The 56,905-nt window shown below is 64.2% G+C and carries 50 protein-coding genes, 1 tRNA gene and 1 pseudogene (1 of these 52 cut by a window edge); 34 read left to right on the plus strand and 18 right to left on the minus strand.

Annotation, left to right across the window (positions count from 1 at the left end; all coding sequences use genetic code 11):
• Positions 1 to 236 precede the first annotated feature (236 nt).
• The 3 genes from AWB75_RS15150 (at position 237) to AWB75_RS15160 (ending at position 3,822) form a co-directional block, all read left to right on the plus strand.
• Positions 237 to 887, plus strand: a complete 651-nt coding sequence (locus tag AWB75_RS15150; RefSeq protein ID WP_061124910.1) for a hypothetical protein — start codon at positions 237 to 239, stop codon at positions 885 to 887.
• Between the two features lie 30 nt (positions 888 to 917).
• Positions 918 to 1,958 (plus strand): LacI family DNA-binding transcriptional regulator, encoded by a 1,041-nt coding sequence (locus AWB75_RS15155; protein ID WP_200822983.1) that lies wholly within the window; start codon positions 918 to 920, stop codon positions 1,956 to 1,958.
• A gap of 79 nt (positions 1,959 to 2,037) precedes the next feature.
• Positions 2,038 to 3,822 carry an IlvD/Edd family dehydratase gene (locus AWB75_RS15160; RefSeq protein ID WP_061124912.1) on the plus strand — a complete coding sequence of 595 codons (1,785 nt, stop codon included), beginning with the start codon at positions 2,038 to 2,040 and terminating at the stop codon, positions 3,820 to 3,822.
• Positions 3,823 to 3,847: 25 nt separating this feature from the next.
• On the opposite strand, the gene AWB75_RS15165 is transcribed toward AWB75_RS15160, so the two are convergent.
• Entirely contained in the window at positions 3,848 to 4,180 is a 333-nt protein-coding gene (locus AWB75_RS15165) for a hypothetical protein (protein ID WP_061124913.1), read from the minus strand.
• A gap of 567 nt (positions 4,181 to 4,747) precedes the next feature.
• On the opposite strand from AWB75_RS15165, the gene AWB75_RS15175 reads away from it, so the two are divergent.
• The 7 genes from AWB75_RS15175 to AWB75_RS15205 are packed head-to-tail and all read left to right on the plus strand — an operon-like array spanning position 4,748 to position 13,240.
• Positions 4,748 to 6,373, plus strand: coding sequence for a methyl-accepting chemotaxis protein (locus AWB75_RS15175; RefSeq protein WP_061124915.1), 1,626 nt, complete (start codon positions 4,748 to 4,750; stop codon positions 6,371 to 6,373).
• 15 nt (positions 6,374 to 6,388) lie between these two features.
• On the plus strand, positions 6,389 to 6,859 hold the full coding sequence (locus AWB75_RS15180; RefSeq protein WP_061124916.1) for a chemotaxis protein CheW: 471 nt from the start codon (positions 6,389 to 6,391) through the stop codon (positions 6,857 to 6,859).
• Positions 6,856 to 8,157, plus strand: coding sequence for a CheR family methyltransferase (locus tag AWB75_RS15185; RefSeq protein ID WP_061124917.1), 1,302 nt, complete (start codon positions 6,856 to 6,858; stop codon positions 8,155 to 8,157). Before AWB75_RS15180 ends, AWB75_RS15185 begins: the two co-directional genes overlap by 4 nt.
• Complete coding sequence (locus AWB75_RS15190) at positions 8,154 to 8,849, plus strand: chemotaxis protein CheW (RefSeq protein WP_061124918.1); 696 nt, start codon at positions 8,154 to 8,156, stop codon at positions 8,847 to 8,849. Before AWB75_RS15185 ends, AWB75_RS15190 begins: the two co-directional genes overlap by 4 nt.
• Positions 8,846 to 11,107 (plus strand): hybrid sensor histidine kinase/response regulator, encoded by a 2,262-nt coding sequence (locus AWB75_RS15195; protein WP_061124919.1) that lies wholly within the window; start codon positions 8,846 to 8,848, stop codon positions 11,105 to 11,107. Before AWB75_RS15190 ends, AWB75_RS15195 begins: the two co-directional genes overlap by 4 nt.
• The gene (cheB, locus tag AWB75_RS15200) at positions 11,104 to 12,087 is read left to right on the plus strand and encodes a chemotaxis response regulator protein-glutamate methylesterase (RefSeq protein WP_061124920.1); all 984 of its coding nucleotides are present in this window, start codon (positions 11,104 to 11,106) and stop codon (positions 12,085 to 12,087) included. The genes AWB75_RS15195 and cheB overlap by 4 nt, the downstream gene beginning before the upstream one ends.
• 34 nt (positions 12,088 to 12,121) lie before the next feature.
• The gene (locus AWB75_RS15205) at positions 12,122 to 13,240 is read left to right on the plus strand and encodes a diguanylate cyclase (RefSeq protein WP_096031695.1); all 1,119 of its coding nucleotides are present in this window, start codon (positions 12,122 to 12,124) and stop codon (positions 13,238 to 13,240) included.
• A 37-nt stretch (positions 13,241 to 13,277) separates the two neighbouring features.
• Here AWB75_RS15205 and AWB75_RS15210 read toward each other — a convergent pair whose 3' ends face one another.
• The 8 genes and pseudogenes from AWB75_RS15210 to clcA form a co-directional block, all read right to left on the minus strand.
• Positions 13,278 to 13,898 (minus strand): hypothetical protein, encoded by a 621-nt coding sequence (locus tag AWB75_RS15210; protein WP_061124921.1) that lies wholly within the window; start codon positions 13,896 to 13,898, stop codon positions 13,278 to 13,280.
• Between the two features lie 2 nt (positions 13,899 to 13,900).
• Complete coding sequence (locus AWB75_RS15215) at positions 13,901 to 14,878, minus strand: DUF2515 family protein (RefSeq protein ID WP_235012112.1); 978 nt, start codon at positions 14,876 to 14,878, stop codon at positions 13,901 to 13,903.
• Positions 14,879 to 15,149: 271 nt separating this feature from the next.
• A pseudogene (locus AWB75_RS38505) lies at positions 15,150 to 15,314 on the minus strand (IS3 family transposase); the annotation flags it as partial.
• 24 nt (positions 15,315 to 15,338) lie between these two features.
• The gene (locus AWB75_RS15220; RefSeq protein WP_008352793.1) at positions 15,339 to 15,500 is read right to left on the minus strand and encodes a DUF1328 family protein; all 162 of its coding nucleotides are present in this window, start codon (positions 15,498 to 15,500) and stop codon (positions 15,339 to 15,341) included.
• Positions 15,501 to 15,754: 254 nt separating this feature from the next.
• Positions 15,755 to 15,922 carry a hypothetical protein gene (locus AWB75_RS37715; protein ID WP_159462783.1) on the minus strand — a complete coding sequence of 56 codons (168 nt, stop codon included), beginning with the start codon at positions 15,920 to 15,922 and terminating at the stop codon, positions 15,755 to 15,757.
• A 300-nt stretch (positions 15,923 to 16,222) separates the two neighbouring features.
• On the minus strand, positions 16,223 to 16,837 hold the full coding sequence (locus AWB75_RS15225) for a LysE family translocator (protein WP_061124922.1): 615 nt from the start codon (positions 16,835 to 16,837) through the stop codon (positions 16,223 to 16,225).
• 134 nt (positions 16,838 to 16,971) lie between these two features.
• Positions 16,972 to 18,000, minus strand: a complete 1,029-nt coding sequence (locus AWB75_RS15230) for an aldo/keto reductase (protein ID WP_061124923.1) — start codon at positions 17,998 to 18,000, stop codon at positions 16,972 to 16,974.
• Between the two features lie 70 nt (positions 18,001 to 18,070).
• On the minus strand, positions 18,071 to 19,414 hold the full coding sequence (clcA, locus tag AWB75_RS15235; RefSeq protein WP_061125047.1) for a H(+)/Cl(-) exchange transporter ClcA: 1,344 nt from the start codon (positions 19,412 to 19,414) through the stop codon (positions 18,071 to 18,073).
• Between the two features lie 118 nt (positions 19,415 to 19,532).
• On the opposite strand from clcA, the gene AWB75_RS15240 reads away from it, so the two are divergent.
• The 3 genes from AWB75_RS15240 to AWB75_RS15250 all read left to right on the plus strand — a co-directional run bounded on the left by AWB75_RS15240 (position 19,533) and on the right by AWB75_RS15250 (position 23,248).
• The gene (locus tag AWB75_RS15240; RefSeq protein ID WP_061124924.1) at positions 19,533 to 21,830 is read left to right on the plus strand and encodes a VTT domain-containing protein; all 2,298 of its coding nucleotides are present in this window, start codon (positions 19,533 to 19,535) and stop codon (positions 21,828 to 21,830) included.
• Positions 21,827 to 22,594, plus strand: coding sequence for an endonuclease/exonuclease/phosphatase family protein (locus tag AWB75_RS15245; protein WP_061124925.1), 768 nt, complete (start codon positions 21,827 to 21,829; stop codon positions 22,592 to 22,594). The genes AWB75_RS15240 and AWB75_RS15245 overlap by 4 nt, the downstream gene beginning before the upstream one ends.
• A 198-nt stretch (positions 22,595 to 22,792) precedes the next feature.
• On the plus strand, positions 22,793 to 23,248 hold the full coding sequence (locus AWB75_RS15250) for an HU family DNA-binding protein (protein ID WP_061124926.1): 456 nt from the start codon (positions 22,793 to 22,795) through the stop codon (positions 23,246 to 23,248).
• Positions 23,249 to 23,358: 110 nt separating this feature from the next.
• On the opposite strand, the gene AWB75_RS15255 is transcribed toward AWB75_RS15250, so the two are convergent.
• Positions 23,359 to 24,255 carry a LysR family transcriptional regulator gene (locus AWB75_RS15255; RefSeq protein WP_061124927.1) on the minus strand — a complete coding sequence of 299 codons (897 nt, stop codon included), beginning with the start codon at positions 24,253 to 24,255 and terminating at the stop codon, positions 23,359 to 23,361.
• Between the two features lie 122 nt (positions 24,256 to 24,377).
• On the opposite strand from AWB75_RS15255, the gene AWB75_RS15260 reads away from it, so the two are divergent.
• Entirely contained in the window at positions 24,378 to 25,121 is a 744-nt protein-coding gene (locus AWB75_RS15260) for an SDR family oxidoreductase (protein ID WP_061124928.1), read from the plus strand.
• 7 nt (positions 25,122 to 25,128) lie between these two features.
• Here AWB75_RS15260 and AWB75_RS15265 read toward each other — a convergent pair whose 3' ends face one another.
• The gene (locus tag AWB75_RS15265; protein ID WP_061124929.1) at positions 25,129 to 26,703 is read right to left on the minus strand and encodes a 3'-5' exonuclease family protein; all 1,575 of its coding nucleotides are present in this window, start codon (positions 26,701 to 26,703) and stop codon (positions 25,129 to 25,131) included.
• A 138-nt stretch (positions 26,704 to 26,841) separates the two neighbouring features.
• Between AWB75_RS15265 and AWB75_RS15270 the strand changes: the two genes are divergently transcribed.
• The 4 genes from AWB75_RS15270 (at position 26,842) to AWB75_RS15285 (ending at position 30,922) form a co-directional block, all read left to right on the plus strand.
• The gene (locus tag AWB75_RS15270) at positions 26,842 to 28,257 is read left to right on the plus strand and encodes a circularly permuted type 2 ATP-grasp protein (RefSeq protein WP_061125048.1); all 1,416 of its coding nucleotides are present in this window, start codon (positions 26,842 to 26,844) and stop codon (positions 28,255 to 28,257) included.
• A 1-nt stretch (position 28,258) separates the two neighbouring features.
• Positions 28,259 to 29,212 (plus strand): alpha-E domain-containing protein, encoded by a 954-nt coding sequence (locus tag AWB75_RS15275; RefSeq protein ID WP_061124930.1) that lies wholly within the window; start codon positions 28,259 to 28,261, stop codon positions 29,210 to 29,212.
• A gap of 3 nt (positions 29,213 to 29,215) precedes the next feature.
• The gene (locus AWB75_RS15280) at positions 29,216 to 29,986 is read left to right on the plus strand and encodes a transglutaminase family protein (RefSeq protein ID WP_061124931.1); all 771 of its coding nucleotides are present in this window, start codon (positions 29,216 to 29,218) and stop codon (positions 29,984 to 29,986) included.
• Between the two features lie 69 nt (positions 29,987 to 30,055).
• Positions 30,056 to 30,922 (plus strand): proteasome-type protease, encoded by an 867-nt coding sequence (locus AWB75_RS15285; protein ID WP_087086635.1) that lies wholly within the window; start codon positions 30,056 to 30,058, stop codon positions 30,920 to 30,922.
• 7 nt (positions 30,923 to 30,929) lie between these two features.
• Here AWB75_RS15285 and AWB75_RS15290 read toward each other — a convergent pair whose 3' ends face one another.
• From AWB75_RS15290 to AWB75_RS15300, 3 genes are all read right to left on the minus strand, one after another.
• Positions 30,930 to 31,907: a glycerophosphodiester phosphodiesterase family protein gene (locus tag AWB75_RS15290; RefSeq protein WP_061124933.1), complete on the minus strand. Its 978-nt coding sequence runs from the start codon at positions 31,905 to 31,907 to the stop codon at positions 30,930 to 30,932.
• Positions 31,908 to 32,114: 207 nt separating this feature from the next.
• On the minus strand, positions 32,115 to 33,275 hold the full coding sequence (locus AWB75_RS15295) for a porin (RefSeq protein WP_061124934.1): 1,161 nt from the start codon (positions 33,273 to 33,275) through the stop codon (positions 32,115 to 32,117).
• 341 nt (positions 33,276 to 33,616) lie between these two features.
• Complete coding sequence (locus AWB75_RS15300; protein WP_061124935.1) at positions 33,617 to 34,966, minus strand: YihY/virulence factor BrkB family protein; 1,350 nt, start codon at positions 34,964 to 34,966, stop codon at positions 33,617 to 33,619.
• A gap of 228 nt (positions 34,967 to 35,194) precedes the next feature.
• Between AWB75_RS15300 and fdnG the strand changes: the two genes are divergently transcribed.
• The 3 genes from fdnG to AWB75_RS15320 are packed head-to-tail and all read left to right on the plus strand — an operon-like array spanning position 35,195 to position 39,855.
• On the plus strand, positions 35,195 to 38,263 hold the full coding sequence (fdnG, locus tag AWB75_RS15310) for a formate dehydrogenase-N subunit alpha (RefSeq protein WP_143746440.1): 3,069 nt from the start codon (positions 35,195 to 35,197) through the stop codon (positions 38,261 to 38,263).
• 10 nt (positions 38,264 to 38,273) lie between these two features.
• Complete coding sequence (gene fdxH / locus AWB75_RS15315; RefSeq protein ID WP_061124938.1) at positions 38,274 to 39,218, plus strand: formate dehydrogenase subunit beta; 945 nt, start codon at positions 38,274 to 38,276, stop codon at positions 39,216 to 39,218.
• Entirely contained in the window at positions 39,205 to 39,855 is a 651-nt protein-coding gene (locus AWB75_RS15320) for a formate dehydrogenase subunit gamma (protein WP_061124939.1), read from the plus strand. The genes fdxH and AWB75_RS15320 overlap by 14 nt, the downstream gene beginning before the upstream one ends.
• An 11-nt stretch (positions 39,856 to 39,866) precedes the next feature.
• On the opposite strand, the gene AWB75_RS15325 is transcribed toward AWB75_RS15320, so the two are convergent.
• A complete protein-coding gene (locus AWB75_RS15325) occupies positions 39,867 to 40,217 on the minus strand; it encodes a type II toxin-antitoxin system ChpB family toxin (protein WP_061124940.1) in 351 nt (116 codons plus the stop codon).
• Positions 40,211 to 40,462: an AbrB/MazE/SpoVT family DNA-binding domain-containing protein gene (locus tag AWB75_RS15330; RefSeq protein WP_061124941.1), complete on the minus strand. Its 252-nt coding sequence runs from the start codon at positions 40,460 to 40,462 to the stop codon at positions 40,211 to 40,213. The genes AWB75_RS15325 and AWB75_RS15330 overlap by 7 nt, the downstream gene beginning before the upstream one ends.
• A gap of 221 nt (positions 40,463 to 40,683) precedes the next feature.
• On the opposite strand from AWB75_RS15330, the gene fdhE reads away from it, so the two are divergent.
• From fdhE to AWB75_RS15375, 9 genes are all read left to right on the plus strand, one after another.
• Positions 40,684 to 41,658 carry a formate dehydrogenase accessory protein FdhE gene (gene fdhE, locus AWB75_RS15335; protein WP_061124942.1) on the plus strand — a complete coding sequence of 325 codons (975 nt, stop codon included), beginning with the start codon at positions 40,684 to 40,686 and terminating at the stop codon, positions 41,656 to 41,658.
• Positions 41,655 to 43,091, plus strand: coding sequence for an L-seryl-tRNA(Sec) selenium transferase (selA, locus tag AWB75_RS15340; RefSeq protein ID WP_061124943.1), 1,437 nt, complete (start codon positions 41,655 to 41,657; stop codon positions 43,089 to 43,091). Before fdhE ends, selA begins: the two co-directional genes overlap by 4 nt.
• Complete coding sequence (gene selB, locus AWB75_RS15345) at positions 43,088 to 44,995, plus strand: selenocysteine-specific translation elongation factor (protein ID WP_061124944.1); 1,908 nt, start codon at positions 43,088 to 43,090, stop codon at positions 44,993 to 44,995. Before selA ends, selB begins: the two co-directional genes overlap by 4 nt.
• Before the next feature lie 29 nt (positions 44,996 to 45,024).
• Positions 45,025 to 47,028: a VTT domain-containing protein gene (locus tag AWB75_RS15350; RefSeq protein WP_061124945.1), complete on the plus strand. Its 2,004-nt coding sequence runs from the start codon at positions 45,025 to 45,027 to the stop codon at positions 47,026 to 47,028.
• Between the two features lie 31 nt (positions 47,029 to 47,059).
• Positions 47,060 to 47,704, plus strand: coding sequence for a DedA family protein (locus AWB75_RS15355; RefSeq protein WP_061124946.1), 645 nt, complete (start codon positions 47,060 to 47,062; stop codon positions 47,702 to 47,704).
• A gap of 74 nt (positions 47,705 to 47,778) precedes the next feature.
• Positions 47,779 to 47,874, plus strand: a tRNA-Sec gene (locus AWB75_RS15360).
• A gap of 243 nt (positions 47,875 to 48,117) precedes the next feature.
• Complete coding sequence (locus AWB75_RS15365; protein WP_235012113.1) at positions 48,118 to 49,446, plus strand: MFS transporter; 1,329 nt, start codon at positions 48,118 to 48,120, stop codon at positions 49,444 to 49,446.
• 69 nt (positions 49,447 to 49,515) lie between these two features.
• Entirely contained in the window at positions 49,516 to 49,848 is a 333-nt protein-coding gene (locus AWB75_RS15370) for a cupin domain-containing protein (protein ID WP_061124948.1), read from the plus strand.
• A gap of 120 nt (positions 49,849 to 49,968) precedes the next feature.
• Positions 49,969 to 51,063: an acyltransferase family protein gene (locus tag AWB75_RS15375; protein WP_061124949.1), complete on the plus strand. Its 1,095-nt coding sequence runs from the start codon at positions 49,969 to 49,971 to the stop codon at positions 51,061 to 51,063.
• A 197-nt stretch (positions 51,064 to 51,260) separates the two neighbouring features.
• Here the strand turns inward: AWB75_RS15375 and AWB75_RS15380 are convergent, their stop codons facing one another.
• A complete protein-coding gene (locus AWB75_RS15380; protein ID WP_061124950.1) occupies positions 51,261 to 51,629 on the minus strand; it encodes an NUDIX hydrolase in 369 nt (122 codons plus the stop codon).
• Positions 51,630 to 51,875: 246 nt separating this feature from the next.
• Here AWB75_RS15380 and AWB75_RS15385 point away from each other — a divergent pair, with 246 nt between their 5' ends.
• Complete coding sequence (locus AWB75_RS15385; RefSeq protein WP_061124951.1) at positions 51,876 to 52,787, plus strand: CHAD domain-containing protein; 912 nt, start codon at positions 51,876 to 51,878, stop codon at positions 52,785 to 52,787.
• Positions 52,788 to 52,820: 33 nt separating this feature from the next.
• Here AWB75_RS15385 and wrbA read toward each other — a convergent pair whose 3' ends face one another.
• A complete protein-coding gene (gene wrbA / locus AWB75_RS15390) occupies positions 52,821 to 53,447 on the minus strand; it encodes an NAD(P)H:quinone oxidoreductase (RefSeq protein WP_061124952.1) in 627 nt (208 codons plus the stop codon).
• A gap of 556 nt (positions 53,448 to 54,003) precedes the next feature.
• On the opposite strand from wrbA, the gene AWB75_RS15395 reads away from it, so the two are divergent.
• The 3 genes from AWB75_RS15395 to AWB75_RS15405 all read left to right on the plus strand — a co-directional run.
• Positions 54,004 to 54,756, plus strand: coding sequence for an SDR family oxidoreductase (locus tag AWB75_RS15395; protein ID WP_061124953.1), 753 nt, complete (start codon positions 54,004 to 54,006; stop codon positions 54,754 to 54,756).
• Between the two features lie 18 nt (positions 54,757 to 54,774).
• Positions 54,775 to 55,506, plus strand: a complete 732-nt coding sequence (locus AWB75_RS15400) for an oxygen-binding di-iron domain-containing protein (RefSeq protein ID WP_061124954.1) — start codon at positions 54,775 to 54,777, stop codon at positions 55,504 to 55,506.
• Between the two features lie 290 nt (positions 55,507 to 55,796).
• Positions 55,797 to 56,905 carry the 5' portion of a RecQ family ATP-dependent DNA helicase gene (locus tag AWB75_RS15405; RefSeq protein ID WP_061125049.1) on the plus strand. Its footprint extends 679 nt past the window's final position, so 1,109 of the gene's 1,788 nt are visible here — the first part of the coding sequence; its start codon is at positions 55,797 to 55,799; its stop codon lies beyond the right edge, outside the window.

Raw genomic sequence — 56,905 nt, forward strand, 5'->3', positions numbered from 1 at the left:
AAACGACTCCACGCCGATGATAGTGCGGATACCCGTGTGAAAGTAGGTAATCGTCAGGCTCCTCATGCCCTAACGCCAAAACCCCACCCCGCAAAGGTGGGGTTTTTGCGTTGGGGCGCGCGGTTTGCATCACCGAAGCTCATTCCCTCGCGATGCCTTCTCCGATTGCGCAGTTTCTGTCGGTAAAATGGCATCGAAAGGTTGTACCCATCATGCCGACCCTTCCCGGAGCGCATATGAGAACGAGCCTGTTGATTGCTGCCGTCAGTGCCACGTTGCTTGTCGCGGCTTGCGGTAAAAAGAACGATGCAAGCGAGTCCAGCCTGGGCGACGCGATTTCCGCCGACATGAAAACCAACCGCGGCTTGCTATGCCTGAATCGGAGCGGCCGAGGCCCATACGCATTTCCGTCGGTGTATGGCAACCGGGACCTCAACGAATACTCGTCCGCGGCCTTGCGCGAACAACTCGCTGCGCTCGAAAAAAGCGGCCTCATCGCCCGTGCGACCACGACACCGGCGAACGCCAACACCAACGCCAAACAAAACGGGATCGCATACAGCCTGACGGGCGAAGGGCAAAAGTATGCGGTGGAGACGGCCAGGACCCCCGGCGATCCCAGCGCCACGAACGATCCGCGCGCGTGGATGCTTTGCTACGCGCACGTCAAGCTGGGTAAGGTCGTCGCCTGGACGGAGCCCGATCCGACCGCGCATCGCTCGGACGTCACTTACACCTATAAGCTCGAAAACGTGGCTCCGTGGGCCGATGATCGCGACATCAAACGCGCTTTCCCCGAAGTGACCGCGGCGGACCGCGAAGCCGGCGAAGCCAAGCTCCACCTGATCCTGGAACAGCGCGAAGACGGCTGGGTGCGAGTCGACTGAGACCGCTGACTCAACACCGAAAGCCAACGCATGCCGCCATCCCTCTTTGATCCTTCCGCCGGCCCGCCGCGCATGTCCGACGTCGCGCGTCTCGCCGGCGTTTCGAAGATGACCGTATCGCGCGTGCTCGCCGGCCACAGCGTCGCGCTGGCGACGCGCGAGCGCGTGCAGAAGGCGATCGACGAACTCGGCTATGTCGCCGATGCCGCCGCGGGCGCGTTATCGTCGGGACGTTCGGAATTCGTCGCCGTGCTGGTGCCGTCGCTCGCGAGCTCCAACTTCTCCGACACCGTGCGCGGGCTTTCCGCGTCGCTGGAGCCGCACGGCCTGCAATTGCTGATCGGCGACACGGACTACCATCTGGATCGCGAGGAGCGGCTGGTGCGCTCCATGCTGCGTCATCAGCCGCGCTGCATCGCGCTGACCGGCTCACGTCATACAGATGCGACGCGCACGCTGCTGCGTCGCTCGGCCGTGCCCGTCGTGGAGATGTGGGACGCGCCCTCCGATCCGATCGATGCCGCCGTCGGCTTTTCGAACGTCAGCGCTGCGCGCGAGATGGTGCGCTATCTCGCGGATCGCGGCTACGAGCGCATCGGTTTCATCGGCGGGGCGAGCGAACTGGATCGTCGCGGACTGGATCGCCTGAAGGGATTTCGCGCGCAGATGAAGGCACTCGGTCTCGACGACGAGCGCATCATTCGTCTCGGCGACTCTCCGATCACGATGAGTCACGGCGGCCCGGCGATGGCCGCGCTGCTCGAAGCCTGGCCCGACACGCAGGCCGTGATGTGCGTGAGCGACATGTCCGCGTTCGGCGCGATAATGGAATGTCACCGGCGCGGCCTTGCGGTGCCGGACGATATCGCCGTTGCGGGCTTCGGCAATTTCGAAGTCGCGGCGTGTTGCACGCCATCTATCACGACGGTCTCCGTCGACGCATACGGCATCGGCTTGCGCACCGGCGCGACCTTGCTCGCCGCGCTAGACGCGCGGGAACAGGGCATCGTGGGGCCTTCCGGCAAGCGCGTGCGCGTGGCCTATTCCGTGATACCGCGCGAAAGCGCGTGAGCCGAAGTCAAACTGCGATTGCGTGCTAACATCGATCGAAATGTTACCGGTAACGCCACTATAAACAGGGAGACACCCCATGCCCCAACAGAATCCGAAGCGCCTGCGCAGCCAGGAATGGTTCGACGATCCCTCGCATGCCGACATGACCGCGCTCTACGTCGAACGCTTCATGAATTACGGCCTCACGCGTGAGGAATTGCAGTCGGGCCGCCCGATCATCGGTATTGCGCAGACGGGCAGCGACCTCGCGCCGTGCAATCGTCATCACATCGAGCTTGCTGCGCGCACGAAAGCCGGCATTCGCGATGCAGGCGGCATCCCGATGGAGTTTCCCGTACATCCGCTCGCGGAGCAGAGCCGCCGTCCGACCGCCGCGCTCGATCGCAATCTGGCGTATCTCGGCCTCGTCGAAATCCTGCATGGCTTTCCGCTCGATGGCGTCGTGCTCACCACCGGTTGCGACAAAACCACGCCCGCGTGTCTGATGGCGGCGGCCACCGTCGACATGCCCGCGATCGTGCTCTCGGGCGGTCCGATGCTCGACGGCTGGTACGAAGGCAAGCGAGTCGGCTCCGGCACGGTCATCTGGCATGCGCGCAATCTGCTTGCGGCGGGCGAGATCGATTACGAAGGCTTCATGCGACTGACGACTGCCTCGTCGCCGTCCATCGGCCATTGCAACACGATGGGCACTGCGCTTTCGATGAACAGTCTGGCCGAAGCGCTCGGCATGTCGCTGCCGACGTGCGCGAGCATTCCCGCCGCGTATCGCGAGCGCGGGCAGATGGCGTATGCGACGGGCAAGCGCATCGTCGACATGGTGCGTGAAGATGTAAAACCGTCGCAGATCATGACGCGCGATGCGTTCATCAACGCGATCGTGGTGGCTTCCGCGCTCGGTGCATCGACGAACTGCCCGCCGCATCTGATCGCCATTGCGCGGCACATGGGCATCGACCTGAGTCTCGAGGACTGGCAGCGTCATGGCGAGCAAGTGCCGCTTATCGTGAACTGCATGCCCGCGGGTGAGTATCTCGGCGAGAGCTTTCATCGCGCGGGCGGTGTGCCTGCGGTCATCAGGCAACTCGACGCGGCGGGGCTCATCAACCGCGAATGCCTGACCGTATCGGGCCGCACGATCGGCGAGATCGCGAGCGACGCGCCCGCGGCCGACCACGAAGTCATCCGCACGGCGGACGATCCGTTGAAACACGGTGCGGGCTTCATGGTGTTGTCGGGCAACTTCTTCGATAGCGCCATCATGAAGATGTCGGTCGTCGGTGAGGCGTTCACGAAGACCTATCTGAGCGAGCCCGGCGCGGAGAACACGTTCGAGGCGCGCGCGATCGTATTCGATGGCCCAGAGGACTATCACGCGCGCATCAACGATCCCGCGCTGGACATCGACGAGCATTGCATTCTCGTGATTCGCGGTTGCGGCACGGTCGGTTATCCGGGCAGCGCGGAAGTCGTGAACATGGCGCCGCCCGCCGAGCTCATCAAGCGCGGCATCGATTCGCTGCCTTGCATGGGCGACGGAAGGCAGAGTGGCACGTCCGCGAGCCCGTCGATTCTCAACATGTCGCCGGAAGCGGCCGTCGGCGGCGGCCTCGCGCTTTTGCGCACGAACGACAAAATTCGCGTCGACCTCAACGCGCGCAGCGTGAACGTGTTGCTCGACGAAGCCGAGCTGGAAAGCCGTCGCGGGCAATCCGCATTCGCCGTGCCGGTGGCGCAGACGCCGTGGCAGGAGTTGTACCGGCAGACGGTGGGGCAGTTGTCGACCGGCGGATGCCTTGAACCCGCGACGCTGTATCTGAAGGTGATCGAAGAGCGCGGCAATCCGCGTCATTCGCACTAAGCGAGCCGCAAGGTCCTACGCCATCTCATATGCGCGCGTCACGCCGACGCGCTAGCTTCGTCGTCGGCTTGAGCGTCGGCATCGTGCCGCTTTCGATGTGATGCTGCACGGCGTCCGCGGCTTCGTGGTAACCGCGTTCATCGAGCCAGTGCCAGACCGCCGCGAGAAAGAGGCCCAGCCCGGCATGCCCGCAATGCGCGATGACCCCGGCGATGCCTTCCGCGAGCGCCTCGTCGCGTCCTTCCGGCCGCATCGCGCTGGCCACGTGCGATGCGGAGCGCGACACCAGCATCGCGTGCATCGTATGCAATTGCGGGTTGAAGGTGCGTACTGCGTGTTCTCTTTGACTGCTGCCCATGAAGCCCCCGTCTGTGACGCTGGCGGGCTACGCGCTCGAATGCGATGACCGCATCGAAACAACAAGCGCGCGCCGCGATTGGTTTTTCGAAAGCGCTTATTCTTCTCGGCGCCGGGGCGAGTCAATGCAAGAAGCGGGCCGAGTCGCGCTTCTTGTCCGAACATCGGCCTGTCTCGCCTTATGCGGCGCGGCGGCGTCCGTTTGCGAACCATCGGCGAAAAAATCGCGCAAAAACGGGTTCGCATGCATTTCGTACAATCGAAGCCCCGTTGCGGCATGCCTTTGCTCAAAACATGCACCTTTTGTCTTCTTTATCAGCCCACGCGCTCATGCGACGCTCCCACAACCGGCCTGCTCGCGGACGCGTTCACCGCGCTGAAACACGGTGAAATGATTCGCCTCGATACGCCGAGCTCAAGCGCGGCCACAATCGGCCGATAACACGGACTGGCAGCGCGGCTTCTACGCGCCGAAATTCATCCTACAATTGAGACGCCTCATCGTCGAGGCGCGCTCGTGGTTGCGCGCGTTCCGCAATCGACTTCATTCACTGATAGGGCTCATCGCGTGAAGCAACTGTCCATTCGCCATCGCATTCTGGCCAGCTTCGGCATCATTCTTTCGCTGATGCTCGTCATGGCTGCACTGTCGTACACGCTGCTCGGCGGTATCGACCGCGAGGCGAAGAGCCTCGAAGACGATTCGATGCTCGGCTTCGCGCTGTCCAACGATCTGCGTGCCGCCTGGTTCGAGAACTACACGATCACGCAGCGGCTCGTGTTCATCGACAAAGACGCGGAGCAGACGCGCCGGGACACGCAGCGTCTCGCCGAAACGCGCGCAACGCTCGACAAGTTGATGGACGCCTACGTGCCCACCATCTTCGAAGAAGACGATCGCCGTCTCTTCAACGATTTCAAGCGCCAGCGCGATCTCTACGTCCCGATTCAGGACCAGACGCTGCGCGAACTCGGGAGCTCGAAAGACGCGGCCGTCGCGACGTTCAACACGCGCCTCACGCCGGCATGGGAAGCGGGACAGAGCGCGACACGCGCGCTCGTCGATCACAACGGGACCTTCAACGCGAAGTCGATCGAGAGCATTCGTGGCTCCGTGCAGAAGTCGGAAGTCACGCTCGTCGTCATCATGCTGGCCGCGATCGCGGCGGCGGCGGTGCTGGGCCTGATGCTGATGAGAGCGCTGACCGTGCCGATGCTGCGCATGGTCGATGTCGTCGACAGGATGCGCACGGGCGACTTCACGCAGCGTCTCGCACTCGCGCGCCGCGACGAATTCGGCACGCTGGAAGCGGGCTTCAACCGCATGACCGACGAACTCACGGGCCTCGTCAGCCAGGCGCAGAAATCGGCGGTGCAGGTGACGACGTCGGTGTCGGAGATTGCCGCGACCGCGCGCGAGCAGCAGGCCACCGCCAGCGAAACCGCCGCGACGACGACGGAAATCGGCGCGACATCGCGTGAGATCTTCGCGACCGCGCGCGATCTGGTACGCACGATGAACGAAGTGTCGGGTGTCGCGGAGCAGTCGGCGACGCTCGCGGGAACCGGTCAGGCGGGACTCACGCGCATGGAAGAAACCATGCGCCTCGTGATGGAAGCGGCGGGCTCGGTGAACGGCAAGCTCGCGATCCTGAACGAGAAGGCGGGCAACATCAATCAGGTCGTCGCGACCATCACCAAAGTCGCGGATCAGACCAATCTGCTCTCGCTGAACGCGGCGATCGAAGCCGAGAAGGCCGGCGAATACGGGCGCGGCTTCGCGGTCGTCGCGACGGAAATTCGCCGTCTCGCGGATCAGACGGCCGTCGCCACGTTCGATATCGAGCAGATGGTAAAGGAGATTCAATCGGCGGTCGCGGCGGGCGTGATGGGCATGGACAAATTTTCCGAGGAAGTGCGCCGCGGCATGCTCGACGTGCAGCAGGTCGGCGGGCAGTTGTCGCAGATCATCCATCAGGTGCAGACGCTCGCGCCGCGCGTGTCGATGATCAACGAAGGCATGCAGACGCAGGCCACCGGCGCGGACCAGATTTCGCAGGCGCTGTCGCAATTGTCGGAAGCCGCGCAGCAGACGGCGGAATCGCTGCGCCAGTCGACGCAGGCGATCGACGATCTCACGCATGTCGCCAACGGCCTGCGCACGGGCGTATCGCGTTTCAAGGTGGCTGCTTAATCAAGGCGCGCCGCGATGCTCTTCGTCCAGTTCTCGCTCGGCTCCGACCGCTATCTGCTCGACACCGCGCAGATCGAGCGCATGTTGCCGCTCGCGCCGCTGAAGGCGCTGCCGGGCGCACCCGCGTGGGTTGCGGGCGTGCTCGATTACGAAGGCGCCAGCGTGCCCGTGATCGACATCGCGGCGCTTGCGCTCGCGCGTGCATCGCATGAAAGACTGTCGACGCGGCTCGCGCTCGTCGCTTATGCCCGGCGTGACGAAGAGGGCGTGACGACGCATCATCGGCTCGGTCTTCTGCTCGAACAGGCGACGCGCACGGTCACGTTCGATGCCGCTTCGTTCAGCGGTGCGGGCATCGACACGCCGCACGCGCGCTATCTCGGCCCGCTCACGCGCGACGATTCGGGGCTGCTGCAATGGGTGCGCATCGAGCATTTGTTGCCCGATGACGTGCAGGCGCTGCTTTTCGCCGGGAGCGCGGCATGAGCGCGCTGCCGAGTGCTTTCGCCAACGAGTCATCCGGCATCGGCCGCTTCATCGAGTTGCTGCATCGGACGATCGGTCTCGATGCCGAGTCGATCGGCGCGAATTCGGTGTCGCGCGCGGTGCGCGAGCGTTACACCCTGTGGCGCGATCGCGACGGCGGCACGCTCGACGATTACTATCGCGCGGTCGTGCAAGACCCGTCGCGCATGCAGGAGCTGATCGAAGCGGTGGTCGTGCCGGAAACATGGTTTTTCCGCGATCCCGAAGCCTTCGCCGCGCTCGCGCGTCTTGCGCGCGTGCGTCTGCACGAACGTCCCGCGAAGCCCGTTCGCGTGCTGAGCGCGCCGTGCTCGACGGGCGAGGAAGCCTATACGGTCGCGATGGCCCTGATCGAAGCGGGCATGCCAACCGATCGCTTCACGATCGATGCGATCGACGTGAGCGAGCGCGCGCTCGCGATCGCACGACGCGCGCATTACGGGCGCAACCCGTTTCGCGGACGCGCGCTCGACTTTCGCGACCGGCATTTCCGCGCAGCCGATGGCGGCTGGCAACTCGATCCCGCCGTCGCGCAAAGCGTGCGCTTTTCGCAGGCGAATCTGCTGCAACTCGACTCGCACGCGTTCGAGCGCTTCGATTTCATTCTGTGCCGCAACGTGCTGATCTATTTCGATCGCGACACGCAGTGTGCCGTGCTGCGCGTGCTCGACGGACTGCTCGCGCACGGCGGCACGCTGTTCGTCGGTCCGGCGGAGACGGGGCTTCTGATGCGCGAGGGCATGAGTTCCGCGAACATTCCGCTCGCGTTCGCGTTCAATCGGCCCGAGCGCGCGAGTGCGAATGTCTTCAACGGCACGTGGCCGGGCGTGCCCGTCGTGAAGACGCCACCGCCGTTCGTCTTGCCTGCGTGGGCGAGCGCGCCGCCTGTCGTTCGTGCGATGCCCGTCGTTGCCAAGCCGCGCGAAGTAGCGCCCGTGCAAGTCGAGCCGATGAAGAGTCTCGCAGAGGCGCGCTCATTCGCCGATGCCGGTCGGCTCGACGCCGCCGCGCTCGCCGCGCGCGACCATCTGCGCGCGCATCCGTCGAGCGCGGATGCTTACTATCTGCTCGGCGTCATCGCCGACGCGCGCGGCGAGCAGCATGAATCGCGCGGACATTATCGTCGCGCGCTGTATCTCGATCCCGCGCATCGCGAAGCGCTCACGCATCTCGCCGCGTGCCTTTCGCTCGACGGCGATGAAAGCGGCGCGCGTCTGTTGCTCGCGCGCGCGGAACGCGTCACAGGGAGCGCGCGATGAACGCCCGCGACATCAAGATCACGATCAATATCGACGATTGCTGGAACCGCATCGGTGTGCGCGGCGATGCGTCGTGCCCGAAGCTCGAACGCTACGTGCATTGCCGCAATTGCCCGGCGCACGATGAAGCCGCGTCGCGCGTGCTCGATCGCGTGGAAGCGCGCACGACGATCGTCACATCGGCGAATATCAGGCGCGACGACAGCGAAGCCGACACGCTCTCCTGTCTCGTGTTTCGCATCGGCGGTGAATGGCTTGGACTGCCAACTAATGTTTGCGCGCAAGTGGCGCAACTGCGTCCGGTGCATTCGCTGCCGCATCGGCGACATCGGGCGGTGCTGGGCGTCGCGAACGTGCGCGGACGGCTGATCGTGTGCGCGTCGCTGGCGCGGCTCTTCGGCATCGAAGCAAGCGAAAGCGCCATGAAAAACGTGTCGATCGATGCCCGCGAGCTCGGACGTCTCATCGTCATGCAGCGCGGCAACGGCGAGCACGAAGGACCGATCGCCTTTCCCGCCGATGCCGTCGATGGCGTGCATCGCTTCACGCGCGCGCAACTTCAACCGGTGCCCGCGACGCTCGCGCAACGCCTGTCGTCGCACGCGCATGCGGTCGCCGCATTCAAGGACGCGACCGTCGGCCTGCTCGACGCGGATCGCCTCTTCGACAGCGTGAACCGGAGTCTCGCATGACGAGCATCGATCCCGGCCGCTCGTCGCTGCTCGAGCTCTTTCGGGAAGAGGCGCGCGGCCAGGCGCAGATTCTTTCCGATGGGCTCATCGCGCTGGAACGCGCGCCGCGCGATCCCGTCACGCTCGAAGCGTGCATGCGCGCCGCGCATTCGCTGAAGGGCGCGGCGCGCGTGGTCGGCGTGCCAGTCGGCGTGACGCTCGCGCATGTGATGGAAGATTGCTTCGTCGCGGCGCAGGAAGGGCGCGTCGTGCTCGATGCGGGCCATATCGACATGTTGTTGCGCGGCGTCGATCTGATCGTGCAGATCGGCGAGGCGCGCGACATCGACGCGCAGACGGCGCTCGAACGCGAAGTGGATACGTTCGTCGAATCGCTCAATGCGCGTCTCGAAGGCAAGGCGGCTTTGCCCGAAGTGGCGCCCGATCTTACGCAAGAACTCACGCTGGCGGCAGCGGCAGAAGAAGCGCCTGAGCCAGCCGCCATGCCGTCACGCACGAACGATGCGCGCATGCTGCGCATGCGCGCCGACACGCTCGACCGTCTGCTCAGTCATTCGGGCGAATCGCTCGTCGAATCGCGCTGGCTGAAGCCGTTTTCTCAGTCGATGCTGCGTGTGAAGCGCATCCAGCACGACGCGAGCCGCGCGCTCGACCGTCTGCATGAAACGCTGACCGAGACGACCGCCGTGCAACTCGATGCGCGCGCCCGCGCATCGCTCGACGAAGTGCGCCGTCTCACGGCGGAAGCGCATCGACAACTGAGCGAGCGGCTCGCGGAACTGGAAAACTTCGATCGCCGTTCGACGCATCTCGCGCAGCAGATCTACGACGAAGCGCTCGCGTGCCGCATGCGTCCTTTCGTCGATGCGACGGGCGGCTTCGCGCGCATGGTGCGCGATGTCGCGCGCGGGCTCGGCAAGGATGTCCGCCTCGTCATCGCGGGCGAGACGACGCAAGTGGACCGCGACATTCTCGATCTGCTCGACGCGCCGCTCGGCCATCTGTTGCGCAACGCCGTCGATCACGGCATCGAAGAGCCGTCGCTGCGCCGCGCGCTGGGCAAGCCCGAAACCGGCACGATCACGCTCGAAGCGCGTCATAGCGCGGGCTCGCTCTTCATCAGCGTGTCCGACGATGGCGCGGGCGTCGATCTCGATGGTCTGCGCCGCGCGGTCGTGCGCAAGCAGCTCGCGAACGAAGAAACCGCCGCGCGTCTCACCGAAGCCGAGTTGCTCGAATTCCTCTTCCTGCCGGGCTTCACGATGCGCGATGCCGTCACCGATGTATCGGGCCGCGGCGTCGGGCTCGATGCGGTGCAGGACGTGGTGCGGCAGGTGCGCGGCAGCGTGCGCGTGACGCAGGAAGCGCACGCGGGCACGCGTTTCACCTTGCAACTGCCGCTGACGCTGTCGGTGATCCGCAGCCTGATCGTGGAGGTGGCGGGCGAGCCTTACGGCCTGCCGCTCGCGCATGTCGCGCGCACGCACGTGCTGCCCGCGAGCGCCATCGATACGCTCGAAGGCCAGCAGCATTTCTCGTTCGATGGCAAGCGCGTGGGCCTCGTCACCGCGCATCAGATCCTGCAGACAGCCGCGTTCGAAGCGGCGAGCGATGCGCTCAATGTCGTCGTCATCGGGCAGGGCGCGGCGAGTTACGGCATCGTCGTGGACCGCTTTCTCGGCGAGCGCATGCTCGTCGTGCAGCCGCTCGACAAGCGGCTCGGCAAGGTGCGCAACATCGCGGCGGGCGCGCTGATGGAGAACGGCGATCCGCTGCTCATCGCCGATCCCGACGACTGGCTGCGTTCCGTCGAAAAGCTCGTCGGCAGCGGCGAGCTCGGGCGCGTGAGCGCAAGTGCGGCGCGTGCGAGCGTCGCGAGCGCGAAGCGCGTGCTCGTCGTCGACGATTCGCTGACCGTGCGCGAGCTCGAACGCAAGCTGCTCGCGTCGCGTGGCTATGACGTGTCGGTCGCGGTCGATGGCATGGATGGCTGGAACGCCGTGCGCGGCGCGGATTTCGATCTCGTCATCACCGATATCGACATGCCGCGTCTCGATGGCATCGAGCTCGTCACGCTCATCAAGCGCGATGCGCACCTGAGCGCGATGCCCGTGATGATCGTGTCGTACAAGGATCGCGCGGAAGACCGTCAGCGCGGCCTCGACGCGGGCGCGGACTACTATCTCGCGAAGGGCAGCTTTCACGATCAGGCGCTCATCGACGCGGTGCGCGATCTGATCGGCGAGGCAAGATCATGAAGATCGGCATCGTCAACGATGTGCCTTTGGCAGTCGAAGCGTTGAGGCGCGCGCTTGCGGCGCGGCCCGACTTCGAGATCGCATGGATCGCGCACGACGGCCAGCAGGCCATCGACTACTGCGCGGCGCACACGCCCGATGTCGTGTTGATGGATCTCGTGATGCCGAACGTCGATGGCGTGCAGGCGTCGCGGACCATCATGGCGCGCTCGCCGTGCGCGATTCTCGTCGTGACCGTCGATGTCGGCGCGAACGCGTGGCGCGTCTATGAAGCGATGGGCGCGGGCGCGCTCGACGCCGTCGATACGCCCGCGCTCGCCGGCAGCGATGCGCGTCGCGGCGCGGCGGCGCTGATCGCGAAGATCGATCAGATCGGCGCGCGGCTCGCCTCGTCGGGCGTGTCGATTCCGCTAGAAAGCGCAGCGTGTATGGTCGCGATCGGCGCATCGGCGGGCGGACCGTCGGCGCTCGCGACCGTGCTCGGCGCGTTGCCGAAGGACTTCGCCGCGGCAATCGTCATCGTGCAGCACGTGGACCGCGCGTTCGCCGAGGGCATGGCGCAGTGGCTCGATGCGCAATCGGCGCTGCCGGTGCGCGTCGCGCGCGAAGGCGACAAGCCCGCGCCTGGCGTCGTGCTGCTCGCCGCGACCAACGATCATCTGCATTTCACCGATGCCGCGCGCCTCGGCTACACCGCGCATCCCGAGCAATTGCCTTACCGGCCTTCCGTCGACGTGTTCTTTCAGAGCGTGACCGAGCGCTGGACCGGACGCGCGCTCGGCGTGCTGCTGACCGGCATGGGCCGCGACGGCGCGATCGGCCTGAAGGCGATGCGCGCGAAGGGTTGTCACACGATCGCGCAGGACGAGGCGACGAGCGCCGTCTACGGCATGCCGAAGGCCGCGGCCGCGCTCGATGCGGCCGTCTCGATACTGCCGCTGCCGCGCATCGCCGATGCGATCGCCAGGGCATTCGACTGACATCATCGAACAATCATCGACCAAGGACACGTTCATGGAATTTCCTCATCCCGACCCGCTGGCCGAACGCGCGAAGCGGGCGGCGGCAGCGGCCGCGGCGAGCATCGAGCGCGCGGGCACGCGTGCGATGGCGGACGAGCGCGCCGTGTCCGAGCTGCTCGCGGCCGCGCTGAACGCGCCGCCCGCCGCCGAACTGCCGGTGATGGTGCTCCTCGTTGACGATCAGGCGATCATCGCGGAAGCATTGCGCCGCGCGCTCGCGGAAGAGACGAACGTCGATCTGCATTACTGCGCGAATCCGGAAGAGGCGTTGCGCACCGCGCAGGAAACCCGGCCCACGGTGATCCTGCAAGACCTCGTGATGCCCGGCGTCGACGGTCTCACGCTCGTGCGGCAGTATCGCGAGCATCCGGCGACGCGCGATATCCCGATCATCGTCCTCTCGACGAAGGAAGAGCCGCGCATCAAGAGCGCGGCATTTGCTGCGGGCGCGAACGATTATCTGGTGAAGCTGCCCGATACGATCGAACTCGTCGCGCGTGTGCGCTATCACTCGCGTTCGTATCAGAACCTGTTGCAGCGCGACGAGGCGTATCACGCGCTGCGTCAGTCGCAGCAGAAGCTGCTCGAAACGAATCTGGAATTGCAGCGCCTGACGCATTCGGACGGCTTGACGGGTTTGTCGAACCGTCGTCGTCTGGACGATTACCTGAACGCGGAATGGCGCCGTTCGGCGCGCGAGCATGCGCCCATCGGCTTTCTGATGATCGATGTCGATAACTTCAAGTCATACAACGATACCTATGGCCACGTCGCTGGCGATGACGTGCTGAAGCTCATCGCGCATACGATCGAATCGAGTCTCACCAGCCCCACCGATCTCGCGGCGCGCTTCGGCGGCGAGGAGTTCGCGGTGGTGGTGCTGTCGACGTCGGCGCCGGGGTTGCGCCTGCTCGGCGAGAAGATTCGCATCGCGGTGGAATCGCTCAACGTGCCGCATAGCGGTTCGGCGAGCGGGCGCGTGACGATCAGCATCGGCGGCGCGACGCAAACGGCGATGCGCGAGGATGCGTCGAAGCAGATCGTCGAGGCGGCGGATCTCGCGCTTTATCGTGCGAAGAGGGATGGGAAGAATCGGGTGATCATTACTTGAATGGATGATTTTTCCCAGTTCGATTCTGTCTTTCTATTCATTCACCAGGCCGGTCTGTCCAGAATGGACGCATGAATTCGAGTTTGACCAGATAGCGCTCCTTACCCGGCTGCTGGGGAATCGCCGCACACCCGATACTCAGCGCGACCTGGTATTTCTCGCCGCCGTTCCAGACAGACATCGGAAAGTTGCACTCACGGAGCGCACGCCGCAATTCAGGCTTGTCCTCGATAGGACGCATCCCGCTGTATTGAAAGGGTTGCCACCCGCCGCGCCGGAACTGTCCCTGAAGCTGCGCCACAATCGCCATCGCCTCATCCAGTGGCAGCGGTTCCCGTTGTGGCGAAAGATAGACGGAGGCGATGTCGGAGTTCTCAGGACCATCGAATGTCATGCCCAGAAATACAGACGGCGGCGTCACAAAACCATACACGGGGTCATCAAAGCGAACCTTTGCAATCACAGTCGCCAGCGACCGCCACGCCGCTTCTCGATCCGGCAAAACGGGCCCGGAGCGCTGGCGCACTTGCTCATACGGTTCACCGAGTCGCAGCACAATCTCGCTAACGGGCTTGCACCACGCGTAGATCTGATATGCAAGGGCAATCAACAAAATCACTTTGAGCGCCAATAGGAATCGTTTTGTGGCTCGTAACATGATTACCTCCGATGAGCGAGGAGGTAGAGGGAGTTTTCCACATCGTATTTCTTCAGCGGATCGTGAAGTAACTGATCGAAGCGTGCAGCTGCTTCCATGACAAACTGCATGCGCCGTGAAGGATCAGCAATATTCGCCAACGGCTCCCTGCTGAAAGGCACCTGAGCGGCGTTGTTCCCCCTTACCGTGCATTGGCTGGCGAGCGTTAGCTGAACCTCCCGAGCTGAGCCAGTAGGAATATGAGTAGCCCAGGCAAGCTGATTGCCTCGCATCAACAGTGCAAACTCCGGCTTGTCGTACATGGCAGGCTGCAATATGTTGATCTGCTCATGCCACGCCAGCAGCCGGACGCCCTCGTTGACGTTGCCACTCTCGATGGCGGTAAACGCGGCAATTACCTGTTCCCACACCTTGCCGAACTCGATTTCACCTCTGAGCGGCCAATTCACCTCGGCTTGGATGGCCTTCCGTAGCGGATAGCACTTCTTGAAGCGCTCGAGCCCAAATGCTTCGTAAAACTTGTGCAGCGGCCAGATCTCCAGGAACAGCGCCGTGTTGCCCATTGCCATCATGCTGTATACGTTGATCGCGCCTTCTCCCATCGCCTGATCTTGCATCGGCATGCGGGGGCTGCCATACGGCGACATGCGCTCCAGCGCCGAGGCGTTGCGGTCCCAGCGCTGATAGGCCTCGCGCTGACGGTTGGACTTCTGAATCATCTCGGCGGCGTTGAGCAGGCCGCAACCTACTTGCTTCGAGGCGAATGATGCCAGCCCTGCCCACTGGAAACGCCGGTCCTCCCACCACAGTTGCGCATAGGCAGCGTTGATGGCCCTGTTGCGTGCGATCGGATCGCCTGCGGACGCGATCTTTTCAGCCTGCTTCTGCAAGTTGCGCCAGCATCGAATGCAATCCTGCATATCCTCTTCGGCCTTGCGCCTCGCGGCTTCTTCCTCTTCCTTCCAGTTGGGGTAACACACGGGGCAGCGCTTGTTGTCGCACTTGGGATACGCACTCGACACGATCAAACACTCATTTACGGTAGTTTATTGGTTGGCGATCCTGAAGGACCACCGACCAACATACCGCCCTGATGGATGCGATTCGTGGATTTTTGTTGCCCATAAGGGTAGACATGAGCGCACCCACATTGCGTGAGGCGGTCTATGCCCCGAGCGCGAGTTACCGTCGATGGGGGATGAGGTTCGCTCGATCTGTCGCCTTCCACAGGTCCCGAGCGAGATGTCCGAGATGTTGCAGCACGCCGAGCGCGGGGCGGCGACGGAACTCTGCCATCGTCAGCGCATCGGTCACGAGGGCCGGCCGTCAAGCGTGCCATGACGGACCAGCCCCGACCTTGCGGTCAAACAGGTCCGGCGTGACCGTTAGATACAGGCAGCCTTCTTCGATCCAGATTTACGTGATGCCGCAGCCGATCCCTCATCGCCTGAACACCCCGAGCAGCAGCGTCGCGAGAAAGATCACGATAAAGATAAAGAACAGAATCTTGGCGATTTCCGCCGCGCCCGTTGCGATTCCGCCGAAGCCGAAGACGGCCGCAATGATCGCGATGATGAAGAAGATGACAGCGTAACGAAGCATGAAGCCCTCCCGTGGGGAACGGTTGATCGATTGATTCGCACGCGGACTGATGCCGCCGCCGCTTCGCTCATCAGGTGTTCACCGCGCGTACATCGCCTTGGCTTCTGGCCAGTGCTCCGCGCGGCATGTCGCTTAAAGCAACGGCCGTGCCCAACGCATTGGGCGCGCGCCGTTGCAAAAACGCCGCAAAACCCATCGGGCATTGCGGCGTCGCGGATCGCGCCTCCACCGGCGCGACGGCCCGGCTGTCGAGGCTAACGGCCTAGTGTGCGATCGGAGTCGGAATCATCGTCGTCGTCTTCGTCGTCGACGTTGCTGAGCGCATCCGGCAGGTTGTTCTCCAATTCATCGCGTTCGATCTGATCAGCCAGGTCGAGGGATTTGCGCGTGGCGGGACCGGATGGGCGATTGGCTCCAGACATGGCGTACTCCTTGGACAGATTTCAAAGCCGCACCGACGATTCGGTGCGAACCAACGGACTAGCAAGGCATGTACGCGCCGGGCTGAAAACGCCGCCTTAAAGGATCGCTTAAGGATCACGCGATCGTTCGGGCAGCATGGTGGACGAACATCGTTGATGAGAAAGAAACGCAGTCCCAATCTTGCAAGCGGGACGGCAGATTTTGCGTGCCGGCGCGAAAGGTCAGTATGCACCCGGTCGGGCGTCGAGGCAAAGAGGGTGCGCGCTTTTCGCCCAGACGCGCTTTCACCCCGTTGGCCATCACGCAAAGAAATGGGCGACGATCGGATACAGCGAGAGCACGAGCAGCGCGGCCATCGTGATATTGAAGACGCGCAGCCAGCGCGGGTTCGCGAGAAACCGCCGCAGCGACATGCCGAACGCCGCCCACATCGTGATGCACGGCAATCCGATCACGACTAGCACCAGCGCCATCAACGCCGCATTCAGCGAGAGGCTCGCGTGCAGATGGATGGTCGTCGCGGCGGTGAGCACCATCATCCACGCTTTGGGATTGATCCACTGAAACGCGATCGCTTCGTGAAAGCGCATCGGGCGCGCCTGGCCGTCGCGCATCTGCACCGACGACGACGTGCCGATCTTCCAGGCCAGATAAAGCAGATACGCGACGCTCGCCGCCTCAAGCGCGGCATACAGCCACGGCAGGCGCTCGAAGGCCTGCGCCAGCCCTAGGCCCACCGCGATCATCAGGATCGCCATGCCCGCGCTGATGCCAAGCACATGCGGCACGGTGCGCTTCAGGCCGAAATTCAGACCCGAGGCCAGCAGCATCGTGTTGTTCGGGCCGGGCGTGATCGTCGTCACCAGCGCGAAGAGCGCGGCGGCGGGCAGGGCGTTCAGAAGATCGACGGACATGGCGCGCTCCGGTGCAAAAGGACTCGATGAGCGCCAAGTGTACGGGAGCGGTCCGGTACAGTGCCGGTACAGATTGCGGGAAGGTTTCCGGTACGGTGTCGGGAAAGGACCTCTTCCCGACACGCGCATGCGCCTCAGACCGGGAAGGGATTCCGCTCGGCGAACCCTTGCTGATGCCAGTAGGGATACGCCGGCCGCATCGTGCTCGCTTCGTCGAGCTTCCTCACCTGCTCGGGCGTCAGATTCCACCCGACCGCACCGAGGTTCTGCCGAAGCTGCTCTTCGTTTCGCGCGCCGATCAACACCGTTGCGACCGTCGGACGCTGCAGCAGCCAGTTGAGCGCGATCTGCGGCACCGTCTTGCCGGTTTCCTCCGCGATGGCGTCGAGCGCATCGACGACTCGGTACAGATAGTCATCCAGCACCTGCGGCCCCATGTCGGCGGTCTTATGCAGGCGGCTCGTTTCCGGCAGCGGCGCGCCGCGACGGATCTTGCCCGTGAGACGTCCCCAGCCGAGCGGACTCCACACGATCGCGCCGACGCCCTGATCGAGCCCGAGCGGCATCAGCTCCCATTCGTAATCGCGGCCGATGAGCGAGTAGTACGTCTGATTCGCGACATAGCGCGGATAACCATAGCGGTCGGCCACGTCGAGCGATTTCTGCAGATGCCAGCCCGAAAAATTCGACACGCCCGTGTAGCGGATCTTGCCCGCGCGCACGAGATCGTCGAGTGTGGAAAGCGTCTCTTCGACGGGCGTTTTCGCATCGAAGCCATGTAGCTGGAACACGTCGATGTAATCCGTCTGCAGGCGTTCGAGCGCCGCGTTCACGGCCCGGATGAGATGAAAGCGCGACGAGCCGACCGCGTTCGGGTCGTTCTGATCGAAGCGGAACGTCGCCTTGGTCGAGACGATGACTTTGTCGCGACGTCCCTTGAGGGCTTCGCCGAGTATCGATTCCGAGGCGCCGCGCGAGTAGACGTCGGCGGTATCGAACATCGTGACGCCCGCATCGAGACAAATGTCGACGAGCTTGCGCGCTTCGCTCACGTCGGTCTCGCCCCAGGCCTTGAAGAAATCGCCCTTGCCGCCAAAGGTGCCGGTGCCGAAGCTCAGAACGGGAACCCTGAAGCCCGAAGCGCCGAGATGTCGATATTCCATTGCTTGTCCTCGTGGATGAAGTCGGTCCATCGACGAGACTACCGCAACGGCTCAGCGCGTGCAGCGCGCGCTAGCGGTGTTTCGCCGCGCGCTCGCCGAGCGTGTCATAGATCGGCGGCACGCGCAGCAGCATCGGCACGATCATCGCGGTGAAGCAGGCGGTGAGCATCGGCAGAAGCAAGGAGAAGCTCGCGGTCATCTCCGTGACGAGCACGATGCCCGTGACCGGCGCGCGCACCACCGCGACGAAGAACGCCGCCATGCCGACCACCGCGAACGTGCCCGTGTCTCCGGTGGCGGGCGCCATGCCGGGGAACCAGTCGAGACACACGCGGCCGAACACGAGGCCCGTTTGCGCGCCGAGCGCGAGCATCGGCGCGAAGATGCCGCCGGGCGTGCCCGCCGCATACGATAGCGGGCCCACGATGAAGCGCAGCGCGAACATCGCCGTTACACCCAGAAGCGTGCCCCTGCCGAGCAGCGCCTGTTCGGTCAGCGCGTCGCCGCCGCCGGCGAGGTGTGGCGCAAACCACGCGAGCAGGCCGATCGCCACGCCGACTACCGCCGCGCGAATGGTCGCATGCCTGACCGAGTGGGGCGGCGCGAGCGCATCGGCGACATCGAGCGTCCAGATGATCAGGCGGCTATAGAGCGCGCCGAGCAGGCCCAGCAGCGCGCCGAGCAGGAGATGCGCGCCGGTCATCGCGAAGCCGGGAAACGGTTGCGCCGGCAAATGAAAGTCGGGCAGATCGCCGTGCAGGAGCCGCGCCATCGCGATTGCGCCCGCCGATGCGCCGAGCGCCGCGACCGCCGTGCGCGTATCGAAACGGCGCATCAGTTCTTCGAGCACGAACACAGCGCCCGCGATCGGCGCGTTGAAAGCGGTTGCGAGCCCCGCGCCCGCGCCCGCCGCGAGCAGCACGCGGCAATCAACGGCATTGCGTCTGAAGAACGTGCCGAGCGCATGCGCGATCGATGCGCCCATCTGCACGGTCGGGCCTTCGCGTCCGAGCGCGAGCCCCGCGCCGATGGCGAGCACGCCGCCCACGAACTTGATCGGAATGAGGATGAGCGGCGCAGGCGGCAATCTGCCGTGCAGCACCGCCTCGGCATGCGGAATGCCGCTGCCGCTCGCCATCGGCGCGAAGCGTGCGACGAGCCACGCGGCGAGCGCGGCGGCGGCCGACGCCGCGAGCACTACGAGCACCATAAGCACGATGGCGGCATCGTGCCCCGCATGCCCCCACGCGATGAACGCGTTGCGCCAGATATCGGCGCGTTCGAGCGCGAAGCGAAAGAGCACGCCTGTCGTTCCCGTCACGGCGCCGACGACGATCGACGCCGCCGCGAGCGGAACGAGTCCTGCGCGCTCGTCGTTCTCGATGTTCACTTCGGTGACTTCGTTATCGTTCATCGCGCATGTCGCTCCGGAATCGGCGTGTATCGGCATGTGCAACGAAGCGTAGCACCAGGCGGCGGGCATGGTGCTTGCAAAACGAAAGTTATTTGGCCGCGGAGTGCTTGCCAGGCACATGAGCAACACACACGACGACGAGCCGTTTTTCCAGCCGGGACGCAATTGCGCGAGCGTGCGTCACGCGCGGCGCTTCAGTCTTCTCATCGACGGCGCGGACTATTTCCGAGTGCTGCGTGAAGCGATCACGCGCGCGGAACGTACCGTGTTCATCATCGGCTGGGACATCGACAGCCGCATGAAGCTCACGCCTGAAGGCGCGGACGACGGCTATCCCGAGGCGCTCGGCGACTTCCTTCACGCTGTCACCGCGAACAAGCGCCGTCTGCGTATCTACATTCTCGCGTGGGACTTCGCGATGCTCTATGCCTTCGAGCGCGAATGGCTGCCGGTCTACAAGATGGGCTGGCGCACGAACCGGCGCATCGCGTTCCAGATGGACGGCAAACATCCGATGGGCGCCTCGCAGCATCAGAAGATGGTCGTGATCGACGATCGCGTCGCGTTCGTCGGCGGTCTCGATCTCACGCGCTCGCGCTGGGACACGAACGCGCATGCGCCCGACGAGCCGCTGCGCCGCGATGCGAACGGCGCGCGCTATCAGCCGTTTCACGACGTGCACACGATGTTCGATGGCGACGCAGCGCGCGAAATTGGCCTGCTCGCGCGCGAACGCTGGGCGCGCGCATGCGGCAAGCGGCTCGCGATCCGTGCGCATCGCGCGGAGAATCGCGACGATCCGTGGCCGCCTTCACGGCGCGTCGATCTCGAAGACGTGCAGATCGCGATCTCGCTGACCGAACCGGCCTATCTCGGCCGCGATTCCGTGCGGCAGATCCGCACGCAATATCTCGACGCCATCGCGCGGGCGCGGCGCAGCATCTACATCGAGAATCAATACTTCACGTCGGGCACGGTCGGCGCCGCGCTCGCCGATTCGCTCGCGCGCGAAGATGGCCCCGATCTCGCCATCGTCGTGCCGCGCAATCAAAGCGGATGGCTGCAGGAAGTGACGATGGGCGTATTGCGCGCGCGCCTGCACGAACTGCTGAAGAAGGCGGACACGCACGGACGTTATCGCCTGATGTGCCCGACCGTGCCGAAGCTCGGCGACGAGATCGTCAATGTGCACAGCAAGCTGATGATCGTCGACGACGAATTGCTGATCGTCGGCTCGGCCAACCTGAACAATCGTTCGATGGTGCTCGACAGCGAATGCAACGTGTCCATCGATGCAGGCGCTGATGCGCGTATCCGACGCGCGATCGCGACGATGCGCGACACGCTGCTCGCGGAGCATCTCGACTGCGAGATGGATGACGTCGTGCGCGAACGTCAGGCGCGCGGCGGCATGAACGCTGCGATCCAGGCGCTCTTGCGCGAACGCGACGAACATCGCACGCTGGTGGCGCTCGACCCGCACGTGTCGACGGAACTCGATCAGTTGATTCCGCCCGAAGCGCTCATCGATCCCGAGACGCCGATCGCCGCCGACGAGCTCGTCGACCAGTTCGTGCCCGCGGAAAAGACGCGTCCGCTCATCGGACGCTTCGCGCTGCTCGGTGTGTTCGCGCTGATGATCGTGGTCGTCGCGGGCCTGTGGCACTGGACGCCGCTCGCCGATTACGTGAGCCTGAAGTCGCTTGCGAACGCGACACGGCGCATCGAAGCGCTGCCGCTCGCGCCGCTCTGGATCGTGCTCGCCTATGTGACCGCGGCCGTGAGCGCCGTGCCGATCACGCTGCTCATCGCGACGACGGGCATCGTCTTCGGTGCGCCGTGGAGCGGCGTCTATGCGTTCGTCGGCACGACGATCGCCGCCGCCATATCGTATTCGCTCGGTAACTGGCTCGGGCGCGATGCCGTGCGCAAGCTCGCGGGCGCGCGCGTGAACCGGCTGTCCGAGCGCGTGGGCAAGCGCGGCATCGTCGCGGTCGTGGTGTTGCGGCTTTTGCCGGTCGCGCCGTTTGCGATCGTCAATCTCGTCGCGGGCGCGTCGCATATCCGCATGCGCGACTTCATGATCGGCACGATGCTCGGCATGGGGCCCGGCATCATTCTGACCGTCGCGTTCGCGCATCAGCTCGTTGCTTCGCTGCATCGGCCGACGGTCGGCTCGTTCGCGGTGCTGATCGGCATCGGCGCGGCGCTGATCGGTGTATCGCTGCTGTTGCAGCGTTTTCTGGGCCGCGCGGATCATCACGAGGCGCATGAAGGCGCGCCAAGCGATGCCGACAAGCCACGCGCGAGCGATGAAGCGAAACGCGCGAGCGCATTGCGCGGCAACGGTGTTATGCCGCGCGATGCGGCGGCGCGCGCATCGAAGAACGAGCGCCCCGACGAGGTCAACTCATGACGCCGATGCCTGACGCCGTCATCGAACGGCAAGGCACGAACGAAGCGCGTGCGAAGGAGCTGACCATCGCGACTTACAACTTGCATGGCGCGGTGGGCATCGACGGGAAGTTCGCGCCGGAGCGCATCGGCGCAGTGCTCGCCGAGATCGACGCGGACATCTTCGCGCTGCAGGAGGTTCCGCTCGGCGGCAGCGGCTCGCCCGATGTGCTCGACGTGCTGCAACGCATGACCAACCTTCATGCCGTGCCGGGCCCGACGCTCGACTCTCCCGAGCGGCGTTACGGCAACGCGGTGCTCACACGCTATCCGGTGCGCGCGGTGCGCACGCTCGATCTTTCGTTCGGTAGCCGCGAGCCGCGCGGCGCGCTCGATGCCGACATCGATTGCGGCGGCGAAGTGTGGCGCGTGGTCGCAACGCATCTCGGTCTCGCATCGAGCGAAAGGCGCGCGCAAGTGGAGCAAGTGCTGCAAAGCTTCGATACGCCCGCGCTGCCCGTCATCCTGCTCGGCGATCTCAACGAGTGGTTCGTCTATGGTCGAACGTTGCGGAGGCTCGTCACGCACTTTCATCGCGCGAGCGCGTTGCGCACCTTTCCGACGCGCTATCCGCTCTTCGCGCTCGATCGCATCTGGGTGCATCCCGGCGAGCGTCTGATGCGTGTCGACGTGCATCGCACACGGCTTTCGCGCATCGCTTCCGATCACTATCCGTTGATCGCTCATATCGCGCATCGCACGTTTACCTCTTCTGTGCAGGGGTAAAACGCATCGCGTCATCGGCGTCGATACATCGAAGACGATGACCTGTCAGCGCGACACCACGAAAAACCCCTGTAAAAGCGATATAAAAGCGCAAAAGACTCGCACGAAGTCGCTTGGCCTATGTAGAATCCGGCGTGATACGAACGCATCGGTGCGGACGTATTCGAACATCACTGACCAAAAACAGGTAGGAGAAACATGTCGACTTCCGCTAAAACCGCTGCCAAGAAAGCCCCGGCCAAGAAGGCCACGGCGAAGACCGCCGCCGCACCGGCGAAGAAAGCAGCACCGAAGGTTGCCGCAAAGAAGGTAGCCGCGAAGAAGACCACGGGCGCTCCCTCGCCGATCAAGGATACGTTCACCAAGGCATCGCTCGCGACGCATCTCTCCGAGCGCGCCGCTGTCGATGTGAAGGCGGTGAAGGCCGTGCTGGTCGCGCTGGAAGACACCATCCTCGGCTCGATCCACAAGAAGGGCGCAGGCGAATTCACGCTGTCGGGCCTTCTGAAGATCACCGCGCAAGCCGTGGCGGCGAAGAAGAAGCGCTTCGGCAAGGACCCGTTCACGGGTGAAGAGCGCTGGTTCCCGGCGAAGCCGGCAAGCGTTCGCATCAAGGCGCGCGCGCTGAAGAAGCTGAAGGACGCAGCGGCGTAAGTCTTTTCGCCAGTCTTGCAGGCTTCGGTTTCGTTGGCGAGATCGAAGCTCGATGAAAAAGAGGCCAGCTTCCCTTGATTGGGAAGCTGGCCTCTTTTGCTTTGCACTGGCTAACGCGCGTTGTGCCCGGAGAAGATCTCGCTCAACCAATCCGCGAAAACCCGCACACGCGCCGAGAGCTGACGGTTATGCGGATAAAGCACGGAGACGGGCATCGGTGGTGGAGGCAGGTCTGGAAGCACGAGTTGCAGGCGGTTCTCTTCGAGCGCATCGTCGATGTGATAACGCGGCACCTGAACGATGCCGAGTCCCGCGAGCGCGGCTTGCGTATAGAGCTCGACGCCCGTCACCGAGACCGCCGCGCGCAATTCGATGCTCTCGATGCTGTCTCCGACCGTGAACTCCAGCGGCAGCACGCGGCCCGTCGCGCTCGACAGATAGTTCACCGCGCGATGCGATGCGAGCGCTTCGAGATCGTCCGGCACGCCTTCGCGCGACAGATACGCAGGGCTCGCCACCGTCACCTGTTCGAGCAGCGCGACGCGCCGGCCGATCATCGACGAATCCTGCAACGTGCCCGCGCGCAGCACGCAATCGACGCCTTCACGCACGAGATCGACCAGTCTGTCGTCCTCGCCGATATGCAGTTCGATCTGCGCATGACGTTCCATGAACGCGGGCAACGCCGGCATGATGAAATGCCGCGCGAGCGTGCCTTGCAGATTCACGCGCAAGAGTCCTTTCGGCTCGGCATGCCTGAACGAGCCTTCGGCTTCCTCCAGATCCGCGATCAGACGCACGCAGCGCCGGTAATGCGCTTCGCCATCGTGCGTGAGGCGCACCGAGCGCGTCGTGCGTTCGAGCAGGCGCGCGCCGAGCCGTTCTTCCAGACGCTTCATCAGATTGGTGACGGTGGCGCGCGGTATCTGCAGATCGTCGGCGGCCTGCGTGAAGCTGCGCCGCTCCGCGATGCGCACGAACACCTGCATTTCCTGGAATCGATCCATTGGAATCAGCTCTGCGATTGTTGAAGCAACTGGAACGATGATACTAAGCCAGACGCGATGATCGCGGAAACGGAATGATTCATCATGCTTCTCATCGAACAGCCCACCTTGAGGAGCACACCATGAATCAGAGCCAATCGAAACGCGTTGCCATCGTCACGGGCGCGTCGCGCGGCATCGGCGCACAGATCGCGCGGCGTCTCGCGCAAGACGGCTTTGCCGTCGCGGTGAACTATGCGGCGAGCGCGAAGGAAGCGGACGCGCTGGTTGCCGAGTTGCGCGAAGCGGGCAGCGCCGCGCTTGCCGTGAAAGCAGACGTCGCGAATGCGGACGACGTGCGCCGCATGTTCGAGACCGTCGAGAAAGAGCTCGGCAAGGTCGATGCGCTCGTCAACAACGCGGGCGTGCTGAAGACCGTGCCGCTCGCCGACACGAGCGACGCGCTCTACGATCAGACGTTCGACATCAACGTGCGCGGCACCTTCAACACGCTGCGCGAGGCGGCGGCGCGCATGAACGGCGGCGGGCGCATCGTGAATTTTTCGAGCACGACGCTCGCGCTCAATATGCCCGGCTACGCGATCTATAACGCAACGAAGGCGGCCGTCGAATCGTTCACGCACGTGTTCGCGAAGGAGTTGCGCGGGCGCGGCATCACGGTGAACGCGGTTGCGCCGGGGCCGGTTGCAACGTCGCTGTTTCTCGATGGCAAGACCGACGAGCAGATCGCCGCATTCTCGAAGATGCCGCCGCTGGAACGCCTCGGTCAGCCGGACGATATCGCGGCAGTGGTCGCGTTTCTCGTCGGACCGGATGCGGCCTGGGTCAACGGACAGGTGTTGCGCGCGAACGGCGGCGTTGCGTGAGCGGTGTCTAGAACGTCAGCGCGAATTGATCCGATGCAACCGCGCGGCGCTTTGCCGCGCGTTTCATTGGCCGCGTGCCAACGGCGCTCACAAAAGGCGCATCTTGTACGACGAGATGAAACGACGGCCGCGCATCGCACGCGATCCATGTCAGTTGTCCCGACGCAAGGCGCTTCGCGATCAGAGCGTAGACATCGGCATCGAACGGGCGCAGGTCAGGTGCATCGGCGATCATCGGCGCAATGTCGTCGCGCGTCGCGCATGTGCCGATATAACACCATCGATCGATGACATGCCACGCTTCGCGGCCCGATGCTTCATCGCGCTCGGCGATGGCGACCGGCCCTTCGTGCGGCCATCTCGCGAGCCGCGAGCTTTGCAGCGCATCGAGCGCGCGCGCCGCGTGGTCCGCGAACGTTTCGATTCCCGCGCACGATCCGAGGCAACGTTTCACCTGATAGCCGAAACAGCCGCGGCCACGCGACAGCGGCGCTCTTTCGAGGCCGAGCGTCGCATGACAGAGGTTGTGTTCATCGGCGACAAGGCGCATGAACGCGAGCGCCTTTGCGCGCGACGCGAACACGCCGAACAGATGGTCCTCGCGCGACAGATCGCGCCTGCTCGCTTTCACGAGCGCCGGCGCGCTCGCGCCCGGCAGCCATTGCCACGCGCATGTTCCCGACGCGCCTTTGAGCAGGCGATTGTGCGTCGGCTTCAGATCTTTCACGAGCTTCGCTTCGAGCAGCAGCGCGCCGAGTTCTCCGGCCGTCTCGCGCGTTTCGATGCGACGAATGGCCTGCGAGATCGACAAGTCTTTCTGAAGCCTGTGATCGCCCGAAAAATGCGCCGCGACGCGCTGTTTCAGGTTGATGCTCTTGCCGACATAGAGCGGCACGTCGTCGTCGCCGTGAAAGAGATAGACGCCGGGCGACGACGGCAGCGCGTCGAGCGCGCCTTCGGGCAGCGCGGCAGGCAGGCTCGCGCGCCGCACGAGCGTCTTGATGGCGGCATCGACGAGATCTTGCGGATATAACGCGTGAATCTTCTGCCAGAACTGCCAGAGGAGATCGGCGTCGGCGAGCGCGCGATGGCGTCCTTCGGGCGCGAGATTCAGGCGCGCGATGAGCGCGTCGAGCCCATGACGTTCGACCGATGGAAACAGCGCGCGCGACAGCCGCACCGTGCACAGCGTATCCGCGCGAAACGCGATGCCCGCGCGGCGGAATGCGTTCTTGAGAAAGCCGTAGTCGAAGCGCGCGTTGTGCGCGACGAAAAGCTTGCCGTGCAGCCGTTCGGCCAGCGCGGGCGCAAGCGATTCGAAAGTCGGCTGGCCGCGCAGCATTGAATCTTCGATGCCCGTCAGGCGCGAGATGAACGGCGGCACCGGCACACCCGGATCGACCAGCACGCTCCATCGTTCGATGCCCGCCGTGCTCGCTTCCACGACGCCGATTTCGGTGATGCGGTCTTCGGTCGCGTTCGAGCCGGTGGTTTCCAGATCGACGAACACGATGGGGCGCGCGAGTCCCGCGAGCAGGGCATCGGCTAACGAGTCGGCTTCGTCTTGGGGGGCTTCGGACATGATGAAACGCTGAACGCAAGCGGCAAGTCTAGCGCGAAAAACCCAGGCCCTATGTCCGAGCGCGAAAAAAGTGGCACACGTCACGCACTTTCGTCCGATACTGCAATGGACACGCGTCGAAAACGAAGGACGCACATGATGCAGATCTACGATGAAATGCGTCAGGACGACACCGTGCGCAACCACTACGCACGGTTTTCCCGCTGGCTCGCGATGCAGAGCGCCGAGACCATCGCGCGCAAGCGCGCCGAGGCGGACGTGCTGTTCCGTCGCGTGGGCATCACGTTCGCGGTGAACGGCGTGAATGGCGATTCGTCCGGCACGGAGCGGCTCATTCCCTTCGACATGATTCCGCGCATCATTCCCGGCGACGAATGGCGTGTGCTCGAAGCGGGCCTGCGTCAGCGCGTGCAGGCGCTCAATCTCTTTCTGCACGATATCTATCACGACGGCGACATCGTGCTCGCCGGGCGCATTCCGGCGCAGCAGGTCTATACGAACGCGCAATATCGGCCGGAGATGCAGAACGTCGACGTGCCGCTCGACGTGTATGCGCATATCGCGGGCATCGACGTGGTGCGCGCGGGACAGGCGGGCGAGTTCTACGTGCTCGAAGACAATCTGCGCGTGCCGTCGGGCGTCTCGTACATGCTCGAAAACCGCAAGATGATGATGCGGCTCTTTCCCGAGCTCTTCGTGCAGAACCGCGTCGCGCCGGTCGCGCATTATCCCGATCTGCTGCTGGAAACGCTGCGCTCGATCGCGCCCGAAGGCGTCGACGATCCCACTGTCGTCGTGCTCACGCCCGGCATGTACAACTCGGCGTATTTCGAGCATACGTTTCTCGCGCAGCAAATGGGCGTGGAGCTCGTCGAAGGCAAGGATCTCTTCGTCGACGACAACTACGTCTTCATGCGCACGACGCACGGGCCGCGCCGCGTGGACGTGATCTATCGCCGCGTCGATGACGACTTTCTCGATCCGCTCGCGTTTCGCGCGGATTCGGCGCTCGGCATTCCGGGGCTTCTGACGTCGTATCGCGCGGGGCGCGTGACGCTCGCGAACGCGATGGGCACCGGCATCGCCGACGACAAATCGATCTATCCGTTCGTGCCCGGCATGATCGAGTTCTATCTCGGCGAGAAGCCCATCCTCAACAACGTGCCGACCTATCAATGCCGCAAGCCGGATGATCTCGCGTACACGCTGGCGCATCTGCCTGAGCTCGTCGTGAAGGAAGTGCACGGCGCGGGCGGCTACGGCATGCTGGTCGGGCCGGCATCGACGAACGATGAAATCGAAGCATTCCGCGCGCGGCTTTTATCGAAGCCCGAAGGCTATATCGCCCAGCCGACGCTCGCGCTCTCCGCCTGCCCGACCTTCGTCGATGCGGGCATCGCGCCGCGTCATATCGATTTGCGGCCGTTCGTGCTCTCCGGCCGCGAAGTGTCGATGTGCGCGGGCGGCCTGACGCGCGTCGCGCTGCGCGAAGGCTCGCTCGTCGTCAATTCATCGCAGGGCGGCGGCACGAAGGACACATGGATGGTCGAATGACATGCTGAGCCGCACAGCCGATCACCTGTTCTGGATGGCGCGCTACATGGAGCGCGCGGAGAATCTCGCGCGCATGCTCGACATCGACATGCAGGGCGCGCTGCTGCCGCAAACGCCCGAACAGGAAGCGCGCACGCAACGCTCGGTCTTGAAGATTTCGGAGCTGGAAGACAGGTTCGACGAGCGTCATCCCGGATCGCGCTCGCGCGAGGACATGCTGCATTTCATGGCCGCGGACGCGCGCAATCCGTCGAGCATCCTCTCGTGCCTGCAGGCGACGCGCGAAAACGCGCGGGCGGTGCGCGGCACGCTCACGACGGACGGCTGGGAGACGATCAACTTCACGTGGCTCGAATTCAATCAGCGGCTCGCGAATAGCGAGCTCGAAACGAGCCCGGATGCGCTCTTCGAATGGGTCAAGTACCGCGCGAACTTGTGCCGCGGCGTGATGCAGGGCACGGCGCTGCGCGACGACGCGTTCTTCTTCATGCAGCTCGGCGCGTATCTGGAGCGCGCGGACAATACAGCGCGCATTCTCGACGTGCGCTTCGCCGATGCGGCGCCGAACTCGCGCGAGGCCGCGCGTCAGCTCGAAGACTTCTATTACTGGACGTCGATTCTGAGCTCGGTGTCGGCGCTGGAGATCTATCGCAAGGTGTATCGCGATGTGGTGACGCCCACGCGCGTCGTCGAGTTGCTGATTCTCAACGAGCAGATGCCGCGCTCGCTGATCGCATCGCTCGATGGCGTCTGCGATACGCTCGCGAAGCTGCGCACCGATGCGTCGAAGGAATGCGAGCGCTTCGCGGGCAAGCTGCGCGCCGACGTGCTCTATGCCGACATCCGCCAGATTCTGGAAAGCGGGGTTCACGCGTGGCTCACGCAGTTCTTGAAGCGCGTCGACGAACTCGGCGTGCGCGTGATGCACACCTTTCTCATGTTGCCGATCGCGTGAATCATGCTGCTCACCGTTCGCCACGACATTCGCTATCGCTACGCCGCGCGGGTCACGTATTCGATCCGGCAGTTTCGCGTGAGCCCGGCGAGCGGCGCTTCGCAGATAGTGCGGCACTGGCATGTCGAAGCGCCGGGCAAGCTCGACCTCACGCGCGACGCCTACGGCAACGCGCTGCACACGCTCGTGCTGACCAGGCCGCACAGCGAGCTGCACGTGAGCGTGGCGGGGCAAGTCGAAACCGAAGCTCTCGCCGATGGCCGGCTCTTCGAGGAAGCCGGTCCGATTCCGCTCGAGCATTTCACTTGCGCGACGCCGCTGACCGTGCCCGATGCGGCGATCCGCGAGCTTGCCGAACGTATTCCATCGCTCGATACGGCCGCGTCGCTCGTCGCGCTGATGGAGCGCATCGCGCAATGCGTGCGGTATCGCAACGAGCCGGCCGGAACGGCGGCGCGGGCCTTGGCGAACGGCTTCGGCGACGCGCGCGATTTCGCGCATCTGATGCTCGCGTGCTGCCGTGCGCGAGGCGTGCCCGCGCGCTGCGTGAGCGGTTATCTCGATAGCGGCGCGCACGCCTGGGCCGATGTGTGGATCGAACACGGCTGGGTTTCCGTGGACGCGACGCAGGCCGCGTTCGCGGGCGAGCGCCATTGCCGTCTTGCGGTGGCGCGGGACTACGAGACGGCGGCGCCGGTGCGGGGCGCACGCGTGGGCGGCAAGGAGGAGACGCTGACGGTTCACATCGACATCGACGCCCGGGCGGATCAATGAAACACCGTGCATGCGACACGCGGACGCGCTCAGTACAATGAGGGTTTGCTTGCTTCAGGAAGGATCGACATGACTTATTGCGTGGGCATGTGCGTGGACGAGGGCCTCGTGTTCCTGTCCGACACGCGCACCAACGCCGGCGTGGACCACGTGAGCGCCGCGCGCAAGATGGTTGTTTTCGAACAGCCGGGCGAGCGCGTGATCGTTCTGCTCGCGGCGGGCAATCTTGCGCTGACGCAGGCGGTCATGCACCTGCTCGCGGAGCCGTCCGACCCTCACGCGCCCACGCTCTACAGCGTCCCGACGATGGCGGAAGCCGCGCGCATTGTCGGCGATGCGGTGCGCGAGGTGCATCGCCGCGATGCCTTGTCGCTCGCGGAATTCAGCGTCGACTTCAATTGCAGCTTCATTCTCGGCGGACAGATCTCCGGCCAGCCGCCGCGCATGTTCATGATCTACGCGGCGGGCAATTTCATCGAATCGACGCGCGTGTCGCCGTATTTCCAGATCGGCGAATCGAAGTACGGCAAGCCGATCATCGACCGCGTGATCACGCCCGCATCCCCGCTCGACGAAGCCGCCAAATGCGCCCTCATTTCGATGGATTCGACGCTGCGCTCGAATCTCTCGGTCGGCTTGCCGCTCGACCTGCTGGTCTATGAAAAGGACTCGCTGCGCGTGACGCGCTTCGCCACGCTCGACAACGACAGCGCGTACTACCAGATGATCAACAAGTCCTGGGGCGAGCGTCTGCGGCAGCTTTTCGGCGAGATTCCGAATCCGTCGTGGACCGATCTCGACAACGTGCCGCTGCGCCCGCGCGCTACGCGCAGCACGGTGCCGCGGCTCGTCATCGGCGATCTGCCGTGTCCGGAGGCGCCCGCTCAGACGCTCGCCGAAGACATGAATCCGACGGGCAACGCGCCGCAGCAATAGGCGCGCTTCAGCGCGCGGACGCGGGGCATTGCAGCGGCCGTTTCAGGCTCGCTCTGATCGCCTGCATCTTGCGGGGCGAATCGGCGAGCACGGCGTCGAGGCCGAGACAGGCGGCGGCGCGATAGTCGTCCGCGGCGTCGATGCCGATCGCGAGAATCCGCGCGTGGCCGTTGGTGCGGAAACACTTCACCGCTTCGGGCGTCCAAAGCGTGGCCGTCACATGCGAGCGCGCCTCGCCGAGCGTGAACGTCTCGACCAGCTCCATCTTTCTGGCGTACTCGAACGCGGTCCACGTGCCGGGCGGCGGCGGGTCTTCGCACGTCTGTGAAAGCGCCACGGCGGCGAGGCGCGCGCGCGTCGCATCGCGCGATTCGAACAGGCGCGCCTCCGGATGCGCCGCGAACGCATGCTGATACGCGGCCTCGGTCGAGTAGATCAGGACGCGCTGCCAGGCGTTTTCTTCGTTCAGTACGCGCGCGACGGCCGCTGCCTGCGGCTCGGCGGGCAGCGCTTTCATGTCGAGCATCACGGGCACGGCGGGCGGGATCGCGCGCAACGCCTGCGCGAGCGAGGGAATGCGCACGGCATCATCGCGATACGGATAACGCTTCGTACCACTCGCGTCGGTGCGCGCGAAATTCCAGCCCGCATTCAGACGCTCGAGCGCGGCGAAGTCCAGACTTGCGACCGGGCCACGGCCATCCGTGTTCGCAGAGAGACTCGCCGGTCGATAGAGCACGGGCACGCCATCGCGCGTGAGCTGCACCGTGAGCCAGATCGCGTCGGCGTGATTGCGCAGCGCGCCCTCGATGGCGATCAGCGTGTTCTCGGGGACATCGGCGGCGCCGGCGCGGTGCGCCACGATCATCGGCAGGCGCGGGTTGTCGTCGCCAGGGGAAGGGGAAGCCGCACACCCGCCGCAGCCGGCGCTCGCGATGCACGCGGCGAAGGTGAAGGAACGAAACAGCGTCGAGCGAAATGACATGGCGCAAATCTCCTGGAGTCCGTCACCAGGCGATTCTGCTGGCGTCACGTCCGCGCATTGCGCGCATGCGGTTGATTCCACGATTTTTTGCGCTTTTGTCTCAATTTGCAGCGCGCATAAAAAAACAGCCATCGGCAAGCCGATGGCTGTTCAGAGTGCTGCTGTCCGAAGGACACGGCACTTGCGTGCCGCGCCGTCCGGTTATTTTTAGAACTTGTGACGCACGCCCAGGATGACGATTTCCTGGTGGCTGCGGCCGCTTTCGTAGCCGAACGAGCCGATCGACGCTTGCGCCGAGTTGGTCGTGCCGTCTGCGTTGCGCTGATCGCCGCTGGCGTGCTGGTAAGCAGCGATAGCGTAGAAGTCGGTGCGCTTCGACAGCGAGTAGTCCGCGCCCAGGCTGACCTGATGGTACGTCGCGGAAGCGTCGCCGCTTGCCTTCGTGTACGTGTAGCCCAGACCGGTCAACAGAGCCGGCGTGACCTGGAAGTTCACGAAGCCGTTGCCGACGTTGAAGTGCTCCGAGCCTTGCAGCGACGAGCCGTCTGCCTTGTACTGCGCGTTGCTGTACGAACCGCCGACCGTGAATGCGCCGATCGAGTACTGGATCGCGCCGCGGGCGATGCCGATGGCGTGAGCCGTTGCGTAAGCAGCGTTGACCGGGCTGTTGAACAGCGAGTCCGACGACGGGCTGTTCCAGCCGTTGCCCGTCGTAAGACGGCCAGCGGTCGGGTTGTTCGCGTAGAAGTAGCCGCCTGCGATAGCCAGCGGGCCGTTGTTGTACGTCGCCGCTGCCGACCACGTCTGACCTTGGCCGGTCGTGCCAGCCAGGTTGCTGAAGCCATACAGGCCTTCGACCTGGAAGCCGGCGAAGTTCGGCGAAACGTACTTGACGGCGTTCGACGTGCGCAGGTCGTTGTCGTAGTTGTCGACGTCACCCGGCGTCGCCACGATTGCGCCCCAGTAGGCGTCACCCGTGATGCCCTGAACCATGTCGACGAGCGGGTCGTACTGACGGCCCAGCGTGACCGTGCCCCACTGGTTGCCGGACAGACCGACGAACGCCTGGCGGCCGAATTCGCGGCCGCTCTGACCGAGCTTGCCGGTGCCGACGTCAAAGCCGTTTTCCAACTGGAAGATCGCCTTCAGGCCGCCGCCCAGGTCTTCCTGACCCTTCAAGCCCCAGCGGTCGCCAGACAGGTTGCCGTTGATCATGCCATAGAGCTTGTCGCCGTTTGCGTTGGCATGGCTCACGTAGCCGAGGCCTGCGTCGATCACGCCATACAGCGTCACGCTCGTTTGTGCCTGTGCCGCGCCAGCTGCGCCGAGCAGAGCCAGCGAGAGGGACGTCAGTGCGAATCGTTTCATCGAATTCTCCACGCGAATGATTAAAATCGTTGTTGCCGGCGCAGAGAATAACGCAACGTTTCGTAACTTTAGAAATGGAAAATAAAGACTGTCTCAAAAAACACACACTTAGTGTGGATGCCCGCCTAGTATGGCTTTCCGGCAGTCCGAGCGGCGAATTTTGGGAGACAAGGCGGGTTTTGAAAAGTTCCACGCGAAAGCGAAATTCGAAAGGGGCGTCGCCGCGCCGTAACTCCATTACCGTCGATTCAAATAACAAAGCGGGTTTTCAGCGCGCGATTTTTCATTTTCGGCGGACAGCGGCGAAAGCGCGCGAAAAACTCAGCCTCATTCAGCTTTGCTCAGCTTCGTGAAACCGGCTCGTCGTCGTGACGGGCGCCATCGCGGCGCGAAAGCAGGGCGACCGCCATGCCCGCGCTCGCCGCGACCAGCACCGCGCGCCACGGATGCCGCCGCACCACGGCGTTGGCGTGCGACGCCTTGCGGCCCGCGCCCACCATCGCGATCGCGGTGGCGCGCGTGGCGGTCGATTCCGCCCGCGCGAGCTTGCGCGACAACTCCAGTGCCCGCGCCACGGCCGACACTTTCTTGCGCGCCTGCCCGGTCAACTGCTGTGCGCGCTGCGCCCGCTCGCCGATCGCGCGTCGCGCGCTCGCGGTGACGGGCGCGTCCGGGCGCGCGCCGGCGGGCGTGACCGGCGCGACAGAGGATGCCGCGGCGGCCGGCACCGGCACGGCGGTGCGCGTCGATGCCGCCAGCAGCGAGCCGATCTTCGCGCGGCTGCCCGGCGGCACGCGGTTGTTGTTCTGCTGGCCCCACGCGCCGCGCGGATCGTGCATCCGCGCGCGCGCCGCTGAAAATTCCGCGCCGAGCAGCAGCACGGCGGCGGAGAAATACAGCCACATGAGCAGCACCGCGAGCGATCCCGCCGCGCCGAACGCGCTCGCGGTGCCCGCGTGCGTCAGATACAGCGCGAACAGTTTCTTTCCGGCCGAAAACAGGAGCGCGGCGACGAGCCCGCCGACGAGCGCATCGCGCCATTGCACGGGCGCATCGGGCAGAAACTTCAACAGCCCGCCGAACGCGACCGTGAGAATCGCGAGTCCGACCACGAGCTGCACGACATCGCCGACGATCACGAACGGTGAATCCGCCCACAACCACATGCCGACCGCCTGGATCGCCGTGTCGAGCACGAGGGAGACGATCAGCAGAAACGCGACGCCGAGCACGAGTCCGAACGAGATGAGCCGCACGCGAACCATCGTCATGATGCTGGAGCGCGCGTCGCCGGACATCGGCCAGACGATGTTGAGCGCCGTGTTGAGCGATGAAAACGTCGCCGACGCGCCGACCGCCAGCAGCACGAAGGAAATGATCGCGGCGATGCCCGTGCCGCTGCTGCGATGCGCGTTTTCGACAATGCTTTGCACGCCCGCGGCCGCCTGATCGCCGATGAGTCCGTTCACCTGATGAAATAACTGCCCGCGCGCGGCGTCCGGTCCGAAGATCCAGCCCGCGACGGCGATCACCATGACGAGCGTCGGTGCGAGCGAGAACGCCGAGTAAAACGCGATGCTCGCGGCCATCGCGGCGCAGCGGTCTTCCGAGAACTGCTTGAGCGCGCCGAGCGCCCACGAAGCGTCTTTCTTCACGACCGCTTCCATCTTCTGCGTTGACACGGAACTCATGATGGCCTCTCGGTTCGATGAATGGAGCGCGAATGCCCCGCAGGGTGCATGCGGTCGAGCACGTTCCATTCCAGCACGAACATGGTCGGGCGCGGCTTTTGCTGTCGCGATGGAGTTGTGCAAGGACAGACCGGCGCATCAGTGCAAATCCGGTTGCAATCGGACTGTCATGTTTCATCGCGCACCATATACTTTAAACACCCCACCCACGACGCGCCGAGGGCAATCATGCTGCAAATGTCACGGCGACAGTTCCTCAAGGTTTCCGCGAGCACGCTCGCCGGATCGAGCCTGGCGGCAATGGGCTTCTCTCCGGCACCGGCGCTCGCCGAAGTCCGGCAATACAAACTGTCGCGCACCACGGAAACGCGTAACACCTGCCCGTACTGCTCAGTCGGGTGCGGCATTCTGATGTACGGCCTCGGCGACAACGCGAAGAACGCCAAGTCGAGCATCATCCATATCGAGGGCGACCCCGACCATCCGGTCAATCGCGGCACGCTTTGTCCGAAGGGCGCGTCGCTCATCGACTTCATTCATAGCCCGAGCCGGCTGCTGTATCCGGAATATCGGGCACCGGGCTCGAGCGAGTGGAAGCAGATTGCGTGGGAAGACGCGCTCGATCGCATCGCCGTGCTGATGAAGGAAGATCGCGACGCGAATTTCGTCGAGACCACCCAGGACGGCAAGAAGGTCAACCGCTGGCTGACCACGGGCTTTCTGGCGGCGTCGGCGGGCAGCAACGAGGTCGGCTACCTGACGCACAAGACGGTCCGCAGTCTCGGGATGCTCGCATTCGACAATCAGGCGCGTGTCTGACATGGCCCGACGGTGGCAGGTCTTGCCCCGACGTTTGGCCGTGGAGCGATGACGAACCATTGGGTCGACATCAAGAACACGGACGTGATTCTCGTGATGGGCGGCAATGCAGCCGAGGCGCACCCGTGCGGCTTCAAGTGGGTGACGGAAGCGAAGGCGCATCGTAAGGCGCGGCTCATCGTCGTGGACCCGCGCTTCACGCGCACGGCATCGGTCGCGGATTTCTACGCGCCGATACGCACCGGCACGGACATCGCGTTCCTGGGCGGCATCATCAACTACCTGCTCGCGAACGACAAGATCCAGCACGAGTACGTGAAGAATTACACGGACATGTCCTTCATCGTGCGCGAGGATTTCGCGTTCAAGGACGGCGTGTTCTCGGGCTACGATGCCGAACACCGCAAGTACGACAAGTCGAGCTGGGATTACGCGCGCGGCGAAGACGGCTATGTCAGAACCGATCCGACGCTGCAGGACCCGCGCTGCGTCTACAACCTGCTGAAGCAGCATTACGCCGCCTATACGCCGGAGATGGTGACGAAGGTCTGCGGCACGCCGACCGACAAGTTCCTGAAGGTCTGCGAGATGCTCGCATCGACCGCTACGCCGGATCGCGCGGGCACGATCCTCTACGCGCTCGGCTGGACGCATCACTCGGTCGGCGCGCAAATGATCCGCACGGGCGCGATGGTGCAGCTTCTGCTCGGCAACATCGGCATCGCGGGTGGCGGCATGAACGCGCTGCGCGGGCATTCGAACATTCAGGGTTTGACCGATCTCGGTTTGATGTCGAACCTGCTGACCGGCTACATGACGCTGCCGATGGAAGGCGAGCAGGACTACGACGAGTACATCAAGAAGCGCGCGTCGCAGCCGCTGCGGCCGAATCAGTTGAGCTACTGGAAGAACTATCGCGCGTTCTACGTGAGCTTCATGAAGTCGTGGTGGGGCGACAACGCGACGGCGGAGAACAACTTCGGTTATGACTATCTGCCGAAGCTCGACAAGTCCTACGACATGCTGCAAGTGTTCGAGCTAATGGCGGCCGGCAAGATGAACGGCTACATCTGTCAGGGCTTCAATCCGCTTGCCGCGGCGCCCAACAAGGCGAAGATCGGGCTGGGATTGTCGAAGCTGAAGTGGCTCGTCATCATGGACCCGCTCGCCACCGAGACATCCGAGTTCTGGAAGAACCACGGCGAGTTCAACGATGTCGATTCATCGAAGATCCAGACCGAAGTCTTCCGCCTGCCGACGACCTGTTTCGCCGAGGAACGCGGCTCGCTCGTGAGTTCGTCGCGCGTGCTGCAATGGCACTGGCAGGGCGCTGCGGCGCCGGGCGCGGCGAAGAGCGATCTGGAGATCATGTCGGGTTTGTGGCTGCGCATGCGGAAGGCTTATCAGGAGAAGGGCGGCAAGTATCCCGATCCGATCCTGAAGATGACGTGGCCCTACGCGGACCCGGAGAGCCCGACGCCCGAAGAGCTCGCGATGGAGTACAACGGCCGCGCGCTCGCCGACGTCACCGACCCGACGGATCAGACGAAAGTGCTCGCCAAACGCGGCGAGCAGTTGTCGAGCTTCGCGCAGTTGCGCGACGACGGCTCGACTGCGAGCGGCTGCTGGATCTTCTGCGGCTCGTGGACGCAGAACGGCAATCAGATGGGCCGGCGCGACAACTCGGACCCGACGGGCATCGGTCAGACGCTCGGCTGGGCCTGGGCGTGGCCGGCGAACCGGCGCGTGCTGTATAACCGCGCATCGTGCGATGTGAACGGCAAGCCGTTCGATCCGTCGAGAAAGCTCGTCGCGTGGAACGGACGCGCATGGACCGGCCCGGACGTGCCCGACTTCAAGGTCGACGAGGCGCCGGACAAGGGCATGAGCCCGTTCATCATGAACCCGGAGGGCGTCGCGCGTTTCTTCGCGCGCGACGGCATGAACGAAGGGCCGTTCCCTACGCACTACGAACCATTCGAAACGCCGCTCGGCTACAACCCGTTCTTCCCGGACAACAAGGCGGCGACGAGCAATCCGGCCGCGCGCGTGTTTCCGGACGATCGCGCCGCGTTCGGCACCGCCGACAAGTTCCCGGACACGGCGACCACGTATCGGCTGACCGAGCACTTCCACTACTGGACCAAGCATGCGCGCCTGAACGCGATCGTGCAGCCGCAGCAGTTCGTGGAGATCGGCGAGGAGCATGCGAAGGAAGTGGGCGTCGTCGCGGGCGATCGCGTGAAGGTGTCGAGCAATCGCGGGCATATCGTCGCGGTGGCGCTCGTGACCAAGCGCATCAAGCCATTGACTATCGAAGGCAAGAAGGTGCATACCGTCGGCCTGCCGCTGCACTGGGGCTTCAAGGGCCTCGCGCAGCCGGGCTATCTCGTCAACACGCTCACGCCTTCCGTAGGCGACGGGAACTCGCAGACGCCGGAGTTCAAGTCGTTCCTCGTGAAGGTCGAGAAGGCATAGGGAGGACGAGATGGCTCTGCAATCGCTCGATATCAAGCGTCTCTCCGCGACGACCGTGCCGCAGACGCAGATACGCGAGCCGGTGACGGGCGCGGTGGCGAAGCTCATCGACGTGTCGAAGTGCATCGGCTGCAAGGCGTGTCAGACGGCCTGCATGGAATGGAACGATCTGCGCGACGATATCGGTCAAACGACCGGCATCTACGACAATCCGCGCGACCTGACGGAACACTCGTGGACGGTGATGCGCTTCACCGAATACGAGAATCCGAAGGGCGATCTCGAATGGCTGATCCGCAAGGACGGCTGCATGCATTGCGAGGACCCGGGTTGTCTGAAGGCGTGTCCTTCGCCGGGCGCGATCGTGCAATACACGAACGGCATCGTGGATTTTCACGAGGAGAACTGCATCGGCTGCGGATACTGCATCACCGGTTGCCCGTTCAACATTCCGCGTCTGTCGAAGGAAGATCATCGCGTGTACAAATGCACGCTCTGCTCTGATCGTGTCGCGGTCGGGCAGGAACCGGCGTGCGTGAAGACCTGTCCGACCGGCGCGATCATGTTCGGCACCAAAGTGGACATGCAGCACCAGGCCGCGGAGCGCGTGGTCGATCTGAAAGAGCGCGGCTTCGCCAACGCCGGTCTGTACGATCCGCCGGGCGTGGGCGGCACGCATGTGATGTACGTGCTGCATCATGCGGACCAGCCCGAGTTGTATCACGGCCTCGCGAAAGATCCGCACATCAGCCCGCTCGTGTCGATCTGGAAGGGCGTGACGAAGCCGCTCGCGATGATCGGCCTTGGCATCGCGGCGCTCGCGGGGTTCTTCCATTACACGCGTATCGGCCCGAACGAAGTCAGCGAGGAAGACGAAGTGGAAGCGCACCGCGAAGCGGAAGAGGTGCGGCGTCGCCGGGAAGGCGGACAGGAGCGTATCGATGAAACACGATAGCGAACTGCGTGACGTGAAGGGTCGTCGTCTGATCGTGCGCTACACGCCGAACGAGCGCACGAATCACTGGATCACGGCGATTACGTTCGTGCTGCTGGCGCTCTCCGGTCTCGCGATGTTTCATCCGTCGATGTCATGGCTTTACGCGATATTCGGCGGCGGGCAGTGGACGCGCATCCTGCATCCGTTCGTCGGCTGCGTGATGTTCATCTCGTTCATGATCCTCGCGCTGCGCTTCTGGCATCACAACTATCTGGACAAGAGCGATGTCCAGTGGATGAAGCAGATGAACGACGTGCTCGCCAATCGTGAAGACCGCTTGCCGGCGATCGGCAAATACAACGCGGGGCAGAAGCTCGTTTTCTTCGTGATGTTCGCGAGCCTGATTCTGCTGTTGCTGAGCGGCATCGTGATGTGGCGCGCGTATTTCGCGTTCTACTTTCCGATTACCGTGATTCGCCTGGCGTCGGTCGTGCATGCGGCGACGGCGTTCGTGCTGATCCTGACGATCATCATCCATGTGTACGCGGGACTATGGGTGAAAGGTTCGATCGGTGCGATGGTGCGCGGCACGGTCACGTATGGATGGGCGCGCAAGCATCATCCGCGGTGGTTCAGGGATGTGATCGGGAAGTAGGGTTGCGGAGTTCAGTCGAGGATGGTCTGGAGCCGGGCCAACGCGTCATTGATGACTTCCACCGGCGCTCGTTCGATCCTGCGCGCGCCGCGTGCTTCGAGATCGAGCGAGCGGATCATGTTCACGAGCGCAACGCCTTGTGTTTCCGTGCCCGAGCCCGACAGCGGCACGGCGAATCCCGCAAATCGTGCGAAGTTGCCGCCTTGCGTGATCGGCGCAACGAGCGCGACGCCCATCGCGTTGAAGGTAGCGGGCGAGAGCACGAGCGCAGGGCGAGACTCTCCCTGTTGCTCGTGTTCCATCGCTGGATTCAGGTTCACTTGCACGATGTCGCCGCGTTCGAACTTGACACGCCTTACCATACTTCGCGCCCCACCGGTTTGATGTTGCTCCAATCGGCGAGATCTTCTGGCATCGGCGCTTTCAGATCGCATTGTGCGACGAGTTCCGCCAACGAATATTTCGGACGCGCCGGAGCGAGCATGATGCCTTCAGGCCGGACTTCCACGGTCAACTTGTCGCCCAACGTGAGGTGAACCTGATCGAGCAAGGTGGCTGGCAGTCGGACCGCCGCGCTGTTGCCCCATTTCTGAATCGAAAGTTCCATGTCCTTCTCCTGAGTGTAGAGTCATTGTAGCTACGGATTGAACCTGAGCGTCAAGCTAGATGTATCTTCATTGTAGATACGAAAAATCCTAAGTTTCGCGTGCTTGCGAAGACAGGAGCGGGCTCTGATCCGTTGCACATAAGCTGCTATCCTTGGCTCAGTGCGCGCCGGGCCGCTTCTTTGCTGCGCCACGCCACCACCCACCCCCGCGAGGAACTCCCGTGGTCCAACGCATCGTCGAAGCCGCGCGCATCGAATCGCTCGATCCATCGGCCATTCCGCGTCTGCGCAGTCCCGAGCGCGCAACGGTATTCGCCGCGCGCGCCGCACGCCTTCTGCAACTCGCCGACGCGGGCAATCCCATCGCCGGTTATCTGCGCCTGATGGCCGCGCTCGCCGATGCCCAGCAGCGCGTGCTCACCCGGTTCAGCGCGCCGATGCCCTCGCGCGAATCCATCGAACTGAATCAGCGTCATTCGATGCCGATCATTCCCGCGCTCACCGATACGCGCGATCCCGCGTGGCGCGACGTGCTTTCCATGCTGCTCGACGGCATCGAGACCGCGGGCGCGCTGACGCCCGCGCTCACGCAACTCGTCGCCCGCCTGCGCGCGACGGACGCCGCCGCGCTCGACAATCAGGCCGATGCGATCCTCGCGCTGCGCTTCGCGGAGATCGATCCGGCCTCGGCGCCGTTCATCGCGGCCGCGCTGCAGGTCGTGTGGACCGATCTCGCGAGCCGCATCGACACGAAGGACGTGCCCTATCTCGACGCGCCCGGCGTATGCCCGGTATGCGGCTCGGTGCCGGTCGCGAGCATCGTGCGCGTGGGCGGCGCGTACGAAGGCTATCGCTACGTGCAATGCGGGCTGTGCGCGACGGAGCTTCACGTCGTGCGCGCGAAGTGCACGAATTGCGACTCGACCAAGGGCATCGCGTATCACGCAATGGGCAGCGGCGAAGAAAGCGACGACGAGAAGGCCGCGACTGCGAAAAGCGCGCCGCTCAAGGCGGAGTCGTGCGACGAATGCGGCACGTATCGCAAGATCGGCTATCAGGACAAAGCCTACGATTTCGAGCCCTACGCCGATGACCTCGCGAGCCTCACGCTCGACCTCCTGATGAGCGACGCGGGCTATCGGCGCGCGGCGCCCAATCCGTGGCTGTGGCCCGAACAATCGGAAGAAGATCGATGAGCGACGTCACAGGAAACGACGGCGGCGAGCTGCGCGCATTGATGGCGCGCGTGCCGTCGGTCGAGCGGGTTTTGGCATCGGCGGAATTCGAAGCGGTGATCGCCGCATACGGACGCACGCAGACGCTCGACACCTTGCGCGCGACGCTCGACGCCTGGCGCGCCGATGCGCAAGCGGGCCGCGCATCCGTCGAAGCGTTGAGCGACGCACGGCTCGCACAATCGGTCGGCGCAGGGCTCGCGAAGCGCACTAGAAGCAACGTGCGCAGCGTCTTCAATCTCACGGGCACGGTGCTGCATACGAATCTCGGCCGCGCGCTGTTGCCCGACGAAGCCGTGAGCGCCGTCGCGGAGATGCTCACGCGCCCCGCCAATCTCGAATTCGATCTCGACACCGGCGCGCGCGGCGATCGCGACGATCTCGTCAACGGCCTGATTTGCGAGCTGACGGGCGCCCAGGCGGCGACCATCGTGAACAACAACGCGGCGGCGGTTTTGCTGACGCTGTCGGCGCTCGGGTCGCGCAAGGAAGTGATCGTCTCGCGCGGCGAGCTGGTGGAGATCGGCGGCGCGTTCCGCATTCCCGACATCATGAGCCGCGCGGGCGCGAAGCTGCGCGAAGTCGGCACGACGAACCGCACGCATCTGAAAGACTACGACGAAGCGATCGGCCCGAAGACCGCGCTCCTGATGAAGGTCCATTGCAGCAACTACACGGTGAGCGGCTTCACGAAGGAAGTGACGATCGCCGAACTCGCGCTGCTCGCGAGGACGCGCGGCCTGCCCGTCGCGGTGGATCTCGGCAGTGGCACGCTCGTCGATCTCGCCCAATGGGGTCTGCCGCGCGAAGCGACGGTGCGCGAAACCGTCGCGGCGGGCGCGGATCTCGTCACCTTCAGCGGCGACAAATTGCTCGGCGGGCCGCAAGCGGGCCTGATCGTCGGACGCAAGGATCTCATCGCGAAGATCAAGAAGCATCCGCTGAAGCGCGCGTTGCGTGTCGGCAAGCTGACGCTCGCGGCGCTCGAAGCGGTGCTGCGCCTCTATCGCACGCCCGAGACGCTGGCCGAACGTCTCACGACCTTGCGCTTGCTCACCCGTCCCGCCGATGCGATGCGCCTTGCCGCCGAGCGCATCGAGCCCGCGCTGCAGCGCATGATCGGCGATAAATTCACCGTGAGCGCCGAGCCGATGTTCAGCCAGATCGGCAGCGGCGCGTTGCCCGTCGATGTCCTGCCAAGCTACGGCCTCGCCGTGCGCCTGTCGAGCGGCAAGCGCGCGGGCGGCGTGCTGAATCGCATCGAGAAGCGGCTGCGCGACTTGCCGCGGCCAGTGCTCGGGCGCATCGCGGACGGCGCTTTGCGGCTCGATCTGCGCTGCCTCGAAGAAGCCGACGAAGCCGCGTTCATCGCGCAACTGGACGCACGCGAATGATCGTCGGCACGGCGGGTCACATCGATCACGGCAAGACGACGCTCGTGCGCGCGCTGTCGGGCGTCGACACGGATCGCCTCAAGGAAGAGAAGGCGCGCGGCATTTCGATCGAACTGGGCTACGCGTACGTGCCATTGAGCGACGGCGGCGTGCTCGGCTTCATCGACGTGCCTGGCCACGAAAAGCTCGTGCATACGATGACGGCGGGCGCGTGCGGCATCGACTTCGCGCTGTTCGTGATCGCCGCCGACGATGGCGTGATGCCGCAAACGCGCGAGCATCTCGCGATCCTCGAACTGCTCGGCGTGACGCGCGGCGCGGTCGCGGTGACGAAGTGCGATCGCGTGGATGCAGAGCGCGTGCGTGACGTGCACGCCGAAATCGCCGCGCTGCTCGCACGAGGTCCGCTGCGCGATGCGCCCATGTTCGACACCGACGCCACGCAGGAAAACGACGCGGGCGTCGCCGCACTGAACGCTTATTTGCACGATGCCGCGGCGCACTGGCGCACCCGTCGCGACGACGGCTTTTTTCGCCTCGCGGTCGATCGCGTGTTCACGTTGACGGGGCAGGGCACGATCGCGACGGGCACGGTGTTCGCGGGGCGCGCGAACGTCGGCGACATGCTCGCGCTCGCGCCGCGCGCGTCCGCGGGCGTGCCCGTGCGCGTGCGCAGCATTCACGCGCAGAATCGCGCGGCGCAGACGGGCCGCGCGGGCGAGCGTTGCGCGCTGAATCTCGCGGGCGTCGACAAGAATGCGCTCGCGCGCGGCGACTGGATCGTCGATGCACGGCTTGCGCGCGCGTCCGAGCGGCTCGATGTCGAACTGAGCCTGCTGGCCGATGCGCAATTGACGCTCACGCATTGGGCGCCGCTGCACGTGCATCTCGGCACGACGCATCGCGTGGCGCATGTCGCGCTGCTCGAAGCCGATACGCTCGATGCAGGCCACGCGGCGCGCGTGCAGCTCGTCTTCGACACGGCTGTGTGCGCGCTGCCCGGCGATCGCTTCATCGTGCGCAATGCCCAAGCCAACCGAACCGTCGGCGGCGGGCGCGTGCTCGATCCGTTCGCGCCGCCGAGAAAGCGTCGCACGCCGCAGCGCCGCGCGTGGCTCGATGCGCTCGCGGACATGCTGGACACCGGCCGCGCCGATGCGCTGTTCGAGCAGGCGCCGTACGGCCTGCAACGCTCGCTGATCGAGCATCTGTGTGGACGATCGCTGTCGCCCGAAGGCGTGCGCGCGGTGTCGACGCACGACGACACGCTTTACATTGCGTCGCGTCACTGGGATGCGATGAAGGCGCGTCTGATGGATGCGCTCGCCGCATTCCACGAACGCTTCCCCGACGAACAAGGCCCGGATGTGGCGCGGCTTCGCCGCATGGCCGCGCCGCTCGCGCCGGATGCGTTGTGGCGCGCGCTCGTCGATGACGCGGTGGCGAACGGATCGATCGCGAAGAGCGGGCCGTGGCTGCATAGGCCGTCGCATGCGGTGACGCTCGACGAAAAGGAAGCGACGCTGGCGGGCGCGGTGCTGGCATCGCTCGAAGCGGGCCGCTTCGATCCGCCGTGGGTGCGCGATCTGGCGAACGCGCACGGCGTCGGCGAGGATGAGATGCGCAGGCTTCTGAAGAAACTCGCGCGTCGCGGCGAGGTTTTTCAGGTCGTGCGCGATCTGTTTTACGCGCGCGCATCGATCGGCGCGCTTGCGCAACTCGTCGCGCAGTCGGCGAGCGCGCAGGGCGGCGCGGTCGGGGCGGCCGCTTTTCGCGATGTCAGCGCGCTTGGCCGCAAACGCGCGATACAGATTTTGGAGTTCTTCGACCGCGTTGGGTACACTCGATTCCACCGCGACCTGCACCTCTTGCGCGCCGATAGCCGCTGGCACGAGTCCGTCTGACGATTGCGCGTCGTCGTTCGCTGATCACGATGGAGCATTTCTACTTCAAGCTGCTGCACGTTCTGGCGGGCCATCCCGAGTGGACGCTCGCGGTCGTGCTGCTCGCGTCGTTTCTCGAATCGGTCGCGTTCATCGGCACTTTCATTCCGGGCAGCACGGCGATGTTCATCGCGGGCGCGCTCGTCGGCGCCGGCGCGCTGAACCTCGGCTGGGTGTTCGTCTGCGCGATCGCGGGCGCCATCGCCGGCGACGCCGCGAGCTTCTGGTTCGGCCAGCGCTACGCCGACCGAATCGCGCAGATGTGGCCGTTTCGCGCGCATCCCGGCGCGCTCGCCGCCGGCAAGAAATATTTCGACAAGCACGGCGCGAAGAGTGTCGTGCTCGCGCGTTTCGTCGCGCCGATGCGCGCGGTCGTGCCGGTCGTCGCGGGCGTCACCGGCATGACGCCCGCGCGCTTTCTCGTGGTCAACATCCTGAGCGCGCTCATCTGGGCGCCGACGCATATCCTGCCGGGCGTCGTGTTCGGCGCGTCGATCGAACTGGCGGGCGCGGTGTCGATCCGTCTCGTCGTGATCCTGATCATCGTCACCGCGATCGGCTGGGTCGTGTTCAATCTCACGCGCGTGATCGTGTCGCACGCGATGCGCTGGACCATCGTGTCGCGCGAAAAGCTGCTCGCGTGGGCGCAACGGGGCCGCGGCCTGCCCGCGCGGCTCGTGTCGCGCGCGCTCGATCCGGGCAATCCGGCGACGGGTCTCATCGTCGTCATTTCGGCGCTGCTGCTCGCGTCGGCGATCCTGTTCTTTTCCGTGCTCACGAACGTCGCGCGCGGTGCGTCGATCGTGCAGGTGGATGTGTCGGTCTACCGGCTGCTGCAATCGTTCCGCTCGACCTGGACCGACTCGATTCTCGATGCCGCCGCGACGCTCGGCAGCACGCAGACGCTGCTCGCACTCGGCGCGGTGGTCATCGTGTGGATGAGCTTCGAGCGGCGCTGGCGCACGGTCGCGTACTGGCTCGTCGCGATCGCGTTCTCGCAGTTGCTCGTCGCCGCGATCCGCTTCACGGCGCACGAACCGCTCCTCGTTTCCTTCGCGCCGACGCAGCACGAGTTCCCGAGCAGCCATGTCGCGGCGACCGTCGTGATCTACGGCTTTCTCGCGTTCATCCTGCTGCGGCGCGTCGGCGTGCTGACGGGCGTGTTCGTCGCGATGGCGACATCGGCGATCGTCACGGCGGTCGGCCTCGCGGGTCTGTACTTCGGCCGCTTCACCATCTCCGATGCGCTCGGCAGCGCCGCGCTCGCGGCCGCGTGGGTTTTCCTGATCGCGCTCACCGCGGTCTGGCGCAATCCGGCCAAACCGAAGGCCCGGCCTTTGATGCCGGTCGCCGTGCTCGCCGTGATCTGCGCGAGCGTCGCGTTGCAATTGAGCGATGACACCGAGACGCACAGCGCGGTGCCGTCGACCATCGTCATTTCGCCGATCCAATGGACGGATTCGGTGTGGCGCACGTTTTCCTGCTACCGCTCGAGCATGGAGGGCGATCGCCGTGAGCCGATCACGGTGCAATGGGCCGCGACGCCCGTGCAGATTCGCGCGCAACTGAGCGCGCGCGGCTGGACCGAGGTATCGCACGTGAGCCTGAAAAGCGTGATGTCGGTGGTGTCGCCGAATGCGCCCGCCATCGAGCTGCCCGCGCTGCCGCGCCTGAACAACGGCGAGCCGTCGAAGCTGGTGTTCGCGCGCTCGGTCCGCGGCCCCGACGAGCGCGACGTGCTGCGCTTCTGGCCGACGCATTACGCGGTGCGCGACCGCGCGGGCGCGGCGCCTGCGCCGATCTGGCTCGGCTCGGTGGTGCACGAGCGCCTGCGGCGTCCGTCCTGGCCCTTCAACGTGCTGAGACCGGACAGGCGCGTCGATCCGATGGCTATCGATCAAGGCGAGAGTTCGCCGTGGCGCGGCATCGAAATTGCGAGCAGCGCGGGATGTGGAAGCGTGCCGGTGATGCTCGTCGAATCGAACCCCGAATGAAGCACCGCAGCCAGCGATCGAGAGGTGCCGTTTGATCCAGATTCCACCGTCGGCGATCGTGCAGTGGGGCGGCGCGGCCGTGTTCGCGAACGTGCTGTTGACGCGGCTGGGCGTGCCCGTGCCGTCCGCGCCGTTGCTCGTGTTCGCCGGATCGGTCGTGGCGACCGGACGATTGTCCTTCGCGCACGTGTTGCTCGCGGCGCTGTGCGGCGCGCTGCTCGGCGACAGCGTGTGGTTCGCGGCGGGGCGCGTCTACGGGCGGCGGCTCGTCGCGGCGCTGTCGCGCAGATCGTATGCCGTCGATACCGGCATGCGCACGGCGGGCGAACTGTTCGAGCGGCACGGCGCGCCGATCGTCGCGTTGTCGAAGTTCGTGCCGGGGCTTGGCCTTGTCACGCCGCCGCTGATGGGCACGACGCAAATCGCCGCGCCCGCATTCTTCTTGTGGGATACGGCGGGCATCGTCGCGTGGGCGTCGTTCTGGACGCTCGGCGGCGCGCTCTTCGAGCGGCAATTGCATCTCGCGGTGCTGGCGCTCGAATCGCACGGCGCGACGGTCGTGGATCTGCTCGCGGCGGTGGCCTTGCTGTATTGCGGCTATCGGCTGATGCGGCGGCGGGAGCCGCGTGCGCGTGCGGGTCCGTCGGGTCCCGGTTCGGGCGATGGCGGCGGATGAAGATGCGTCGTTATAATCGGACGCCCGGTCGCTTTCCGAAGCGGGCATGAGCGGGCGTATTTGCGTGTCCCGAAGGAAGGCATCCGTATCCGGTGGTGCGGCCGGGCTTCAAACCCGGTAGGGGGTGTCAGACACTCTCTGGTCGGTTCGACTCCGGCTGCCTTCCGCCATGAATTTTTCAGGGACGCGAGCGCGTTTTTATGGTCGCCTGGTCCCTCACCTCGATCGACACGTCGAGACGTGAAGGCATCGATTGGCGTTGCCACGTTGCGGACGAGCACCCGCGGCATCTGTCATCATGGGGCGGCCATAGTCAACCCGAAGGTGCCATGTCACATCTCGAAGACGAGAAATCGAGTACGAGCACAAACACAAACGATCGTGCGCGAGAAAGCGAGGCCCGTGGGAGCGAGATGCACGGGGAGCATGACCATGACCCGTCGGCAGTCGGACGCACCGGGCCGCTGAACGAAGCGGCGCTCCTCGGGCGCAAAACGCCGCCGTGGCCCGATTCGGCCGCGGCCAATCCGGGCCACGATGCGCGCACCGGCGCACCCGGCACGATGCGCGCGCTGGCCGGGCTGCTGCTCGGCCTTGCGCTGCTCGTTGCGGGCAACGGATTGTTTCAGACGCTGATTCCGCTTCGCATCATCGAATCGGGGTATCCGACGTTCCTCACCGGTCTGATGCAGTCGAGCTACTACGCGGGTTTCATATTGGGGGCAGTCGTCAATCGGCAGCTCATTGATCGCATCGGTCAGCACCGGACTTTCGTTGCGTTCTCGGCGGCCGCGTCGATTCTGGCGCTCGCGTTCGGCGCGGTGCAATCGCCATGGCTGCTGGGTTTCGTGCGTCTGCTTACGGGTATCGCATTCATGGCGCTGTACACGTCCGTGGAAAGCTGGCTCAACGGCACGGTCGAGAATGAAAAGCGCGGCCAGGTTTTCGGCCTGTACGCGGCCATCAACTATCTCGCGGTGGGCGGCGGCCAGTTTCTGCTGAATGTCGGGGAGGGCTCCGGGGCGCAGCAGTTCTCGATCGCCGCCGCGCTCTTTGCCGCGGCGGTCCTGCCGGTCACGCTGATGGAGGGCTGGCCAGTGAAGGTCAGCGACGCCAACCTCGACCGCGTACCCGCGCGATCGTGGGCAGAGAGCTTTCGGGAGATGCTGGCTTTGGCCCCGCTTGGCGTGCCGGGCTGCATTCTTGCGGGCTTCATCTATAGCAACTTCTATGCGCTGATGCCGGTTTATCTCCAGCGTTCAGGCTTCTCGACGCATGAAATCGCGACCTTCATGGGCGTCGCGCTCATCGGCGCGCTATTGCCGCAATTCCCGATGGGCCGCCTGTCCGACAGCATCGACCGGCGGCGTCTCGTTCTCTGGACAGCGTCCGTCTCGGCGGTGCTGAGCATCGTGTTGTTCTGCTTCGACTTTCGCATCGTCACATGGTGCGCGACGCTGGCTTATGTCGCGGTGACGTTCACGCAGTACGGACTCGTCGTGTCGCACGTGCAGGACCGGACGGAGTCGCACCTGCGCGTCGCGGTTTCGACGATGCTGCTGGTCCTCTTTTCGCTCGGAGGCATGACCGGCCCCGCATTGGCCTCGGCGCTGATGACGCTGATCGGTCCGAGCGGGCTGTTCCTGTTCAACGCGCTGTCGTGCGTATTGCTGGCGCTCAGCGCAAGACACGCGCTCCGCCTGTCCGCGCGCTTGCCGGTGGCGGATGCAGAAGCAAGCTAGGCGATCGAATCGCGCCGTTGCGCCAGAAGTCTTCGGACCAGCCCCTTTCGAAACACATGAGGTCGAGCCATGCAACTACAGACAGGCAACCTGTTCAGCATCGAAGCGAAGCGCGGCGCGGATGAGCGGATCGACATGCTCGTCACCGGGCAGCGCCTGAACGTCGAGCGGATCGTGTCGATGGGACACGCGAGCCCCGAAGGGTTCTGGTACGACGACTCGCGCGTGGAATGGGTCGCGCTGCTGTCCGGCGCGGCCGTGCTCGAGTTCGAGGAAGGCTCGACGCGGCACGATATGCGTCCCGGCGACTACGTGCTGATCGAACCGCATTGCCGGCATCGCGTCGCGTGGACGCATGCCGACGAGCCGACCGTATGGCTTGCGATCTATCACGAACGCTGAAGCGCGCTGAGGCCCGCTGAGGCCCGCACTTCTGGTCCGCTTCTATTTTGAGATGAGCGGAAGCTCGTCTGCACTAGACTGTTCGCCTTCCTTCGCGAACGGCCAGTGCTGCAATTTAGGATGACTTCGTTTCCGTCGACAAAAAACAATGAATTTCACTTTTGCAACATTCAAGCGCTCCGCGGCCTCGCCGTGATGCTGGTGCTCGCGTTCCATGTCTACGCAATCGAGACGAAATATTTTTCCGGGCACATCATTCCGGACGCACTCGGGGTGATCGGTACATCGGGTGTCGATCTGTTCTTTGTGATCAGCGGCTTCGTCATCGTGTCTATTTCACGCGACGGATGCGGAAATCCAGCAAGCGCGCTCGAGTTCATGAAGCATCGAGTGCTGCGCATCTATCCGCTTTATTGGATCTACAGCCTGATCGTCCTGTCGATCATGCTGATTTCCCCGCGGCTGGTGAATGCCTCTTCAGGGCATCGGGCCGATATTCTCGCGTCGCTGACGCTGTTTCCGAGTGTGACCCTGCCTCTGCTTCTTCAGGGCTGGACACTCACCTACGAGATGTTCTTCTATCTCGTGTTTGCGGCTTTGCTTGCTTTCTCTTCACGCCGCTTTCTCGGCGCGTTGCTGGCAGTCTGGGCCGTCGTGACGTTCGCGCTCGCCTGTTGGGTTCGGAGCGAAGCAATGAGCCATCCGGCGCTTGACGTGGTCTCGAGCCCGCTTGTCCTGGAGTTCATCGCCGGATGCGCCAGCGCCATGATCTGGCAACGCATCTCGCGGCGGGCGTCGATGCCGGTCTTTGCCGTCACTGTCGCGTCGATCGTCGTCGTGGCGCTCATGATCGAGGGCTCATCACTCGATGCGATCATCCAGTGGCGCGCCGCCTATTTCGGAGTGCCATCGTTTCTCGTCGTTCTGAGCGCGATACTGGCCGAGCGACGCTTTGGCTTCATCGCTCCCGCGAGCATGCAGGTCTTGGGCGACATGTCATATTCGCTCTACCTTTCGCATATTCTTGTCATCTCGGCGGTAGGCCGGATGTGGTCATGGGCGTTTCCGGCGGGTCCGTTTTTCTGGGGAACGCTAGGCGCAGTGGCGGCTGCGATCGCGCTCGGCTGGGTAAGCTTCCGCTTCGTCGAAACGCCGCTTCTCTTGGCTTCGAAAAGGGTCTTCGACAAGAGACCTTCCATGTTGAAGTCCACATAGTCGTCGGTGAGATCGCCGAACATTTCTGCGATCAGCGCTTTCGCGACCTTCTTCACGGATGCAGCGACGCAAACGCCGTATGCCGCCTGTTCGCCCGGTCGTGCGCGAATCATCTTGCGCGCTGATGTGTACAAAAATGCGCAGGAACCTGACCCAGGCTGAAGCACGTCGAGCCGACGTTGCGGGAGTGTTGAGCGCTATTTCCTGCGCCGCTGATTCACGAGCTTCACGATATCGGTCGTCGGCCCGCTGGTCATCAGGCGAGCAATGTCGTCGAGATGAACCCAGCGGCATTTGGCTATTTCGTTGCTCGGACGCGCTTTGGCGCGATCCGGAATGTCGCACGCGAATACGTGATGGTGTTTCTGCTTGCCACGAAAGTCGAACAGGTATTTGGCCGACTTCCCGGCAAGCCGCGTTTCTTCCTTGAGTTCCCGGAGCGCGGCGGCCGTGAGTTGTTCTCCGCGCTTGAGTATTCCGCCCGGCAAGGCCCATTTCGACTGAGCGCGTGCGACCAGAAGAATTCGCTTGCCTCGGCGACAGATCACGGTGGCGCGTTTTTTCAAACCGATCTCCCACGTATGTTCCAGGTATTCCCCAGGCGCGCTCGGAGCGCCAGCGTATCGGGCAGTGCCTGATTAGCCGGATATGCTAATACAGAAGGGCAGTGGCGCGGTGATGTCGCAAATCAAAAGCGGCATACGCGCCACACTGCGAAAGCGGTTCATCAAAGCGTCATATAGAACGAGTGGACGATGACCCATATGTTATGGTCTGGGCAGAACTCATTTCTCGTCCGACCAGAGGCCCAAATGGATATGGATGGTGACTGGCGCTTGCCGCGACCCAACACGCTCTTCAAGACCGAGCGGCGGCCGGCTGGTTCATCGCTTTCGAAAACGAGTTCTATCGCGAGTACTTTCTCTTCACTGGCGACGCCGGTCGTCACCGAGGCAGTGCAAAGAGCGAGAGAGCTATCCACCACGAGCGAAGCCGAAGATTTTCATCAGCTCCGTGTGGCATTCCGAAAGCTTCGCGCCTTGTATTGGGCGTATTCCCCTTACCTCGGACAAGAAGCGACTGCGCAAGCCACCGAAGAATTCAAGCGTCTTGCTGCGGTGGCGGGTGGAACGCGTGACTGGGACATCGCAGGCGATCTCCTGAAAGCCGCGCATGAATCGGGTGCATCGATCGAACTGCTCGTGGCCGCTGCGCGCGAAAAGCGCGCACAGGCAGTGGTGCATAGCCAGACGATGATCAAGAGCGACGATGTCGAGGCATTCCTGAACGATGTCCTGCTTCGCGCGCAAACCACGCTGCAATCGCGTTGCAACGATCTGCCTATTCGGGCGTTCGCCGAAAAGCGCGTCCGGCTCGCGCAGCGCGCGCTCCAAAAACGGAGCAGGCGCGCAGCACGCAACGAAACGGCGCACGAAGAACATCTTCACGATGTCCGCAAGGCGGGCAAGAAACTCAGATATCTGCTCGAGTTCTTTCAGCCGGTTATCAAAGGCGGTCACGGCCGCACCATCAAGGACCTGACGTCCGTGCAGAACAAGCTGGGGCAATTCAACGACATTGCCGCGAGCGAAACCCTGATTCGCGGCGCGTCGTTCAACGCAGTTCCGCCCGAGGTCGTGCAGGAATCGCTGCTATGGCTGGGAGAACAGAAATGCCGGCGTATGCGCGCAGCGTCGCGGCGGGTTCGGGCTATTGCTAGCTGAAGGAACATCGGACCCGCTGCGAACAGTATCCAGTTAGCTCGGCCGCGCGACCAGACGCTTGGCGATCGACGCGACATGCTCCCCTTGAAAGCGCGCGATAGCCAGCTCGTTTTCGCTCGGCTGTCGCGAGCCGTCGGCGGCACTCAGGGTCGACGCGCCGTAGGGTGTGCCGCCGGACACCTCGCTCATATTGACGAGACGCTGCTCGGAATAAGGCACCCCGACGATCACCATGCCGTGATGCAGCAGCGTCGTATGAAAACTGGTGATCGTCGTCTCCTGTCCGCCGTGCTGCGATGCTGAGCTCGTGAATACGCTTCCTACCTTGCCGATCAGGCCGCCCGACATCCACAGTCCGCCGGTCTGGTCGAGGAAGTTACGCATCTGCGAGCACATGTTTCCGAAGCGCGTGGGCGTGCCGAAGATGATTGCGTCGGCTTCGGCAAGCGCTTCAGGCGTAGCGAACGGGATGCTCGCAAACGCGGCGCGATAGCCCTTCATGCCGCTCTTCACGAGAACGTCTTCGGGCACGAGTTCGGGAACCTGCAAGAGCGTGACTTCGGTGTTGCCGACCGCGCGTGCTCCGGCGGCGATAGCTTCGGCCATCTTGTAGATGTGGCCGTATGCGCTATAGAAAACGATTTGAATCTTTGTCGTCATGGTCGTCTCCGAAATTCGATGGTTAGGCTGATTAACGTGGCGTGGGATATCGTTTAGAAGAATTCGACGAGTCGTATCGCAAAACGCCGAATCAGCATAAGCAGAGTCATCCCGACAAACAACCTGCCAGCGTTCGGCATTCGCAAACCTCAGGGTCGCAAACGACGAACCAACCCGGTCGATGACGCCGCCAGTCATTGTCATCGTACGCGATAGCCCCCCGGCACGCATTCGTCAACCGGTGCTCTCCATAAGATCCGCGCAATTCGCCTTGGAAAACGCCGACCGGTCCGTTCGAGATTGGCGAACGGACTTCCTGTTGCTTACCTGAATTCCGCTAGATAGTCTTTTCATCAACGTCCAGGCCTTCACATGAACGCATATGCCGGGCGGACGCGGACGATATCGAAACGACTATCAAGGAGACGAATGACATTTATCGCATCGCTTCAGTAGTTGATTGCCGATACCGGCGCCTTTCAAGTCGATTTTCCATTTTCGTGTGGAACGTCTATGTTTTGATGGTGTTCTTTCAACGATCGACGGAGGGTCAATCATGAAGATCGTTATCATCGGCGGCACCGGACTGATCGGCTCCAAGACCGGGCCCATTCTGCGTCAGGCCGGGCATGACGTAGTCTCCGCGTCGCCGAAAAGCGGCGTCAACACGCTCACCGGCGAAGGACTCAAGGAAGGGCTGGCCGGCGCGCAGGTCGTGATCGATCTCGCCAATTCGCCGTCATTCGAAGACGAAGCGGTGCTGCGATTCTTCGAAACGTCGGGCCGGAATCTTCATGCGGCCGAGGCGGAGGCGGGCGTCCGGCATCATGTCGCACTGTCGATCGTCGGCACCGACCGCACGCCCGAGAACGGCTATTTTCGCGCCAAGGTCGCGCAGGAAAAGCTGATCGAGGCTTCCGGCATTCCGTTCACGATCATCCGGTCGACGCAGTTCCTGGAATTCCTCGGCGGCATCGCGGATTCCGCCGCGCAAGGGAATACCGTGCGCGTCTCGCCGGGCCTGTTTCAGCCCATTGCGGCCGATGATGTCGCCGCGTTCGTCGCTGGCATCGCACTCGAACAACCGCACAATGGCATCGTCGAAATCGCGGGGCCGGAGCGCGCGCCTTTCGATGAAATCGTCGCACGCTATCTGAAGGCGGCCGGCGACAAGCGCGAAGTCGTGCGCGATCCGCAGGCGCGTTACTTCGGCGGCATCGTCGAAGAACAGTCGCTCGTGCCGCTCGGCGATGCGCGCCTCGGCCGCATCGGATTCGACGAATGGTTCCGGCTTTCGCGCAAGGCATGACTCCATCGGAACACGCCCATGATCACCACGAACTCGCAGTCCGGCACGAACGTCGCGGAAATCGCCGATGGCGTGTATCGCATCAATACGCCCGTCATGCTGCCCGGCGACGCGGGCGGCTTTTCATTCAATCAATACCTGATCGTCGACGACGCCCCGCTCCTGTTCCACACCGGGCCGCGCAAGATGTTTGCGCTCGTGCGTGAAGCGGTCGCGAGCGTCATGGACCCGGCGACGCTGCGGTACCTCGCGTTCTCGCATGTCGAAGCGGACGAATGCGGTTCGCTCAACGAGTGGCTCGCCATCGCGCCCGATGCCGCGCCGCTCTGCGGCACCGTCGCGGCGATGGTGTCCATCACCGATCTGGCTGATCGCGCGCCCGTCGCGCTGGCCGACGAGCAAGCCGTGAGGCTCGGCCGACACACCGTGCGATGGTTCGATACACCGCACCTTCCGCACGCGTGGGAATGCGGCTTTCTGATGGAAGAGCGCACGAGCACGCTGCTATGCGGCGATCTCTTCACGCAGGGCGGCGCGACGTTGCCGCCGCTCACCACATCCGACATTCTGGGCCCGAGCGAATCGTTCAGGCTCAGCATGGATTATTTCTCGCACACGCGAAACGCCGACGCGATGTTCGAGCGCCTCGCCGCACTCGAACCGACGACGCTCGCCTGCATGCACGGCAGCGCGTGGAGTGGCGACGGCGCGGCGCTCTTGCGCGCACTGGCGCAGAGCGTGCATCAATGAATCACGCGCGCCGCGCGACCACGAGCGCATCGCCTTGCCCGAGATCGCAGCCTTCCAGCGGAAGAACTGCAGGTCTTGGCCGTCAGCGACGCCATCGGCGATCGCACTGACGCCGAGCGTATGCGCGAGCGCGACGATGGCGCGTGCGACGACCGCGCGCTATAACGCTTGACTCGCATACCCGGCGGACTTAATCAGTGTTGGCTTGGCGCGCATGGAACGGCGCTTGCTCATGCCGTTTGCGCATCGGTCGCACTCCGCGACCGGCAGACGACTTGCTCCCGGCACGCATGAACGACACTCACGCCCTCCACGCACGATCGCGCAAGCGGCCCGATCACGACCTCGAAACCGCGCTGCGCAAGGTCTTCGGCTTCGGGCATTTACGCCCGGGGCAGGAAGACGTGATCCGCAGCGTGCTCGACGGCCACGACACGCTCGCCGTGATGCCCACGGGCGCGGGCAAGTCGCTGTGCTATCAGTTGCCCGCGCTGCAGTTCGACGGCATGACGGTCATCGTGTCGCCGCTCATCTCGCTGATGCGCGATCAGGCGACGAAGCTGATCGAAGCCGGCGTCGCGACCGCCGTGCTCAACAGCGCGCTATCGGCGGGCGAGGAGCGCGACGCCATGCAGGCGATCGCGCGTCACGAAATCCGCATGCTCTTCGTCACGCCCGAACGGCTCGTCGATGCCGGCTTCAACGCCGAGCTCACCGCGAAGGGCATGCCGCCCATCGCGCTCGCGGTCATCGACGAGGCGCACTGCATTTCGCAATGGGGCCATGATTTCCGGCCCGCATACGTCGAACTGATTCACGCGATCAAGACGCTCGGCCGTCCGCCCGTGCTCGCGCTCACCGCGACGGCGACGCCCGCCGTCATCGTCGATATCGTGCGTGAATTGCAGATGCGGCATCCGAACGTCATTCACACGGGCGTGTATCGCGACAATCTGCATTTCGCGGTCGAGCAGGCGACCAATCCCGACGACAAGCGCAAGCGCGCGATCGAGCTCGCGACGAACGAAGCGGGCAGCGGCATCGTGTATTGCGCGACCGTCGCGGAGTGCGAGGCGCTCTATGCCGCGCTCGTCGATGGGGGCGTCGAGGCGGAGCGCTATCACGGCAAGTTGTCGTCGGGCGCGAGATCGGCATCGCAGGATGCGTTCATGGCGGATCGCGCGCGTGTGATGGTCGCAACCAATGCGTTCGGCATGGGCATCGACAAGCCCGATATCCGCTTCGTGATTCACGCGCAAATGCCGGGCAGTCTCGATGCGTACTATCAGGAAGCAGGCCGCGCCGGACGCGATGGCGAGCCCGCGCGCTGCACGCTGCTCTTCGAAATGAAGGACAGGCAGGTGCAGCAGTTTTTCATGAGCGGGCGCTATCCGAGCGC

The organism is Caballeronia catudaia, from assembly GCF_001544755.2.
GTDB lineage: Bacteria > Pseudomonadota > Gammaproteobacteria > Burkholderiales > Burkholderiaceae > Caballeronia > Caballeronia catudaia.

What these genes read in the sequence shown, in the direction of transcription:
- AWB75_RS15150 (WP_061124910.1), top strand. Translation starts at nt 237, where the DNA reads ATGAGAACGAGCCTGTTGATTGCTGCCGTCAGTGCCACGTTGCTTGTC.
- AWB75_RS15155 (WP_200822983.1), top strand. Translation starts at nt 918, where the DNA reads ATGCCGCCATCCCTCTTTGATCCTTCCGCCGGCCCGCCGCGCATGTCC.
- AWB75_RS15160 (WP_061124912.1), top strand. Translation starts at nt 2,038, where the DNA reads ATGCCCCAACAGAATCCGAAGCGCCTGCGCAGCCAGGAATGGTTCGAC.
- AWB75_RS15165 (WP_061124913.1), bottom strand. Translation starts at nt 4,180, where the DNA reads ATGGGCAGCAGTCAAAGAGAACACGCAGTACGCACCTTCAACCCGCAA.
- AWB75_RS15180 (WP_061124916.1), top strand. Translation starts at nt 6,389, where the DNA reads ATGCTCTTCGTCCAGTTCTCGCTCGGCTCCGACCGCTATCTGCTCGAC.
- AWB75_RS15185 (WP_061124917.1), top strand. Translation starts at nt 6,856, where the DNA reads ATGAGCGCGCTGCCGAGTGCTTTCGCCAACGAGTCATCCGGCATCGGC.
- AWB75_RS15190 (WP_061124918.1), top strand. Translation starts at nt 8,154, where the DNA reads ATGAACGCCCGCGACATCAAGATCACGATCAATATCGACGATTGCTGG.
- AWB75_RS15195 (WP_061124919.1), top strand. Translation starts at nt 8,846, where the DNA reads ATGACGAGCATCGATCCCGGCCGCTCGTCGCTGCTCGAGCTCTTTCGG.
- cheB (WP_061124920.1), top strand. Translation starts at nt 11,104, where the DNA reads ATGAAGATCGGCATCGTCAACGATGTGCCTTTGGCAGTCGAAGCGTTG.
- AWB75_RS15205 (WP_096031695.1), top strand. Translation starts at nt 12,122, where the DNA reads ATGGAATTTCCTCATCCCGACCCGCTGGCCGAACGCGCGAAGCGGGCG.
- AWB75_RS15210 (WP_061124921.1), bottom strand. Translation starts at nt 13,898, where the DNA reads ATGTTACGAGCCACAAAACGATTCCTATTGGCGCTCAAAGTGATTTTG.
- AWB75_RS15220 (WP_008352793.1), bottom strand. Translation starts at nt 15,500, where the DNA reads ATGCTTCGTTACGCTGTCATCTTCTTCATCATCGCGATCATTGCGGCC.
- AWB75_RS37715 (WP_159462783.1), bottom strand. Translation starts at nt 15,922, where the DNA reads ATGTCTGGAGCCAATCGCCCATCCGGTCCCGCCACGCGCAAATCCCTC.
- AWB75_RS15225 (WP_061124922.1), bottom strand. Translation starts at nt 16,837, where the DNA reads ATGTCCGTCGATCTTCTGAACGCCCTGCCCGCCGCCGCGCTCTTCGCG.
- AWB75_RS15230 (WP_061124923.1), bottom strand. Translation starts at nt 18,000, where the DNA reads ATGGAATATCGACATCTCGGCGCTTCGGGCTTCAGGGTTCCCGTTCTG.
- clcA (WP_061125047.1), bottom strand. Translation starts at nt 19,414, where the DNA reads ATGAACGATAACGAAGTCACCGAAGTGAACATCGAGAACGACGAGCGC.
- AWB75_RS15240 (WP_061124924.1), top strand. Translation starts at nt 19,533, where the DNA reads ATGAGCAACACACACGACGACGAGCCGTTTTTCCAGCCGGGACGCAAT.
- AWB75_RS15245 (WP_061124925.1), top strand. Translation starts at nt 21,827, where the DNA reads ATGACGCCGATGCCTGACGCCGTCATCGAACGGCAAGGCACGAACGAA.
- AWB75_RS15250 (WP_061124926.1), top strand. Translation starts at nt 22,793, where the DNA reads ATGTCGACTTCCGCTAAAACCGCTGCCAAGAAAGCCCCGGCCAAGAAG.
- AWB75_RS15255 (WP_061124927.1), bottom strand. Translation starts at nt 24,255, where the DNA reads ATGGATCGATTCCAGGAAATGCAGGTGTTCGTGCGCATCGCGGAGCGG.
- AWB75_RS15260 (WP_061124928.1), top strand. Translation starts at nt 24,378, where the DNA reads ATGAATCAGAGCCAATCGAAACGCGTTGCCATCGTCACGGGCGCGTCG.
- AWB75_RS15265 (WP_061124929.1), bottom strand. Translation starts at nt 26,703, where the DNA reads ATGTCCGAAGCCCCCCAAGACGAAGCCGACTCGTTAGCCGATGCCCTG.
- AWB75_RS15270 (WP_061125048.1), top strand. Translation starts at nt 26,842, where the DNA reads ATGCAGATCTACGATGAAATGCGTCAGGACGACACCGTGCGCAACCAC.
- AWB75_RS15275 (WP_061124930.1), top strand. Translation starts at nt 28,259, where the DNA reads ATGCTGAGCCGCACAGCCGATCACCTGTTCTGGATGGCGCGCTACATG.
- AWB75_RS15280 (WP_061124931.1), top strand. Translation starts at nt 29,216, where the DNA reads ATGCTGCTCACCGTTCGCCACGACATTCGCTATCGCTACGCCGCGCGG.
- AWB75_RS15285 (WP_087086635.1), top strand. Translation starts at nt 30,056, where the DNA reads ATGACTTATTGCGTGGGCATGTGCGTGGACGAGGGCCTCGTGTTCCTG.
- AWB75_RS15290 (WP_061124933.1), bottom strand. Translation starts at nt 31,907, where the DNA reads ATGTCATTTCGCTCGACGCTGTTTCGTTCCTTCACCTTCGCCGCGTGC.
- AWB75_RS15295 (WP_061124934.1), bottom strand. Translation starts at nt 33,275, where the DNA reads ATGAAACGATTCGCACTGACGTCCCTCTCGCTGGCTCTGCTCGGCGCA.
- AWB75_RS15300 (WP_061124935.1), bottom strand. Translation starts at nt 34,966, where the DNA reads ATGAGTTCCGTGTCAACGCAGAAGATGGAAGCGGTCGTGAAGAAAGAC.
- fdxH (WP_061124938.1), top strand. Translation starts at nt 38,274, where the DNA reads ATGGCTCTGCAATCGCTCGATATCAAGCGTCTCTCCGCGACGACCGTG.
- AWB75_RS15320 (WP_061124939.1), top strand. Translation starts at nt 39,205, where the DNA reads ATGAAACACGATAGCGAACTGCGTGACGTGAAGGGTCGTCGTCTGATC.
- AWB75_RS15325 (WP_061124940.1), bottom strand. Translation starts at nt 40,217, where the DNA reads ATGGTAAGGCGTGTCAAGTTCGAACGCGGCGACATCGTGCAAGTGAAC.
- AWB75_RS15330 (WP_061124941.1), bottom strand. Translation starts at nt 40,462, where the DNA reads ATGGAACTTTCGATTCAGAAATGGGGCAACAGCGCGGCGGTCCGACTG.
- selA (WP_061124943.1), top strand. Translation starts at nt 41,655, where the DNA reads ATGAGCGACGTCACAGGAAACGACGGCGGCGAGCTGCGCGCATTGATG.
- selB (WP_061124944.1), top strand. Translation starts at nt 43,088, where the DNA reads ATGATCGTCGGCACGGCGGGTCACATCGATCACGGCAAGACGACGCTC.
- AWB75_RS15350 (WP_061124945.1), top strand. Translation starts at nt 45,025, where the DNA reads ATGGAGCATTTCTACTTCAAGCTGCTGCACGTTCTGGCGGGCCATCCC.
- AWB75_RS15365 (WP_235012113.1), top strand. Translation starts at nt 48,118, where the DNA reads ATGCACGGGGAGCATGACCATGACCCGTCGGCAGTCGGACGCACCGGG.
- AWB75_RS15370 (WP_061124948.1), top strand. Translation starts at nt 49,516, where the DNA reads ATGCAACTACAGACAGGCAACCTGTTCAGCATCGAAGCGAAGCGCGGC.
- AWB75_RS15375 (WP_061124949.1), top strand. Translation starts at nt 49,969, where the DNA reads ATGACTTCGTTTCCGTCGACAAAAAACAATGAATTTCACTTTTGCAAC.
- AWB75_RS15385 (WP_061124951.1), top strand. Translation starts at nt 51,876, where the DNA reads ATGGATATGGATGGTGACTGGCGCTTGCCGCGACCCAACACGCTCTTC.
- wrbA (WP_061124952.1), bottom strand. Translation starts at nt 53,447, where the DNA reads ATGACGACAAAGATTCAAATCGTTTTCTATAGCGCATACGGCCACATC.
- AWB75_RS15395 (WP_061124953.1), top strand. Translation starts at nt 54,004, where the DNA reads ATGAAGATCGTTATCATCGGCGGCACCGGACTGATCGGCTCCAAGACC.
- AWB75_RS15400 (WP_061124954.1), top strand. Translation starts at nt 54,775, where the DNA reads ATGATCACCACGAACTCGCAGTCCGGCACGAACGTCGCGGAAATCGCC.